A 49,933-nucleotide genomic window follows, 5' to 3' on the forward strand; every position below is an offset into this window, starting at 1 on the left:
CAGCCGGCGGAGGTGGTATAGCCCGGGTAGCCCGATTCGCGAAGGTGCGCGATCCGTTCGGCCCTGCCGGCTTCGTTGCGCTTGAGGATGGCCAGCGCTTCCTGGGGGGTGAGGGCGTCGCTGACGAAACGGAAGTCCAGACAGCGCACCAGCGCCTCGGGGGTCATGTCGGCCAGCAGCTGCCAGACCGGCTTGCCCTCGCGCTTGGCCCACAGGTCCCACACCGCGTTGATGATCGCGGCACTCGCCAGGTGGATCACGCCCTTCTCCGGCCCCAGCCAGCGCAGCTGGCTGTCGCCGCTGGTCAGCTCGCGCCAGAAGCGCCCCATCTCGGCGGTGATGGTTTCCAGACGCTGGCCGACGATCCGCGAGGCCAGCGAGCGCACGGCCGCCACGCACACCTCGTTGCCGCGGCCGATGGTGAAGGTCAGTCCGTGGCCTTCCAGGCCGTCGCCGGCATCGGTGGTGAGGATCACGTAGGTGGCCGAATAGTCCGGCGCCGCATTCATCGCGTCCGAGCCGTCCAGGTCGCGCGAGGTGGGGAATCGAATGTCGCGCACGTCGAGGTGGGTGATGGTGGTCATGCCTGCTCCTTGCCATGTTGCCGGTCGTCGCCGGGACTCAAGCCTCTTGGCAAGGTAAGCGGGAATTGCGATAACCTTCCAATCAAAATTTTGTTACTGCGATTTCTTCTGGTTATCAAAAGGCGCGCCTTGCCGTGCCGGGGAGCGACGTCCATGGACCCCCTGTCATCTACCCATCTTTTTGGCTGGCTGCGCTTCAAGCATCTGGTGCTGCTGACCACGCTGGATCGCAGCCGCAACCTGCATGCCGCGGCACGTGCCATGCACCTGAGCCAGCCGGCGGCGAGCAAGATGCTGCGCGACCTGGAAGGCTTCTTCGGCTTCGCGCTGTTCGAGCGGCTGCCGCGTGCCATGCTGCCCACCGAGCTGGGCGAGCCGGTGATCCGCCATGCCTGGCGGCTGCTCAACGAGGCGGACCGACTGGTCAGCGATATCAATGACCGGCGGGCGGGAGGCTACGGACGCCTGCTGATCGGCGCGATCGCGGCGGCGGCACCGGAGATCCTGCCGGCGGCGATCGCCCGCTTGAAGCGCGAGCGTCCGCGGCTTTCCGTCCACCTGCAGGAACAGACCAGCGACCGGCTGCTGGTCGAGCTCGAGTATCGGCGGCTCGACCTGGTCATCGGCCGTCTGACCCATGTCAGCCAGCACAACCAGTTCGACTTCGAGCCGCTGCGCGACGAGCCGCTGCGGGTCGTGGTTCGACGCGGCCACCCCCTGGCGGCGGGCGACGGCATGCCGGATCTGGCAACGCTGAGCCGCTGGCCGTGGATCCTGCACCCGATGACCAGCCCGATGCGCGGCGTGTTCGAGGCGGCGCTGGCGGCCGAGGGCGTGACCTCGCCGGACAATGTGGTCGAGACCACCTCGATCCAGACCACGCTGCAGCTGCTGCTGGATTCGGACATGCTGGCGGTGCTGCCGCGTTCGGTGCTGCGGCGCCCGCTGGAAAGCGGTCAGTACGTGCTGCTCGAGCGCATCATCGGCAAGCCGCTCGATTATTACGGGATCATCACGCGACGTGACGAAGCGCTGCCTTCGGCGGCCCAGGCTCTGATCGATCATCTGCGGGAGCTGGCGGCGCGTCCCTTCGAGGGCGTGGCGGGGGAGGAGACGCCCCCCTGAAACAGCGACGGGACGGCCGTGGCCGTCCCGTCGGGGTCCTGCGTGGGTTGCGCTAGCACCGCTTAGAGCTCATCTCCTCCAAACTCCAGCAATGGTGGGCGCCGGGGACAAGGCGAAGCGAGGGTCCTTTGCCAGGGCCGGAAAGTGATCCCTCCCATTCCGGCATTTCCGCCATCCATGGCGGTCAGATGGCAAAGGTAGCGCCCAAGGAGGGGTTTACAGCGCCCTCGCGAAGCCTTGTCGCCGGAGAAGCCCACTTCGTCTGCCGGGTGGTGAAAGACTCAGCCCTCGCGCCGGCCGTCGACCAGGCGGTTGAGCTGGTACGGATTGCTTTCCTTGAGCGCCTCCGGCAGCAGGCCGTCAGGCAGGTTCTGGTAGCACACCGGGCGCAGGAAGCGATGGATCGCCGCGCTGCCCACCGAGGTGGTGCGCGAGTCCGAGGTCGCCGGGTAGGGCCCGCCGTGGACCATCGCGTGACACACCTCGACCCCGGTCGGCCAGCCGTTGACCAGGATGCGCCCGGCCTTGCGCTCGAGGATCGGCAGCAGTGCCCGGGCGCTGTCGTGGTCGGCGTCATCCAGCTGCAGCGTGGCGGTCAGCTGACCTTCCAGGTGCTCGGCAACCTGGCGCACTTCCGCCTCGTCGGCACACTCGACCACCAGCGAGCTGGCGCCGAACACCTCGGCCTGCAGGGCTTCGTCGGCGAGGAAGTCCGCCGCCGCGGTGACGAACAGCCCCGGCTGGCACTGGTTGGGCTGCTCGCCGGCCTGGCCGCGGGCCACCTCGCGGGTCTTCTCATGGCGCGCCAGGGTGTCCATGCCCTGGGTGTAGGCGTCATGGATGCCCGGGGTGAGCATGGTCTGGCCGGCGCTGTCGCGCACCGCCCGGCCGGCGGCCTCGACGAAGGCGTCGAGCTCGGGGCCCTTGACCGCGATCACCAGCCCCGGGTTGGTGCAGAACTGCCCGGCGCCCAGGTTGAGCGAGGCGACGAAGCCCTCGGCCATGGTCTCGCCGCGGGCCTTGAGCGCCGCGGGCAGCGGGAACACCGGGTTGATCGAGCTCATCTCGGCGTAGACCGGGATCGGTTCGGGACGCGCCTGGGCGGTGGCGACCAGCGCCTGACCGCCGCTGCGCGAGCCGGTGAAGCCCACCGCCTTGATGCGGGCATCGGCGACCAGCGCCTGACCGACCTCGCGGCCGGAGCCGAACAGCAGCGAGAACACCCCCTCGGGCAGGTGGCAGCGGGCCACCGCCTTCTGGATGGCCCGGCCCACCAGCTCGCTGGTGCCGGGGTGGGCGGAGTGTGCCTTGACCACCACCGGGCAGCCGGCGGCCAGCGCCGAGGCGGTGTCGCCGCCGGCCACCGAGAACGCCAGCGGGAAGTTGGAGGCGCCGAACACCGCCACCGGGCCCAGGGCGATGTGGCGCTGGCGCAGGTCGGCGCGCGGCAGCGGCGCTCGTTCGGGCAGGGCCGGGTCGACGCGCACGTCGAGCCACTCGCCGGCGCGTACCACCGAGGCGAACAGCCGCAGCTGGCCGCAGGTGCGGCCGCGCTCGCCCTCGATGCGCGGAATCGGCAGGCCCGACTCGTCGCTGGCGCGTTCGATCAGGGTATCGCCCAGTGCCTCGATCTCCTCGGCGATGGTCTCGAGGAACACCGCGCGGTCCTCGAGCGAGGTCTCGCGGTAGCTGTCGAACGCCGCGCCGGCCAGCTCGCAGGCTCGGTCGACGTCCTCGCGGGTGCCACCGGCATAGACCGGCTCCAGGCGCTGGTTGGACGACGGATTGATGGCCTGGATCTCGCCGCTGGTGCCGCGCACGGCCTGCTGGCCGATGAGTAGCTTGCCTTCCAGGGTCATGATTTCCTCCTGAGTTAGAGCGCGTTGACGGACGTCGCGGTGTCGACATCCGTGGTCTCGAAGCACAACGGGTTGCGCAAGGGGCGTCCGAAGGCCGGGATCTCGATCTCGAAGCGATCTCCCTCCCGGGTGCGGACGTCGTCGGCAAAACTCAATGTCGCGGTGCCGAAAAAATGCACATGGACATCGCCGGGACGCCGGAAGCCGGCGTACTTGAAGTGATGATGTTCGAGGTTGGCGAGGCTGTGGGCCATGTTGGCTTCGCCGGTGAGAAACGGCTTCTCCCACAGCGTCTGGCCGTCGCGGACGATACGGCTGGTGCCCTCGAGATGGTCGGGCAGTTCACCGACGAGCAGTTCGGGGCCGAAGCTGCAGGCGCGCAGCTTGGAGTGGGCCAGCCACAGGTAATTGTGGCGCTCGATGACGTGGTCGGAAAATTCATTGCCGACAGCATAGCCGATTCGCCACGGCTGGCCAGCCTCGTCGATCACATAGAGACCGGCCAGCTCCGGCTCCTCACCGGCATCCTGGGCGAAGGCGGGCACCGGGATGTCGGCCTCGGGAGCGATCACGCAGTCGCCGTCGCCCTTGTAGAACCACTCCGGCTGCGCGCCGACCCGGTCGGCTTCGGGCTTGCCGCCCTCGACGCCCATCTTGAACATGCGCATGGAGTCGGTCAGCTGGCTCTCGTCGGCCTGAGCCTTGCTGTGCATGGCCGAACGGGTGTCGGCGCTGCCCAGGTGCGTCAGGCCGGTGCCGGTGACCAGGCAGTGAGCCGGGTCCGGGTGGGTGAGCGGGGGCAGCAGGCGCTTTTCGCGGACCAGCTCGGCGTAGTCGAGCCGCTCCTCGGTCAGCGCCGACTCGACCACCGCGGCCAGCGAGCGCCGCTCGCGAATGGCGCGTTGTGCCAGACCGTAGGTCCCCTCGTCGGTTGCGACCCGGCGCACCTGATCGGGACTTTCCACTACCGCCACCTGGGGGCGGCCCTCGTGTTCATACTGGATGAGTCGCATGGCGATCTCCGCTTGGATTGAAAGCAGGGGGCCCTACACCAGCCACATGGCCAGATCGGGGAAGAACAGCAGCGCGAACAGCACCACCAGCTGGATGGCGATGAACGGCAGCAGCGACACGAAGATGTCCTTCAAGCTGATGCTCGGCGGCGCCACGCCCTTGAGGTAGAAGGCGGCCGGGCCGAACGGCGGTGACAGGAACGACACCTGCATGTTCACCGCGAACAGGATGCCGAACCAGATCGGGCTATAGCCCAGCTGGTCGACGATCGGCACGAAGATCGGCAGCGTCAGCATCGCCACGCCGATCCAGTCGAGGAACATCCCCAGCACCAGCAGGATCGCCATCATCACCAGCAGGATCGCCACCGGCGGCACGTCGAGCCCCAGGATCACCTGCGAGATGAAGCGGTTGCCGCCCATCAGGTTGTACACCCCGACCAGCGCCGCGGCGCCGATGCCGATCCAGATGATCATCCCGCAGGTCATCAGCGTCTGGGTCAGGCTGGCGTGCAGCATCTTCAGCGTCAGCTCGCGACGCGCGATCACCGCCATGAAGACCCCGAACACGCCCATCGCCGCGGCTTCGGTGACCGAGGCCACGCCGCCGTAGATCGAGCCCAGCACCACGAAGGCGATCAGTCCGGGCACGATGATGGCCTTGAGCGCCTCCCAGCGGTTGGCGAAGCCCTCGTCGCGGTCGGCGTCGGTCAGCGGCGGCCCCAGTTTGGGGTTCTTGAGGCAGCGGATCAGCACATAGCTGATGTAGCAGCCCATCAGCAGCAGCGCCGGGGTGATGGCGGCGGTGAACAGGTCGGCGATCGACTGGCTGGCGATCAGCCCGTAGATGATCAGCACGATCGACGGCGGCATCATGGTGCCCAGCGAGCCGCCGGCACACACCACGCCGATCGACAGGTGCTTGTCGTAGCCCAGGCGCAGCATCTGCGGCAGGGCGAGGATGCCCAGCAGCACGATCTCGCCGCCGATGATCCCGGAGAGCGCGGCGAGGAAGAAGGCGACCACCACGGTCTGCACCGCCACGCCGCCGGGTAGCCGCCCGGCGAAGACGCGCATGGCGTTGAACAGGTCCTTGGCGATCCCCGATCGGTCGAGCAGCGAGGCCATCAGCACGAACATCGGCACCGCCACCAGCGAATACTCGGTGACGAAGCCATAGACCCGGGTGGTGACCAGCGGCAGGGCCATGGGCCCGAACCAGCCGAAGGTGAAGGCCAGCGCCACCAGGCCGGTGATGAAGGCCAGCGGCAGGCCGGTGACCAGCAGGGCGAAGATCGCCCCGACCATCAGCAGTGTTCCGTCGGCGATACTCATCAGGCGGTCCCCTCCTCGTCGGGCGGCGTCACCGGGGCGGGCTTGCCGCGCAGCGACTGGATCAGGTGGATGAAGGCCTGCAGGCACATGATGATCAGCGCGACCATGATCACGCCCTTGACCAGGGCCGGGAACGGCGGGTTCCAGGAGGTGCCGGAACGCTCCAGCGACCACTCGCCCATGGGGTTGTGGGAAGCGTCCCAGAACATGGTGTAGGCGGCGTAGCTCATCGCCAGGCAGAAGCCGAAGGTGACCAGGTCGTTGAAGCGATCGAGCCACAGCTTGAGATGCGGGCCGGCGGTGTCGTAGAGCACGCGCACGCGGATGTGGCGGTTGCTGGCCAGGGCCGCGGGGCCGCCGAGGGCGAAGGAGACCGCGACCAGCATGACCACCGACTCGTGGACCCAGGAGGTCGGCGAATCGAAGCCATAGCGCATGATGACCTCGTAGACGCTGATGACCATGGCGACGAAGACCAGCCAGGCGGCGCCGCGGGCGCACCACAGCACGCCGCGGTCGAAGGCGCTGCGCGCCTCGTCCGGCGCCGATTCGGGCTCGGCGGGCGGTACCGCGTCGGTGTCGACCGCCGCGGCAGTGTGTTCCTTGTGAAGCTTGCGGGACATGGTTCCTCCAGGCGGCGCCGAAGCGCCGCCGTGGTCAGAAGCAAGAGAGTGATGACACCGCGTTACAGCAGGTCGCGTGACTTCAGGAAGCCGGTGACGGAGTCGTAGTACTTCTGCGTCATGTCATTCTTGACGGACCATTCCTTCCATTCCTTCTGCGCGGCCTGACGGAACTTCTTGCGCTCCTCGGGCGACAGGTCGATGGGGTGCACGTCGGGGTCCTTCTTGAGTTTCTGCAGGGTCTCGAGATCCTGTTCCTTGAGCTGGGCGATCAGGTCATAGGCCATGTCGTCGAAGGCCGTCTCCAGCGTGGTCTGCAGGTCCTCGGGCAGGCCGTCCCAGATGTCCTTGTTGATCGACACGGCGATCATCGGCATGGAGTGGAAGCCCGGGTACATCGGGTAGTGGGCGAACTCATGGATGCCCTGGGCGTCGTTGTTGGACAGCACCGTGGAGTCGGCGGCGTCGATCACGCCCTTCTCGAGCGCGGTGTAGACCTCGGAACCCGGCAGGTTGACCGGCGAGGCGCCGACCCGCTCGAAGACGTTGTAGACCATGCCCTGCGGGGCACGAATCTTCAGGCCCTTGAAGTCCGAGACCTTCTTGATCGGCACCGTCGAGGGGATCGACTCGAGCGGGAAGGTGGCCGCCGAGATCAGGTGGGTGCCGTAGGGCTCGGCCAGTTCGTTGTAGAGCTCCTCGCCGCCGCCGTGCTTCATGTACTCGAGGAAGTCGTAGGGGTCGCTCCAGGCGCCCACCAGGTTGCCCATCATGCCGAAGGCCGGGTTCTGGCCGGAGAAGTAGCTGGGATCGGTCATGTGGCCCTGGAGGATACCGGACGAGACCGCCTGCAGGGTTTCGGTGGGCCCGACGATGGAATTGATCGGCATGACCTCGATATGCACCTTGCCGTCGGTCATGGTCTCGATCTTGTCGGCCCACTTCTGCTTGATCTTGAAGCTTGGCTCGCCCGCGGTTTCCGAGGCCTGGAACTTCCAGTCGTATTCGGCGGCCTGGGCGGTGGTCATGCCGAGCAGCAGCAGCGAGCCGGTAGCGGCGATGGCCTGTTTCATTGTGAACATCATGGTCTCCATGTGGCGCTTGTTGTTGTGACAGCGAGCATTGGATGGCCCCTTTCGGGGCGGAAGGCGGGCATCGGGCCCGCCCCGGGACTCGTGCCTCGGGGGCACGGTGACCCTCACGATCGCGGTGCCCTCGGGGCATCACGGCGCGAGACGCGTCGGCCGGGGCGATTTCGGATGATGGGAAATGGGTCACGTTTCGCCACCGGCATCTCAACAGATAGTCTAAATGTTTAACATATGGCTTTTATGTTCAACATGAACTTTCGTATGGTGTGTCTTGGCTCCGGCTTGAAAAGGGCCTGCGCGACACGCGTTGAGCGCGCGCCCATCGCGTGCCTTCGCCGCGACCGGCCGGGGCGCCGTCGATATCGGAACGGGTATCGATACGGGGGAGCGTGATATTTCACGGTGGCCGGCGAGTCGAGCCTCGCCGGCCCCATTGACAGTCTTCAGACGACGGTTGCCGCCGTCGTCCGGATGGGAGTCTTCGCATGACCGACAACAAGCGCCCGCTGCGCAGTGCCGCCTGGTTCGGCACCGCCGACAAGAATGGCTTCATGTACCGCAGCTGGATGAAGAATCAGGGCATTCCCGATCATGAGTTTCGCGGCAAGCCGATCATCGGCATCTGCAACACCTTCTCGGAGCTCACGCCCTGCAACGCCCACTTCCGCAAGCTCGCCGAGCACGTCAAGCAGGGGGTGCTCGAGGCCGGCGGCTACCCGCTGGAGTTCCCGGTGTTCTCCAACGGCGAGTCCAACCTGCGGCCCACCGCGATGTTCACCCGCAACCTGGCCAGCATGGACGTCGAGGAGGCGATCCGCGGCAACCCGCTCGATGCCGTGGTGCTGCTGGTGGGCTGCGACAAGACCACCCCGGCGCTGCTGATGGGCGCGGCGAGCTGCGACATCCCGACCATCGTGGTCACCGGCGGGCCGATGCTCAACGGCAAGCACGAGGGCCGTGACATCGGCTCGGGCACCGTGGTCTGGCAGCTCTCCGAACAGGTCAAGGCCGGGCAGATCTCGATGCACGACTTCATGGCCGCCGAGGCCGGCATGTCGCGCTCCGCGGGGACCTGCAACACCATGGGCACCGCCTCGACCATGGCCTGCATGGCCGAATCGCTGGGCGTGTCGCTGCCCCACAACGCCGCCATCCCCGCGGTCGACTCGCGCCGCTACGTGCTCGCCCATCTCTCCGGTAACCGCATCGTCGACATGGTCGACGAGGACCTGCGGCTTTCGAAGGTGCTGACCCGCGAGGCCTTCGAGAACGCCATCCGCACCAACGCGGCGATCGGCGGCTCGACCAACGCGGTGATCCACCTCAAGGCCATCGCCGGGCGCATCGGTGTCGATCTCGCACTCGACGACTGGAACCACATCGGCCGCGGCACGCCGACCATCGTCGACCTGCAGCCCTCGGGTCGCTTCCTGATGGAGGAGTTCTACTATGCCGGCGGGCTGCCCGCGGTGCTGCGACGTCTGGGCGAGGCCGATCGGCTGCCGCACAAGGACGCCCTGACCGTCAACGGCAAGACGCTGTGGGACAACGTCAGGGACGCGCCGCTCTACAACGACGAGGTGATCCGGCCATTCGACAACCCCCTGCGCGAGGACGGCGGCATGTGCATCCTGCGCGGCAACCTCGCCCCGCAGGGTGCGGTCCTCAAGCCCTCGGCGGCCACGCCGGAGCTGATGACCCACCGCGGCCGGGCGGTGGTGTTCGAGGACTTCGACGACTACAAGGCGCGCATCAACGACCCCGACCTCGACGTCACCGCCGACGACATCCTGGTGATGAAGCACTGCGGACCGCGTGGCTACCACGGCATGGCCGAGGTCGGCAACATGGGCCTGCCCGCCAAGCTGCTCGAGCAGGGCGTCACCGACATGGTGCGCATCTCGGATGCGCGGATGAGCGGCACCGCCTACGGCACCGTGGTGCTGCACGTCGCCCCCGAGGCCGCCGCCGGCGGGCCGCTGGCGGCGGTCAGAAACGGTGACTGGATCGAACTCGACGCCTACGCCGGCACGTTGCATCTCGAGGTCGACGATGCCGAGCTCGAACGCCGGCTGGCCGAGACGGACCCCACCCAGGCCTCGCGGACCATCGCCGCCAGCGGCGGCTATCGCCAGCTCTACATCGAGCACGTGCTGCAGGCCGACGAGGGCTGCGACTTCGACTTTCTGGTGGGCTGCCGGGGTGCCGAGGTGCCGCGCCACTCGCACTAGACTTTGTACGAAAACTGCCTGCGCTCGGCAATACGGCGTTAAAAATCGGCTCAAAATGCTCATTTACAACGCGTAAACTCCGCTTTTTCGCCGATTTTTGCCTTGTCTTGCCTTCGCTCGCCGACTTTTCGCACAAACCCTAAGGAGGAACAGTCATTGGCGGCGCGTCCGGGAAACGGAACCTCAACGCCGGCGTCGTGCCGGCGTTCTTTTGGGAAGGAGGTGGTCGAACCGGCGGCGTGAGCGTGGTGATGCCTCGCGACCGCGCGGTGACGGGCGTCAGGCCCGGGCGGCGGCCAGCGCCTGGTCCAGGTCGGCAATCAGGTCGTCGACATGCTCGATGCCGATCGACAGGCGCACCATGTCGGGCGTGACCCCGGCCGCGGCGAGTTCCTCGTCGTTGAGCTGGCGATGCGTCGTCGCCGCCGGAATCGCCGCACAGGTCTTGGCATCGCCGATGTTGACCAGGCGCAGCACCAGTTGCAGGGCGTCGTAGAAGCGCGCGCTCGCCTCGCGGCCGCCCTGGATGCCGAAGCTCAGGATGCCGGAGGCGCGGCCGTCCATGTAGCGCTCGGCCAGGGCGTGGTCCTTGTGGCTGGCGAGTCCGGCGTACTGCACCCAGGTGACCTGGGGGTGATCTTCCAGGTAGGTCGCGATCCGCTGGGTGTTGTCGCAGACGCGCTCGATGCGCAGCCCCAGGGTCTCCAGCCCCTGAAGCAGGTTCCAGGCGGCCTGGGCCGAGAGGGCGGCCCCCATGTTGCGCAGGGGCACCACGCGGGCCCGGGTGATGAAGGCGGCGTCGCCGACGTCACGGGTGTAGCTGATGCCATGGTAGGAGGCGTCGGGCTCGTTGAGCAGCGCAAAGCGCTGCGCCTGATCGGCCCAGGGGAACTTGCCGGAGTCGACGATGACGCCGCCGACGGTGGTGCCGTGGCCGCCGATGTACTTGGTGGCGGAATGCACGACGATATCCGCGCCATGCTCGATGGGGCGCCACAGGAAGGGAGTCGCCACGGTGTTGTCGACGATCAGCGGGACACCCTGGCGGTGTGCCACGTCGGCCAGCGCGGCGATGTCCACGATGCTGCCGGACGGGTTGCCGATGCTCTCGCAGAACACCGCCTTGGTGCGTTCGTCGATCATCGCCTCGATGTCGGCGAGGGCGTCCTTGTGGGCGAAACGCACCTCGATGCCCTGGCGGGGCAGGGTATGGGCGAAGAGGTTGTAGGTTCCGCCGTACAGCTCGCTGATCGAGACGATGTTGTCGCCCGCCTCGGCGAGGGTCTGGATCGCATAGGTGATGGCCGCCATGCCCGAGGCGACCGCCAGTCCGGCGATGCCGCCCTCGAGGGCGGCGACGCGCTGTTCCAGCACGGCGCAGGTGGGGTTCATGATCCGCGAATAGATGTTGCCTTCCACCTGCAGGTCGAACAGGTCGGCGGCATGCTGGGCGTTGTCGAAGGCGAAGGAGGTGCTCTGGTGGATGGGCACGGCGACGGCATGCTGGTTGTCGGGGGCATAGCCGTGGTGGAGGGCGAGCGTTTCGGGCTTCATGGCGTGTCCTGTGCGGGCGGTTTGGTGATTGTTGTCCCCGAGCATTATAGAGCCAGAGCCCCGGGGGGCCGAAAGGGTATCCATCCCGAGCCAAGGTGATTGCAGATAGCTGCATCATGATTCGGGCTGATCCGTCGGTAGGTCTGCGAGCGGGGCCGGCCCTCCGGGGGCGCTATAGACCCCTCCATGGGCGCTACTTTGGCCATCTGACCGCCATGGATGGCGGAAATGCCGAAATGGAAGGGATCATTTTTCGGCCATGGCCAAACACCCCCTCTACAACCTGCCCCCGGCGCCCTCGTCAGAGCCAACGGCGATTGCCCTGCATCTCGAGAGTGCGGGAAAGACAGACATGAGTCGGCATCCATGTTGAACATATCATTCGTTTGTTCAACATACGCGGCGATCCCGGTAGAGTACGCTGGCGACAGGGTGAACTCTCTTTTCGACAACCGACCATCGAGGGAAAGGCGTCAGACCATGAGCGATCACACGATAACTTCCGACCAGCTCCGCTCGCGCTGGTGGTTCGACAATCCCGATCACCCGGGCACCACGGCGCTGTGCATCGAGCGCTACATGAACTACGGCCTCACGCTCGACGAGCTGAGAAGCGGCAAGCCGATCATCGGCATCGCCCAGTCGGGGTCCGACCTGACGCCCTGCAACCGCCATCACATCGAGCTGGTCAAGCGCGTCAAGGACGGCATTCGCGCCGCCGGCGGCGTGCCCTTCGAGTTTCCCCTGCATCCGATCCACGAGAACGTGCGCCGGCCGACCGCCGCGCTGGACCGCAACCTGGCCTACCTGGGGCTGGTCGAGGTGCTGCACGGCTACCCGCTCGACGGCGTGGTGCTGACCACCGGCTGCGACAAGACCACCCCGGCGTGCCTGATGGCCGCGGCGACCGTGAACATCCCGGCGATCGTGCTCTCCGGCGGGCCGATGCTCAACGGCTGGCGGGGCGGCGAGCGGGTGGGTTCCGGCACCATCATCTGGGAACTGCGCAAGCGCCTCGCCGCCGGCGACATCGGCTACGAGGAGTTCCTGAGCCGGGCCACCGACTCGGCGCCGTCGATCGGCCACTGCAACACCATGGGCACCGCGTCGACGATGAACTCGATGGCCGAGGCGCTGGGCATGAGCCTGCCGGGCTCGGCGATGATTCCCGCGCCCTACAAGGAGCGGGCGATGGTCGCCTACCAGACCGGCGAGCGCATCGTCGACATGGTCTGGGAGGACCTGCGGCCGCTCGACATCCTGACCCGCGAGGCCTTCGAGAACGCCATCGTGGTCTGCTCGGCGCTGGGCGGCTCGAGTAACGCGCCGATCCACGTCAACGCCATCGCCCGCCATGCCGGCATCGAGCTCGACAACGACGACTGGCAGCGCCTGGGTCACGCGATTCCGCTGCTGGCCAACGTCATGCCGGCCGGCATCTATCTCTCCGAGGAGTTTCATCGGGCCGGCGGCGTGCCCGCGGTGCTCAATGAACTGCTCAGGGCGGGGCGCCTGCACGGCGACGTGATGACCGCCAACGGCCGGATGCTGGCGGCCAATGTCGGCGAGAGCGAGACGCTCGACGACGACGTCATCCGCCGCTACGACAACCCGCTGGTCGCGCACGCCGGTTTCATCAATCTCAAGGGCAACCTGTTCGACTCGGCGCTGATGAAGACCAGCGTGATCGCCGACGACTTCCGCCGCCGCTTCCTGAGCCGGCCCGAGGACCCCGAGGCCTTCGAGGGCCGGGTGGTGGTATTCGACGGCTCGGAGGACTATCACGCGCGGATCGACGACCCTGAGCTGGCGATCGACGAGAACACCATCCTGGTGATGCGCGGGGCGGGGCCGGTCGGTCATCCCGGCGGCGCCGAGGTGGTCAACATGCAGCCTCCCGAAGCCCTCATACGTGCCGGCATCGACTCCTTGCCGTGCCTCGGCGACGGTCGCCAGTCGGGCACCTCGGGCTCGCCGTCGATCCTCAACGCCGCGCCGGAGGCGGCCGTCGGCGGGGGCCTGGCGCTGCTCGAGACCGGCGATCGCATCCGCATCGACCTGGCGCGCGGCGAGGCCAACCTGCTGGTCGACGACGCGGAACTCGCCTCGCGCCGCGAGGCGCTGGCGTCACGCGGCGGCTACATCTATCCAGCGCATCAGACGCCCTGGCAGGAGATCCAGCGCGGCATGGTCGAGCAGCTCGATCGCGGCATGACGCTGGAGCCGGCGACCAGGTACCGCGACGTGGCGAGGCAGTCACCGCCGCGTGATAATCACTGAACAAGGCGACAAGAATTTCATTGCCAAGCACTCAGTGAGAGGGCGCCGGGGGCAAGGTGGAGCGAGGGTCTTTTGCCATGGATGGCAAAAGTAGCGCCCACGGAAGGGTTCACAGCGCCCTCGCGGAAGCTTGCCTCCGGATAAGCCCGCCTTGCTCTATCCGTCAGGTCGCTGTGAGTCGGTGACCGGTCGGGGAAGGCTCAATCGAGCTCGATGCCACGCCCCAGCGAGGTCTCGGGGGCGTCCAGGCCCAGCGCCTTGGCGGTGCCGGCGAGGACCCGCTGGGCGGCACGGAAGGCCTCGCGGGGCTGGCGGGCGCGGATGCACTCCATCAGCTGGCGGTGGCGCTCCAGGCTCTCGGCGGGGTCGTCGGTCTCGCTGACGTTGGACATCGACACCAGCAGGTAGATGGACGGGCGCAGGATGTGCGAGAGCTGCGACCAGACGATGTTGTGGGTGGCCTTGAAGATCGCCGCGTGGAAGGCGACGTCGTAGTCGCTGTGCAGCCGGCGTTCCTCGGGGCTGGTGGCGTTGTGCAGGTTCTGCCCCATGCCTTCGTAGGCTTCCTCGAGCGCCACCAGGTCGCGCGCCGTGGCCCGCTTGGCGGCGGTCATGGCGACATAGGGCTCGACATCCAGCCGGAAGGTCAGGATCTCCCGCTGGACCTTGGGATTGGGCGCCGCGTAGCGGGTCATCCACTCGGTGACCTGGGGGTCGAGGATGTTCCAGTCGGCATAGTCGCGCACCTTGGAGCCATGCCCCGAGATGCGTTCGATGATACCGACATCCACCAGCTGGCGAAGATCGCTGCGCACCGCCGAGCGGTTGATGGCGAATTCCTCGCACAGGGCGAGTTCCTTGGGCACGAAATCGCCCGGCTGGTAATGGCCGGAGAAGATGGCCTCGGCCAGCGCCTCGGCGACGCTGGGCCGCGACGATGACTTGCGTTGTTGTTCCTTCACGTCGGTGTGTCCACAAATGTTTCATTCAACGCTGCCATATGTTCAACATTTGGGCAACGTGACCAACGGTGTAGTCGGGGTGGCGATGGCTGCTGGCCGGCGTGGCGGGCTCACGCGCCGGCAAGGTGATCGCCGAGCCGGCGCATGAAGGCCACCCCGGCATCCAGTTGCGCGGTTTCCAGATACTCGTCCGGCTGGTGGGCCTGGGCGATGCTGCCCGGCCCGCAGATCACCGTGGGCAGGCCGGCCTGCTGGAACTGGCCGGCCTCGGTGGCATAGGCGACGGCCTCCGTGTCGCGTTCGCCGAGCAGCGCCCGGCACAGCGAGAGCGCCGCGGCGTTGTCGCGGTCGGCCAGTCCCGGCACGGTGGCGGTGAGCGGCTCGGTACGGATGCTGACCTGCGGGGCGCGTTGGCGCAGCTCGCGCTCGAGCGACTCGGCATAGTCCTGGAAGCGCGAGTAGACCGCCTCGAAGCCGTCCTGGGGCAGATGGCGGATCTCCCAGTCGAACCGGCACTCGCGCGCCATGATGTTGATCGCCGTGCCGCCGGTAATCCTGCCCACATGCAGGCTGGAGTGGGCGACGTTGAAGGCCTCGTCGACCCGGCCGGCCTCGCGCAGCTCGGCCATGATGTCCTCGATCCGGGTCACCAGCCGGGCGGCGACATGAATCGCCGAGACGCCCTGATTGACCTGGCTGGAGTGCGCCTCGAGCCCGGTCACGGTGGTGCGCAGGTTGGTGATGCCCTTCTGGGCGACCACCGGGGCCATCAGGGTGGGCTCACCGACGATCACCGCGGCGGGGCGGGGCGCGTCGGCCATGAGGCGCTCGATCAGGCGCGGGGCGCCCACGCAGCCGACCTCCTCGTCATAGGAGAACGCCAGGTAGATGGGCCGGGCGAGAGCCTGCTCCACCCAGCGCGGCACCTGGGCCAGCGCGCAGGCGATGAAGCCCTTCATGTCGCAGCTGCCGCGGCCGTAGAGCCGGCCATCGCCCCGGTCGGTCAGCGAGAACGGGTCGGTGGTCCACGGCTGGCCGTCCACCGGGACCACGTCGGTGTGGCCCGACAGCACCACGCCGCCCTCGCGTTCGGGGCCGATGCGCGCCAGCAGGTTGGCCTTCCGGCCGTCGTCGCTCTCGATGCGCTGGCAGGGCACCCCGAAATCCTCGAGATAGCCCTCGATGAAGCGAATCAGGTCGAGATTGGAGTCGCGGGACACCGTGGGGTGGCCCACCAGGGTTTCGAGTAGTTGCTGCGCGGACTGCATGAGGGAACGGCTCCGGGCGTTGTTTGCCGCACAGCCTAGCATGACGGCCGTCCCGACCGGCAGGGCGGCATGCGGCATCGCGACGGTCGTCGCATCCTTTGGCGATAGGGGGAGAAGCGAGAGGCGCGCTATAGTCATCGGCTCATGCATTTTCCGCGAGGCCGACGATGAGTGGATTCCAGTGGGACGACCCGCTGCTGTTCGACCAGCAGCTCGGCGACGACGAGCGCCAGGTTCAGGCCACGGCACGCGCCTACTGCCAGGAAAAGCTGCAGCCGCGGGTGCGCGAGGCCTTCGAGAAGGAGCACTTCGACCGCGAGATCCTGCGCGAAATGGGCGAGCTGGGCCTGCTTGGCGCCACCGTCGCCGAGACCTACGGCGGCGCCGGCGTAGGCCATGTCGCCTACGGCCTGATCGCCCGCGAGGTGGAGCGGGTCGACTCTGGCTATCGTTCGGCGATGAGCGTGCAATCCTCGCTGGTGATGCACCCCATCGAGGCCTACGGCAGCGAGGCGCAGAAGCGCCGCTACCTGCCCGGGCTGGCCAGCGGCGAACTCGTGGGCTGCTTCGGGCTGACCGAACCCGACGCCGGCTCCGACCCCGGCGGCATGCAGTCCCGGGCGCGCCGGGTCGACGGCGGCTACCGGCTGAACGGCCGCAAGATGTGGATCACCAACAGCCCGATCGCCGACATCGCCATCGTCTGGGCGCGCTCCGACGCCCACGACGACCGAATCAAGGGCTTCATCGTCGAGCGCGGCGCCGAGGGCTTCTCGACCCCGACCATCCACGGCAAGCTGTCGCTGCGGGCCTCGGTGACCGGCGAGATCGTCCTCGACGACGTCTTCGTGCCCGACGCGGCGCTGCTGCCGGATGCCGGCGGGCTGGCCGGGCCCTTCGGCTGCCTCAACAAGGCGCGCTTCGGCATCGCCTGGGGCGCCATGGGCGCCGCCGAGTTCTGCTGGCATGCCGCGCGCGGCTACACCCTCGAGCGCCGGCAGTTCGGGCGCCCGCTGGCGGCGACCCAGCTGGTGCAGGTCAAGCTGGCCGACATGCAGACCGAGATCGCCCTGGGGCTCGAGGCCTGCCTGCGCGTCGGCCGTCTGCTCGACGCCGGCCAGGCCACGCCGGAGATGATCTCGCTGATCAAGCGCAACAACAGCGGCAAGGCGCTGGCCATCGCCCGCCAGGCCCGCGACATGCACGGCGCCAACGGCATCTCGCTGGAATACGGCGTGATGCGGCACATGGTCAACCTGGAGACGGTCAACACCTACGAGGGTACCCACGACGTGCATGCGCTGATCCTGGGGCGCGCCCAGACCGGCATTCAGGCCTTCGCCTGAGAAGGCGGAGGGGCACCTTCGGCGATTGGCGCCCCGAGACGCCACGTCGTAGCATTGGCGCCAAGATTCCCCCACGGCCGCCGGCGCCATGCCCGGCGGCCGTCTGCATGACACCCTTTGACAAGGACCTGCGAACCCCATGTTCGAGCAGACCTTCAAGAACATCGACGATGTGCTCAGGAAAGAGGCCGGCTGCGCCACCGAGCTGGACTACACCGAGCAGACTTCCTGGCTACTGTTCCTCAAGTACCTGGACGACCTGGAGCAGCAGCGGGCGTTCAATGCCAATCTCGCCGGCAAGCCTTTCGACTTCATCCTCGATGCGTCCTGCCGCTGGTCCACCTGGGCAGCGCCCAAAAAGCGCGATGGCGGCGAGGAGCGCCTGGATCGCGACCGCGCCCTGACCGGCGACGACCTGCTCGATTTCGTCAATCGCGAGCTCTTCCCCTACCTGCAGGGCTTCCGCGAGCGCGCCAGCGGACCGGACACCATCGAGTACAAGATCGGCGAGATCTTCGGCGAGGTGCGCAACAAGTTCCAGAGCGGCTACAGCCTGCGCGATGCCCTGGAGCTGGTGGACGGCCTGCAGTTCCGCTCCCAGGACGAGAAACACGAGCTCTCGCACCTCTACGAGGCCAAGATCAAGAACATGGGCAACGCCGGGCGCAACGGCGGCGAGTACTACACCCCGCGCCCGCTGATCCGCGCCATGATCCGGGTGATCGACCCCAGGATCGGCGAGCGCCTCTACGACGGCGCGGTGGGGTCGGCGGGCTTCCTCTGCGAGGCCTACGACTACCTGCGCTACGGCTTCGGCAGCGACGAGCCGCGCCGGCTCACCACCGAGCAGCTCGACACCCTGCAGCACCACACCTTCTTCGGCAAGGAGAAGAAGAGCCTGCCCTATGTCATCGGCATCATGAACATGATCCTGCATGGCATCGAGGCGCCCAACCTGGTGCACACCAACACCCTCACCGAGAACCTCGCCGACCTGCAGGAGAAGGACCGCTTCGACGTGATCCTCGCCAACCCGCCCTTCGGCGGCAAGGAGCGCAAGGAGGTCCAGCAGAACTTCCCGATCAAGACCGGCGAGACGGCCTTCCTGTTCCTGCAGCACTTCATCAAGCGACTGAAGGCCGGCGGCCGCGCCGCGGTGGTGATCAAGAACACCTTCCTGTCGAATGCCGACAACGCCTCGAAGGCGCTGCGCCAGGAGCTGCTGGAGAGCTGCAACCTGCACACCATCCTCGACTGCCCCGGCGGCACCTTCCTCGGCGCCGGCGTGAAGACGGTGGTGCTGTTCTTCGAGAAGGGCGCCCCGACCCGCGAGATCTGGTACTACCAGCTCGACCCCGGCCGCAGCCTGGGCAAGACCAACCCTCTGAACGACGATGACCTGGCCGAGTTTGTCAGGCTGCAGGCCGGCTTCGCCGACTCCGACCATTCGTGGACGGTCAGCGTCGATGACCTGGATCGCGAGACCTTCGACCTCTCGGTGAAGAATCCCAACAAGGCCGAAGAAGCCCCGCTGCGCGACCCGGAAGTGATCATCAACGAGATCGAGACGCTGGACCGCGAGGCAGAGGAGATCCTGGAAGGAATTCGGGGGATGTTATGAGAATGTCGTGGCCAAGCGCTACATTATCTGATGTGTGCATTAAGATTCAGGATGGTGCACATAGGTCGCCAAAAACTCTTTATCCTGATCCAGGGAAAGGGCGATACCCATACCTAACTTCAAAGAATGTAAGAATGGGTTTTTTGAAATTAGATAATGTTCAGTATTGCGGTGAGGATTTTCATAGCGAGATTTATGCACGCTGCAATCCGGAGCTGGGTGATGTGCTGCTAACGAAAGATGGTGCTAGCACTGGCAACGTTGCTGTCAACGAATTAGATGAGCCTTTTAGTCTTCTATCAAGTGTGTGCTTACTGAAGCCGGACCCTGAGAAGCTTTGTGCGAAGTTTCTCATGTATTATCTGCAAAGTAGGGATGGTTTTCAGCAGGTAACAGGAAAGATGACGGGCGCTGCGATAAAAAGAATTATACTGAAGAATATAAAATCTTCAGTGATTCCTGTCCCCAGCATTTGTGATCAGAAAAAAATAAGCTCCCTCCTTGATGAGACCTTCGACGGAATTGATACGGTCGGTGCCAATACCGAAAAAAACCTTGCTAATGTGAGGGAGCTTTTCGATGGTTACCTATCCTCTGTCTTCGCACAACGTGGTGACGGCTGGGTTGACCAGCCATTGAAGGACGTATGCGTTGACTATGGCCGGGGTAAGTCAAAGCACAGACCTCGTAACGACCCCAAGCTGTATGGCGGAGATTACCCCTTTATTCAGACGGGTGATGTCCGGAAATCTAGCCAAGTAATTAAAGATTATTCTGCAACCTATAATGATGTCGGTCTCGCTCAAAGCAAGCTATGGCCGGAAGGGACGATATGTATCACTATTGCGGCAAATATCGCGGAAACCGGGATGCTTGGTTTCGATGCTTGCTTTCCAGACAGCATTATCGGTATGGTAGTCGACGAGAAAAAAGCATCAAAGGAATATGTGGAGTACCTGCTTCAATCTGTTAAGACGGTTTTGAAAGCAAAGGGGAAGGGGAGTGCTCAAGACAACATCAATCTCGGCACCTTCGAGAAAGAGAAGTTTCCCTTCCCACCAATCGATAAGCAGCAAGAGATTGCAGCGAGCCTTGATGAACTTTCATCGACGGTAAGCAGCCTTGAGGTCATCTATCAGCAGAAACTGACCGCCCTGGCCGAGCTCAAGCAGTCCCTGCTGCAGAAGGCCTTCTCCGGCGAGCTGACGGCCAGCGAGGCCGAGGCGGCGGTGGAGGAGGCGACGGCATGAGCACCGAGCGCCAGGCCCCGATCGTCATTTACCAGGAGGCCGACCAAGCGGTCGAGGTGCGGCTGGATGCCGAGCATGAGACGGTCTGGCTCACGCAGGCACAGATGGCCGACCTGTTCGACGTCAAGCCCCAGAACATCACCATGCACCTGAAGAACGTTTACGCGGATGGTGAGTTGGTGGAGGAGGCAACCTGTAAGGATTTCTTACAAGTTCGCCAGGAGGGGCAGCGAGAGGTCAAACGCAAGCGCAAACACTATAGCCTGGATGCGGTGATCTCGGTTGGGTACCGGGTCAGCTCCACACGAGCAACACGCTTCCGCATATGGGCGACGCGCACCCTGCGCGAGCACCTCACCCAGGGCTGGACGCTGAGCCGCCAGCGCTTCGAGGAGAACGCCCGCGAGTTGGAGGCCGCCATGGCCCTGGTGCGCAAGACGGCGGGAAGCCCGGCGCTGGATGCCGCCAGCGGCCGCGGCTTGGTGGATATCGTCACCCGCTACGCCCAGACCTTCCTGCTGCTGCAGCGCTACGACGAGGGCCTGCTGACCGAGCCTCATGCCCAGGCGGGTGGCCGACTGCCCACCCTTGATGAAGCCCGCGCGGCGCTGGCGTCGCTCAAGACCGAGCTGATCGCCAAGGGCGAGGCCGCCGAGCTGTTCGCCCGGGAGCGTGGCGATGGCCTCGATGCGCTGCTCGGCAACCTCGACCAGACGCTCTTCGGCGAGCCGGCCTACCCCTCGGTGGAGGCCAAGGCGGCGCACCTGCTCTATTTCGTCGTCAAGAACCACCCCTTCGCCGATGGCAACAAGCGCAGCGCGGCCTACCTCTTCGTCGACTTCCTCTATCGCAACGATCGCCTGCTCGATGACCACGGCGAGGTGGTGGTCAACGACGTGGGCCTCGCCGCCCTGACGCTGCTGATCGCCGAGTCCGATCCCGCCAACAAGGAAACCATGATCCGCCTGATTATGAACATGCTGGCACGCCCTGGCGATCCGGGCTGATCCCCAGTCCTGGCCGGGGGGCCGAAGCTGGCTTTGGCAACAGAAAATCCTTATGTTAGCCGAAGCGACGGCATGACAGGAAACGCGACTGGACAGGAATGATCTCGATGAACGAAGCCGATACCCGCGCCGAACTGATCGATCCCGCCCTCAAGGAGGCCGGCTGGGGCCTGGTGGCGGGCAGCCGGGTACGGCGCGAGGTCATCACCCTGGGGCGGCTACAGGGGGGTGGGCAGCGCACGCGCTGCGACGTCGCCGACTACGTGCTCTTCTACCAGGGCCAGAAGCTCGCGGTGATCGAGGCCAAGAAGCGCGACCTGCCGGTCACCGAGGGCCTGGCCCAGGCCAAGCGCTACGCCGAGCGGCTGCAGGCCCGCTTCGCCTATGCCACCAACGGCCTCGGCCGCTACCGGGTCGACATGCACACCGGCGAGGAAGGGCCGGTAGCCGACTATCCCACGCCGGATGCGCTCTGGGCCGAGACCTTTCCCGAGCCGAACGGCTGGCGCGAGCGCTTCGGCGAGGTGCCCTTCCACGACAACGGCGGCCAGTGGCAGGCGCGCTACTACCAGCACAACGCCATCAACCAGGCGCTGGAGGCCATCGCTGCCGGCCGCCGCCGCGTGCTGCTCACGCTGGCCACCGGCACCGGTAAGACGGCCATCGCCTTCCAGCTCGCCTGGAAACTGTTCCACAGCCGCTGGAACCTGGCGGCCTGGCAGGGCGACGACGATACTCGCCGCCGGCCGCGCATCCTCTTCCTGGCCGACCGCAACATCCTCGCCGACCAGGCCTACAACAGCTTTTCCGCCTTTCCCGAGGATGCCCTGGTGCGCATCGCGCCGGACGCGATCCGCAAGCATGGCAGGGTGCCCAAGAACGGCAACCTCTTCTTCACCATCTTCCAGACCTTCATGAGCGGCCGCGATGTGGAGGGCAACCCGGCGCCCAGCTTCGGCGATTACCCGCCGGACTTCTTCGACCTGATCATCATCGACGAATGCCATCGCGGCGGCGCCAACGACGAGAGCAGCTGGCGGGCCATCCTCGAGTACTTCGTCCCGGCGGTGCAGCTGGGCCTGACCGCCACGCCCAAGCGCACCACCAATACCGACACCTACGCCTACTTCGGCGAGCCGGCCTACGTCTACTCGCTGAAGGAGGGCATCAACGACGGCTTCCTGACCCCCTTCAAGGTCCGCCAGATCGCTACCACCCTGGACGACTACGTCTATACGCCCGACGACCAGGTGGTCCAGGGCGAGGTCGAGCAGGGCCGGCGCTACACCGAAGCCGACTTCAATCAGATCATCAGGATCAAGGAGCGCGAACAGTACCGGGTGCAGGTGTTCATGGAGATGATCGACCCGCGCGAGAAGACGCTGGTGTTCTGTGCCAACCAGGCCCACGCCCTGGCGGTGCGCGATCTGATCAACCAGTTCAAGACGAGCCCGGAGCCCAACTACTGCGTGAGGGTGACGGCCGACGACGGCGCCGAGGGCGAGCGCTTCCTGCGTCTCTTCCAGGATAACGAGAAGACCATCCCGACCCTGCTCACCACCTCGCAGAAGCTCTCCACCGGCGTGGACGCCCGCAACATCCGCAATATCGTGCTGATGCGCCCGGTCAACTCGATGATCGAGTTCAAGCAGATCATCGGCCGCGGCACGCGCCTGTTCGACGGCAAGGACCACTTCACCATCCTCGACTTCGTCCGCGCCTACGAACACTTCAACGACCCGGAGTGGGACGGCGAGCCCGTCGCCCCCGAGCCGTGCAGCCGCTGCGGAGAGAGCCCCTGCACCTGCGTGGTTAGCCCGCCAGAGCCCTGCGAAGCCTGCGGCAACCGCCCCTGTACCTGCGAGAAGGAGCCGCCGGCGCCGTGCCCGGAATGCGGGGAGGCGCCCTGCCAGTGCGGCGGAGGGCAGAATGTCGTCGAGGTCGAACTGGCGCCGGGCAAGTTCCGACAGCTCCAGCACATGAGCGCCACCACCTTCTGGAGCCCGGACGGCAAGCCGATGTCCGCCGCCGACTTCATCCGGCAGTTGTTCGGTGAACTACCGGCACTCTTCCACGACGAGGACGAGTTACGTCGGCTCTGGAGCCGACCGGACACCCGCCAGGCACTGCTCGATACCCTGGCCGAGAAGGGCTATGGCCCCGAGCAGCTCAAGGATATCGGCCGCCTGGTGGATGCCGAGAACAGCGACCTCTTCGATGTGCTGGCCTACATCGCCTTCGCGCTGCCGCCGCTCAGCCGCGAGGAGCGGGTCGCCACCCACCGCAGCCAGTTGTTCGCGGGGTATGACTACCGACAGCACGAGTTCCTGAGCTTTATCCTGGACCACTACGTGGAAAGCGGCGTCGGCGTGCTCGCCCAGGACAAGCTGCCCCGGCTGATCGAACTCAAGTACCAGACCCCCACCGATGCCATCGCCGAGCTTGGCAGCGTCGAGAATATTCGCGATGTCTTTATCGGTTTCCAGGCACGGCTGTATGAGTCCCTTGAGAACAGGGAGGGGTGAGACCGATTCGCCCCTTCGGGTTGTGACTTACCAGGCCATGCTGCCCGGCTCGCGGAACATCAGCCTCCTCGTGTTTCCCTCAATCTTTCGATAAATCTCTGTACCGCTATCCGCTCACCAGCCGGGCCCGGCTGGTGCCGTTGCCTTCCGGCTCCACGCGGATCTGCACCGGGATGCGCTCGTGCATCTCCTGGACGTGGGAGATCACGCCGACGCGGCGGCCCTGGGCCTGCAGGCCGTCGAGGGCTTCCATGGCCAGCGCCAGCGACTGCGGGTCGAGGCTGCCGAATCCCTCGTCGATGAACAGCGACTCGATGACGAGCTCCCCGGAGGCCATGGAGGCCAGTCCCAGCGCCAGCGCCAGCGAGACGAGGAAGGTCTCGCCGCCGGACAGCGAGTGCACCGAGCGGCGCTCGTCGGCCATGTCGAGGTCGGCCACCAGCAGGCCCAGCTCGCTGCCGCCGCGCAGCAGCCGGTAGCGGCGCGTCAGCCCGACCAGATGCACGTTGGCGTGCTCGAGGAGCTGTTCGAGGTTGTAGGCCTGGGCGATGCGCCGGAAGGCCTTGCCGTCGGCGGAACCGATCAGCTCGCTGATGCTGCCCCAGCGGCGATACTCGGCGCGCGCCGCCTCGAGCTCGGCCCGGCCGGCCTGCTGGCGCTCGCGCCTGCGATCGTCGTCGCGCAGGGCATGGACGGCCGCGTCGCGGGCCTGCTGCGCGGCCTCGAGCCGGGGCGCGAGGGCGGCGCGTTCCTCGGCGAGTGAACGGCGACGACGCTCGATGGCGGCCTCGACGGCATCGCCGAGCAGGATTTCCGCCGTTTCCTCGCCTTCGCTCAGCCCCTGGCCACGACGGTGGTCGAGCAATGCCCGGCGGCGCTCGGCCAGGCGGGTGGCGGCCTGCTGACGGGCCGTCTCGGCATCCGCCACCTGTCGCGCCTGCTGCTCGGCTTCCGCGTCCGACTGGGCCAGCAGGCGGGCGAGCCGGTCATCGGTCAGATCGGGATGGGCGGCGCGCCAGTCGGCCAGTTCGCGCGCGAGCGTGTCGTGCTCGCGGCGCAGCGCCTCGAGGTGTTCGGCCTCGTGGTCTGTCTGCTGGGCGAGACGCTGATGTTCGCGCTGCGCCTGGTGATGGCGTGCCTGGGCGGCGTCCCGGGCCTGGCGGGCGTGTTCCTGGCGGGTGTCGAGGTGCTGCTGCCAGGCGTCCGGCGAGGCGTGCTCGCCGAGCCGTGTTCCGAGGTCGCTGGCCAGGGCATCGCGTGCCTGACGCAGCGGCGGCAGCCGTTCGGCCAGCTCGGTGAGTTCCTGCGCGAGCTCCGCCTGCCGCGAGTCGAGCCGGGCGAGCTCGACCTCGTCCTGGTGCAGCGCCTGGTTCAGCGGCGCGAGCTCGGTCTCGGCCCGGGCCAGCTCGTCGAGGACGCGTCGATGCTCGGTGCGCCGGGCCTCGCTGGTCTGCTGCTGGTGGTCCAGCCAGGCCTGGCGTTCCTCGGCGGCGATGGCGGCCAGCTCGGGCTGCAGCGGATGCGCGTCGAGGGTCCGGTGCGCTTCGGCGCGCTGCCGGTCGGCGTTGCCGAGGTCCTCGCGCTGCTGGGCCACCGAGGCCTTCAGGGCGCGGTATTCACCTTCGATGTCGTAGCGCTGCTGGTAGGCCCGATCGCGCTGATCCTGCGCGTCTGCCAGCTGGCGCTCCTCTTCCGCCTGCTGGGCGGCGAGCTGGGCGGCCTCCGGCGAGACGGGCGGCCGGTGACGCCAGGGATGCTCGAGCCCGCCGCATACCGGGCAGGGCTCGCCGTCCGCGAGGCCCTCGCGCAGGCGCATGACGCTCTCGCTGCGCACGGCGCGGCTGCGCTCGACAAAGGTCCGAGTGCTCGTGAGATGGCGCTCGGCGTCGTCGAGTCGCTGCCGGGCGGCCCGGCCCCGGGCGAGCAGTGCCTCGAGTCGCTGCGCGTTGTCCGCCAGACGCGTCGTCAGCGTCTGATGGACTTGGTCGGCGCGACAGGCCGCCTGCCAGTGGCCGTGCAGCTCACTCAGCGCGAGCCGGCGCTGGGCGGCCGCCTCATGGGCCCGCTGGGCGGCCTGTCGGGCAGTGTCCAGATCGTCATGGCCGCCGATCAGGCGCTGCAGGTCGGCGTGCCAGCGGTCGCGCTGCTCGCGCCGCCGGGCATGGGCGTCGTCGGCCTGGCGCCGCTGCTCGGCGAGGGCGGCGGCGCGTCGACGGCGCTCCTCGTAGGTGCGCTCGAGTTCCGCCAGTTGCTGCTCCCGGGTCGCGAGCCGCTGGGCCAGTTCACGGGCGTCGCGCAGCCGGGGCTCGGCCTGCCGGCGTGCCTCGGTGGCTTCCGTCAGCGTGCGTTCGGCGGCCTCGCTGGCGCGCCTGGTCTGTTCCCGTGCACCTTCGGCGTCGGTGAGCGCTCGCCGCGTCTGCTGGTGGTTCGCCGCCAGGGCGCCGATCTCGCCGGGCAGCTCGGCCTGGCGGGTCAGCCGATGGCGCTGAGGGAGCATCACCTGTCGCCAGACCTGATCCTCCCGGGTGGATGCCAGGGCCTGCCAGCGGGCCTCGGCGTCCTCCTGCTGACGCCGGCCCTCGGCACAGGCCTCGCGCAGCCGCGCATCGGCGGTGTGCCACTGCTCGCGGCTCTCCAGGCGGGCGGCCTCGTGCTGACAAGTGTCCAGCTCGCGCTGGGCGGCCTCGGTGCGCTGCTCGAGTTCGGCGCGGGCCTCGGCGTCGGCGGGCAGGTCGTCGGCGAGCCGGGTCTCGATACGCTCGACGGCCTGTCTGGCCTCGCTGGCGCGACGGAAGGCGGCCTTCGAGATGGCGGAGTATTCATGGGTACCGGTCAGGCGCTCCAGCAGGTCGCTGCGGGCGTTGTCGTCGGCCTTGAGGAAGGCGGCGAACTCGCTCTGGGCCAGCAGCACGGCGCGGGTGAACTGCTCGAAGGAAAGCCCCAGGCGCTCGGGGAGCATGTCCTTGAATTCATTTTTCTGGGTAGTCAGCAGGCGGTCGTCGTCGAGATCACGCAGTGACTGCTCGGCGGCCTGCAGGCGGCCGTCGACCTTCTCTCGGGCGCGGCGCACCCCCCAGCGGGCGCGGTAGCGGCGGCCGTCGCGGCCGACGAAGTCGACCTCGGCATGGCCGGCGGCGGTGCCGCGACGCAGCAGGGTGCGCGGGTCGGCGGTGGTCAGCGCGACACCGGCGGCGTCGGTGACCTGACTGTCGCGCTGGGGCGCCTGGCGCAGGCGCGGCGTGTTGCCGTACAGCGCCAGGCACAGGGCGTCGAGCAGGGTGCTCTTGCCGGCGCCGGTGGGGCCGGTGATGGCGAACAGGCTGGACTCGGCGAGCGGCCCATGGGTGAAGTCGAGCTCGAGCGGGCCGGGCAGCGAGGCCAGGTTGGCCAGGCGCAGGGCGAGGATCTTCATGCGCCGTCCTCCGCGTCGGCATCCAGCACGTCCTGGCGCAGCCGGTCGAAGTCGGCGAGCACGTCATCGCCTGGCGGCTCGCCCCAGCGGTCCTGCCAGCGGCGCGCGAAGAGCCGGCGCGGGCCGAGCGCCTGCAGGTCGACCCGGGCGGGGGCGTCGGGGGTCGCCGCCTCGGGCAGCCGGCGGGCCAGACGCAGCAGGCGCAGACCGCGACCCGCCAGCGCCGCCTCGACCCGCGCGCGCAGGTCGGGCAGGGGGGCGTCGAGGTCGACGCGGATCTCCAGCCAGGGCCAGGTCTCGCGGGGGCTGTCGGGGTCGTCGTCGAGGGCGTCGAGCTCGGCCAGCACCGTGTCCAGGGAGGCCGGGCCGAGGCGATGCATGGCCACCGGGCGCGGCACGGGCAGGGCGTCCACGGTGCGCAGCCGCTCGCCGTCGAGGGTGATCTCGACGACCTGGTGGGCGTAGTCGACCTCGCTGAAGGCCATCGGCAGCGGGCTGCCGCTGTAGCGGATGCGTGTCTCGCCGACCTGCTGGGCGCGATGCAGGTGGCCGAGCGCCACATAGGCGATGTCGTCGGGAAACAGCGCGGCGGAGACGGCTTCCTCGCCGCCGATGACGATCGGCCGTTCGCTGGCCTCGGACACCGCCGCGCCCTGCAGATGGGCATGGCTCATGGCGACGAGCGCCTGACCGGGAGCGCGTCGCCGGCGGGCGGCGGCGATCAGCTCGTGGTGAACCCGGGTGATGCCGGACACGTAGTCGTCGGCCTGCGTCTCGCCCTCGCGGCGGCCGGTCACCTCGGCGGGGCGCAGGAAGGGCAGGGCCAGGCACCAGGCGCGGGTTTCGCCCTCGGCATCGGTGAGCGGCACCAGCAGGCGCTCGGCGTCGAGGCGGCCGTCGTCGCGCCAGTGCACCCGGCCCCGGGCGTGGGTGCGCAGCCGGGCGAGCAGCGGCGCGGGCAGTTCGATGCGGTTGCCGCTGTCGTGATTGCCGGCGATCAGCACGATGTCGAGCGTCGGCAGGCGCTCGTGGGCGGCGACGATGAAGTCATAGAGCAGCCCCTGGGCGCGCAACGAGGGATTGACCACGTCGAAGAGATCGCCGGCGACGAGCAGGGCGTCGGGGCGGCGCGTGGCGAGCGTGTCGAGCAGCCAGTCGAGGAAGGCTCGATGCTCGGCGTGGCGCTCCTGGCCGTGAAAGCTCTGGCCGAGGTGCCAGTCGGCGGTGTGGAGAAGTGTCAGCATGGACGCCCGGGATTCCCTTGCGCGACAAAACCCCTAGTCTACCTTAGTGACCACCCTGAACCAGGAGCCTCCATGCCGAGAACCGCCTTGCACGACTGGGACCTGTCGCCGGAGGAAGCCATTGCGCTGCAGACGCGCCTGGCCACCCGGCTCGAACGCCGCGACCGCTGTGATCCGGTGACGCATGTCGCCGGGGTGGATATCGGTTTCGAGGACGGCGGCGCGACCACCCGCGCGGCGGTCGTGGTGCTGCGCTGGCCGGATCTCGAGACGGTGGAGCAGGTGGTGCACCGCGAGCCCACGCGCATGCCCTACATTCCCGGCCTGCTGTCGTTTCGCGAGATTCCCGCCGCGCTGGGCGCCTTCGACAAGCTGTCGCGGCGGCCCGAGCTGGTGATGGTCGACGGGCAGGGCATCGCCCATCCTCGCCGGCTGGGCATCGCCGCGCACCTGGGGCTGTGGCTCGATCTGCCGACCCTGGGGGTGGCCAAGAAGCGCCTGTGCGGCCGTCACGGCGAGGTGCCGGCGGCGAAGGGCGAGTGGACGCCGCTGACCGATCGCCGGCGTGCCGAGGACCCGGCTGACGTGCCGCTGGACGACGACGGCCGGGTGGTGATCGGCGCCGTGCTGCGTTCCCGGGAGCGGGTCAAGCCGGTGATCGTCTCGCCCGGTCATCGCCTGAGCCTGGCCACGGCGCTGGAGTGGACGCTGGCCTGCCTGGGGCGCACCAAGCTGCCGGAGCCGACGCGGCTGGCGGATCGGCTGGCCTCACGACGTGGCCGGGCGTTCCGTGACCCCGGCGCGCCTTCCTTGCTGTAGCGGCGCGTTTACACGATATCCAGCGGGGGCTTGCGCTCGGGCGCCGGGAAGGCGGCGTCCAGCCGGGCCAGGGCCGTGGCGTCGAGGCGCAGCGTCAGGGCCTCGGCGTTGGCGCGGACGTGCTCGGGCTGCACCGCCTTGGGAATGGCGATCACGTCGCGTCGTCCGTCGGGGGCGGGGCGAATCGCCCAGGCCAGCAGCACCTGCTCCGGGGTGGCACCGTGTGCCTCGGCCACGGCTCGCACCTCGGCGTGGCCGAGCAGGTCGCGGCGCAGGCGGCCGCCCTGGGCCAGCGGGCAGTAGGCCATGGTCGGCAGGTCGCGTTCGCGCTGGCGGGGCAGCAGGCTGTGCTCGATGCCGCGCGAGCCCAGATGATAGAGCACCTGGTTGACCGCACAGCGCTCGCCGCCGGGCAGCGACCAGAGGGCCTGCAGGTCGTCGAGGTCGAAGTTGGAGACGCCGAAGCGGCGGATCTTGCCCTGCTCGAGCAGGCGCTCGAAGGCCTCCAGGGTCTCGTCGAGAGGGATGTTGCCCGGCCAGTGCAGCAGGTAGAGGTCGAGATGGTCGGTGCCCAGCCGCGCGAGGCTGCGCTCGCAGGCGGCGATGGCACTGTCGCGCCCGGCGTTCCAGGGATAGACCTTGGACACCAGGAAGGCCTCGTCGCGCCGCCCGCGCAGGGCGTCGCCGACGACCTCCTCGGCGCCGCCGTCGGCGTACATCTCGGCGGTGTCGATCAGGGTCAGTCCCAGGTCGAGCCCCTGCTGCAGGGCACGAACCTCGTCGTGACGCGGGGCGCGTCCCTCGCCCATGTACCAGGTGCCCTGGCCGAGCGCGGGCAGGGTGACGGCCGAGGCCGTGGCGGTGGCCGGCAGGGTGACGGTGGTGCGGGTGTCGGACACGATGGCCTCCACTATGTGGTAATGATTTCCACTCATGGTGGGCCAGGCGCCGCAGTGCTGCAAGGGCTATACTGCACGGCCTTCTGCCATGAGAGCGTGCCATGTCTTCCTCGACCGTCGAGACGGCCGCGATCGCCGCCACCCGTGCCTGGGTGACGCGTTTCGTGATCGCCCACAACCTGTGCCCCTTCGCCGCGCCCGAAGTGCGTCGCGAGCGGGTGCGCTACATCACCGTGGCGTCGAGAAACACCGAGGCCGTGCTGCAGGCCCTGATCGAGGAATGCCGCCGCCTCGATGCCGACGAGACGGTGGAGACAACGCTGCTGATCCTGACCGGGGCGGTGGCGGCCTTCGACGACTACCTGGATCTGCTGGACCTGGCGGAACGCCTGCTCGACCTCGAGGGCTACACCGGGCGCTACCAGCTGGCGAGCTTTCATCCGGACTACTGCTTCGCGGATGCCGAGCCCGACGACCCGGCCAACGCCACCAATCGCTCGCCCTGGCCGATGCTGCACCTGCTGCGCGAGGCGAGCCTGAGTCGGGTGCTCGAGGACTACCCGGACCCCGAGAGCATCCCCGAACGCAACATGGCGCGACTGCGCGGCCTGGGGCAGGCCGAGGTGGCCGCTGCACTGGCCGCCTGCCGGGAGGATGCGAAGGCGTCGGACAGCTGAGCCCTTGAAGTGCGCCGGACTCGTCGGCATGCACTACAGTGAGCGAAGCGGCGCCGACGCGCCGCCACGTCATCACGGAAAGGAGGCAGTACATGACGATCAAGAAGCAGGGGTCGGCCCAGTGGCAGGGCAGCCTGAAAAGGGGCAAGGGTCAGGTGTCCACCGAGAGCGGGGCGCTCGAGGCCAACCCCTACGGTTTCAACACGCGCTTCGAGGGGCAGGCCGGGACCAACCCCGAGGAGCTCATCGGCGCCGCCCATGCCAGCTGCTTCTCGATGGCGCTGTCGATGATCCTCGGCGAGGAAGGTCTGGAGCCTGAAGCCATCGATACCCGGGCGACCGTGTCGCTGGTGCAGGATGACGAGGGCTTCAGCATCCCGGCCATCCATCTGGAAACCCGGGCCCGGATCCCCGGTGCCGATGCGGACGTCTTTCAGCGTTGCGCCGACAAGGCCAAGGCGGGGTGTCCGGTGTCCAAGCTGTTAAACGCCGAGATCACCCTGGAGGCGCGTCTCGACTGACGGCACGCCGTTTCTCGCTGTGCGGCCCGCGCCCTGCGGGCCGTTTTTCCTTCCGCCCCTCGTCTCGTGCCGTGCGTCTTTCTCAGGAAACGCTTGCCTCGGCGGCTGAGGGTACCTCGCTGCCAATGGCCTGCCACTGACGCTCCTCGAGCATCATCGCCGCGGCCTTCTCGGCGATCATCAGGGTCGGCGAGCAGGTATTGCCGGAGACGATGGTGGGCATGATCGAGGCGTCGACCACCCGCAGGCCATCCAGGCCGTGCACGCGCAGCCGGTCGTCCACCACCGCCTGCGGGTCCTGACCCATCTTGCAGGTGCCCACCGGGTGGAAGATGGTGGTGCCGATGTCGCCCGCCGCCTCGGCCAGCGCCGCGTCGCTCTGGTAGTCCGGGCCGGGCTTGATCTCCTCGGGGCGGTAGGGGGCCAGTGCCGGGGCGCCGGCGATGCGCCGCGTGAGGCGAATCGCGTCCACCGCGACGCGCCGGTCCTCGGCCTCGCTCAGGTAGTTGGGGGCGATGCGCGGCGGCTGGCGCATGTCCCGGGAGCGAATCGTCACGTGGCCGCGGCTGGCCGGCCGCAGGTTGCACACCGAGGCGGTGAAGGCGGGGAAGTCGTGCAGCGGCTCGCCGAAGGCGGGCAGCGACAGCGGCTGAACGTGATATTCCAGGTTGGCGCTGGGCTGGTCGGGGTCGGAGCGGGCGAAGGCGCCGAGCTGGCTGGGCGCCATGGTCAGGGGCCCGCTGCGCTTCAGCAGGTACTGCCAGGTCATGCCCAGCTTGCCCCGCCAGGAGCCGGCGATCTCGTTGAGGGTGCGGGCGCCCTGGATGCGATAGATCATGCGCAGCTGCAGGTGATCCTGCAGGTTGGCGCCGACGCCCGGCAGCTCGTGCACCCGCGGGATGGCCAGGGCATCGAGCAGCGCCCGGGGGCCGACCCCGGAACGCTGGAGGATCGACGGCGAGCCGATGGCGCCGGCACAGAGAATCACCTGGCCGGCGGCCAGTGTCTGGAAGGCGCCGTCGAGGCACACGCGGATGCCGCAGGCCCGGGGCTTCTCGCCGCCGGTGTCGAACAGCACGCGGTCGACCTCGGCGTCGGTGATCAGGGTGAAGTTCTCGCGCGCCTCGAGTCCCTTCAGAAACGCCTTGGAGGCGTTCCAGCGCACGCCGCGACGCTGGTTGACCTGGAAGTAGCTGCTGCCCTCGTTGTCGCCGAGGTTGAAATCGTCGATCGGCGGGATGTCCTGCTCGGCGCAGGCGGCCCGGAAGGCCTCGAGGATCTCCCAGCGATGCCGCTGACGTTCGACGCGCCACTCGCCGCCGGCGCCGTGGGCGTCGCTGGCGCCGGCATAGTGGTCCTCGCTGCGTCGGAAGTAGGGCAGCACGCTCTGCCAGTCCCAGCCGGCGTTGCCGAGCGCGGCCCAGTGGTCGTAGTCGCGGGCCTGGCCGCGCATGTAGATCATGCCGTTGATCGACGAGCTGCCGCCCAGTACCCGGCCGCGGGGATAGCCCAGCGAGCGCCCGTTGAGGCCGCCCTCCTCCTCGGTGCGATAGCACCAGTCGGTGCGCGGGTTGCCGATGCAGTACAGATAGCCGACCGGGATGTGAATCCACGGGTAGTTGTCGCGTCCCCCGGCCTCGACCAGGGTGACCCGGTGGTGCGGGTCCTCCGAGAGGCGCTTGGCGAGCAGGCAGCCGGCGGGGCCGGCGCCGACGATCAGGGTGTCGGCGGCCGCGTAGGCGCGGGCGTGAGTCATGGCGGCGTGGCTCTCTTGTCGTTGTTGGCTGCTCCCCAGCCTAGGCCAGCCGGGGTGGCGACGCAGAGCCCGACCATGGTCGAAGCGGGGCGGCGAGACCACGGTCGGTGTCAGAGCACCGGGTCAGAGCACCTCGTCGGAGCGGGACAGCGGGCGGGGTGCCTCGCGGGCGGCGGCGCGCTCGACCAGGGCACGGATCAGGCGCTGCTGGGGACGATTGAAGACCAGGAACTCCGGATGCCATTGCACGCCGATGACGAAGTCATGATCGGTGCTCTCGATGCCCTGTACCAGGTCGTCGCGGTCGCGGGCGACGACGCGGACATTGTGGCCGGTACGATCGATGGCCTGGTGGTGGAGGCTGTTGACGTGGCAGCTGTCGACGCCCAGCAGCTGGTGCAGGCGGCTGCCCGGCGTGACTCGAACGGTCTTGCGCGGCAGCACGGTGCGGCGTGGGCGAATATGCTCGAAGGTGGCGTGGATATCGGTGATCAGCGAGCCGCCGAGGAACACGTTGATGATCTGGGCGCCGCGGCAGATGCCCAGCACCGGACGGTCGGTCGGCAGCACGCGCTCGAGCAGCGCCAGTTCCAGGGTGTCGCGCTGCGGGTCGACACGCACGTCGAGCTGCATCTCGCCGCCGTAGAGCTGGGCGCCGATGTCGTCGCCGCCGCCGACGATCAGGCCGTCGAGAGGTACGTCGCTGCCGCGCGACGGGGACAGGCGGACCGGCAGCCCGCCGGCGCGCCACACGGCCAGCCAGTCGCACCACCAGGCGAGACGGCTCTTGTGATCCGAGGTCGTGATGCCGATGCGCGGACGTCTCATGCCTCCTTCATCCACTCCCTGAGTCGATCCAGCCAGCGCGATACCGAGGGGCGCCGGTGATGAGCCAGATAATCCGCGCTGCGTTGGGCCAGCAGGTCGGCATCGGCGGCCAGCCGCTCCACCTCGACCCAGCGATTCCACTCCGCGGTGGCCGAGCCCGGCTGCGACAGCTGGGCGTTGGGCAGGCGGTAATGGAAGGTCGGCCGGGGCTTGACGAGTTCCTCGTGCAGCAGGGCGTGCGGGCTGTCGGGGCGCAGGTGGGCGAACAGCGGGCACAGGTCCAGCTCGCGGTTGCGGGTCGGGTTGGCGGCCAGGTAGTCATCGATCAGGGTATCGAGATCCGGCCGGTAGTCCGGATCCAGCACCTGCATGGCATAGTCCCGTGGAAAGGGATTGGCATGGGGCAGCATCGCACGGGTGATGTCGATGTCGATCTGCTCGCGCAGCCAGTCGGCGAGAATCAGATAGGCGCGCAGGTGGGCGAGCAGCGTGGCGGCGTCGGTAGCGGGCACTTCGGGATTGAGGTGCAGGCCGAAGCCGTAGAGCAGGCTGTCGCGGGTGTCGCGTGCACCCTGCACGCGCAGGGCGGCGAACAGCGCGTCGAGCTCGCCGAGAGCCGGCCAGGGCAGCGGCGGGCAGATGATCTCGGTGGGCACCACGCCGGCCACGGCGTCACCGATCAGCTCGCGGGTGCGGTTGTGCAGGACCAGTCGCCAGTGCAGCCACTCGTCGTCGCCGCGCTCGCGGGCCTTCTGTACCAGGGCATCATCCGGGTGCGCGTACTTGGCGTCGAGCTCGATGGTGAACTCGCCGCGGGGCGTGCCGACGACCTTGAGCCGGTGCGGGCCCAGGCGTTCGATCTGCCCGCCGAAATGCGACTGCACGAGTTCTGCGGCGGCCTGCGGAGCGATGGCGGCGAACTCGATCTCCACGCCCACCCGGCGGAAGTCGCCGTCCGGAGTGCATGGCGAGGGGGGCGCTGCGGGTGTCATGCGGCCCTCCGGGGAAAAGTGGTCTGGCACCCATTGCAACGGTTGAGGCCGGCCCTTGCAAGCCTTGTTTGCCGCCGTCTACCGTGTCGCGGCGACATGCAGTCCCTGACGGACGTGTTCGGCCAGCCCCAGGCCGGCCTCGTGCATGGTCAGGTAGGTCTGGTTGGCGCCGGCCTGGCGAATCGCCTCGGCCTCGTCCTCGTAGAGGCTGTGGGCGACGATGGCCCCGGTGAAGCCGTGCGCGCGCAGCTGACGCGTGGCGAAGATCTTGGTCTCGGCGTCCGGCAGCGACAGCACCACGACCTCGACGTGGCGCAGCTCGACGCTGTTCCAGAAGCCCACGTCCTCGACGTCGGCGTAGACCACGTGTCGGCCGTCACGGACATGGCTCTCGACCCGGCTGGGGTCGGCATCCAGGCCGATCAGGTACGTGTGGTCGGCATGCAGCCGGTCGTAGGCGGCGGTGCCGGTGCGCCCCATGCCGACGATCATCACCCGGGCCTCGCCCAGCGAGGCGGGCTGTTCGTCGGGGTGCCAGTGATCCTGCTCGAAGCGCCGCAGGAAGGGCTCGAAGCGGGCGAACAGGGCGTGCGCGTTGCGTTGCAGGGGGGCGGCGACGAGAAACGACAGCGCCACCGCCAGCGCCAGGCTGACCAGGGCGTCGGGCACCAGCGCGGCGGCGACGATCAGCCCGAACTCGCTGTAGCTGGTGAGACTGATGGCGGCCTGGAAGGCGTTGCGCGCACGCAGCCGGAAAAGGATCAGCAGGAAGAAGAACAGCGCGGCCTTGAGTGGCAGCAGGGCGGTGAAGGCCAGGGCGAAGCCCAGCGACTGCCAGTCGGGCAGCCCGGACATGCCGATCTTGAGGAAGAAGCCGACGAGGAACAGCTCCTTGAGCGCCCACAGCGACTTGCCCAGTTCCTGGGCGCGGGGATGGCCGGCCACCAGGGCGCCGAGCAGCAGTGCGCCGACCTCGCCGGACAGGCCCAGTGCCGTGAAGCCGGCTCCGCCGATCACCACCGCCAGCACCAGCCCCATCAGCAGCAGCAGTTCGTCGTGGCCGCTCCAGTCGATCAGCCGGTAGAACAGCGGACGCAGCAGCGGCAGGCCGAGCAGGCACAGCGCCCATGGCGAGGGGACCTGGCCGGTGGAGAAGGCCAGCACCACCAGGGCAATCAGGTCCTGGATGATCAGGATGCCGATCGCCACCCGGCCGTGGAAGGCGCGCAATTCGCGGCGGGCCTCCAGGCTCTTCGCCGAGAGCACGGTGCTCGAGAAGGCCAGGGCCACGGCCAGCAGCTCCGCCGTGGGCCAGGGAATGCCGCCCAGCCAGTGCAGGCCGGGGGCGAAGACCGCCAGGGTGGCGATGAAGTGGATCAGGCCGCCGCCGAGCACCTCGGGCTGGCCGAGGCTGCGCAGCTTGAGCTTCAGGCCGACCGTGAACAGCAGCAGCAGCACCCCCAGGTGCGAGACATGGTCGAGGATGGCCGGCGTGCTCGCGGGCAGCGCAAGATGCTCGGCGAAGGGGTTGATGAGAAAGCCGGCAGCGAGGAAGCCGATGAGTGCCGGAAGGCCGCACCGCCAGGCCAGCAGCCCGAGCATGAAGGCGACGGTGAGACAGATGACTTCCAGCATGGCAGGCTCCCTGGCAGACGAAGGGGGTGATGGGGCGATCGAAGCGGCTGCATCCTAGCGTATCCTGACGTAATGTCGATGACGATGGTGCCGTATTCGCGACGATCGAGGGTTGACCCATGACACGACAGCCGGGACGGGACTGGCAGGCATTGACCAGCATCGAGCTGCGCGAGCGTGTGACTTCGGACACGGTGGCGCTGCTGCCGATGGGGGCGATCGAGCAGCACGGCGGCCACCTGCCGTTGTCCACCGACCACGACATCGCCGCGGGGCTGGCGGCGGCGGCGCGCCGGCGACTGGCGGACGACTTTCCGCTGCTGGTGCTGCCGGCCATGGCGGTGGGGGCCAGCGACGAGCATCTGAGCTTTCCCGGCACCCTGAGCCTGCCGGCGGAGGTGGCCATCGCGGTGATCGAGGCCCACGGCGATGCGCTCGCCCGAGCCGGCGTGCGACGCCTGGTGCTGTTCAACGCCCACGGCGGCAACAAGGGCGTGATGGAGATTGCCGCGCTGCGGCTGCGACGGCGCTGGGGCATGCTGGTGGTCAAGGCCCACTACATGCGCTTCGCACCGCCCGAGGGGCTGCTGCCCGCCGAGGAGTGGCGACATGGCCTGCACGGCGGCGCCCTGGAGACCTCACTGATGCTGGCACTGGCTCCGGCATCGGTGCGCCGGGAGTGCCTCGCGCATCCCGAGTCACGGGGCGAGACGATGGCTGCCGACGGCGGCCGGCTGGGGCCCGAGGGCGAGGCGGCGTTCGCCTGGCTGGCCGAGGACCTGCATCCCGGCGGCGTGGTCGGCAACGCCCGGCTGGCCAGCCCCGAGCTCGGCGAGCGGCTGGTGGCCCACTACGCGACGCGGCTGGCCGACATGCTCGGCGAAACCCGCGCCATGGCCACCGACGCCTTTCAGGCCCGGCCGGACTCGCGATGATCGCCGAGCACCTCGTCGAGCAGATGCCCGGCGCGATGGGCCTTGGCATGCAGGTAACGGGCGTTCTCCTCGGTAAGCCGGCCGTAGACGGCCTGGCGTTCGGCGACCTCGATGCCGCCGTCGCTCAGGGCGGCGATCTTGACCGGGTTGTTGGTGAGCAGCTGTACCCGCCGGATGCCCAGCGCGGCCAGCATGTCCACGGCTACCCCGTAATGCCGCTCGTCCTCGCCGAAGCCCAGGGCCTGGTCGGCATCCACGGTATCCAGCCCCGTGTCCTGCAGGGTGTAGGCGCGCAGCTTGTTGGCCAGCCCGATGCCGCGCCCTTCCTGGGCCAGGTAGAGCAGCACGCCGCCGCCCAGAGCGGCGATCTCGGCCACGGCGTTGCGCAGCTGTTCGCCGCAGTCGCAGCGCAGGCTGGCGAACAGATCGCCGGTCAGGCAGGCCGAATGCAGGCGCAATGGCACCGCGCTCGGCCAGTGCTCGGCCTCGCCGATCACGATCGCCACATGCTCGCGCAGCCCGTCGGGCTCGCGGAACAGGATGAAGCGGCTCTCGGCGGCCTCGGCCAGCGGAATCCGTGCCTCGCTGACCCGACGCAGCATGCCGCGGGCGGTGTCGAACAGGCGTGACGCCTCGCCGGCCTCGACGGCCAGCAGCTCGCCGCTGGCCAGGCGCGCCTCGATGCCGGGGCGTTCAGCGTCGGACACGCGGGTCGTCAGCGCCGCGGGAATCAGCAGGGCGCGGCGCATCAGCGCCAGGGCCGCCCGATCGGCCTGTCCGGCCGGATGCAGCTCGGGCAGGGCACCGACGGGGTCCAGGCCGAACGCCAGGGCGTTGAGCTGCCGGATGTCCCGACACAGGACGGGTGTCAGCGGCAGACGGGCGCCATCGGCATCGATGCGATGGCCCAGGCGTGCCAGACGGTGGCGGCTGAGTACCAGGCTCGGGGCGTCCGGCCGCTCGGCCAGGGCGGCGAGCCCGGCGGCGTCGAGACCTTCCAGCGGGTGCACGAGGCGGGTGTCGTCGCCGTCACGCAGCAGCACCGGCAAGCCGCGACGGATATCGAAGAGGGCGCGTTCGACCTGATGCATGAGCGTCTCCTTGCGTTGGGGTTGCCCCGGCGCAGCCGGGCTGCGCATGATGAGCCGTCACGCCTTCCCGGAGGGGACATGCACGACTCGCTTCTTTCAGCGGCCTGGCGGCTGGTCCGTCAGGCCCGTGAACATGACTGGTCACGTATCTCCGTCGCCCGTTTCGCGGCCGAGGGGATGGCCCTCGAGGTGTGCCGTGGTGGCGCCTGGCGCAGCAATAGCGACCTCGACGAGGCGGTATGTGACCTCCTCGACTGCCTGCTGCCGCTGGTGGCGCGCCCCGGGGCGCTGGCCATCGCCCAGCTGGGACAGAGCCTCGACGGGCGCATCGCCACCGAAACCGGCGCCTCGCACTACATCAACGGCCTGGCCAGCCGGGTCCACCTGCATCGCCTGCGGGCCCTGGTCGATGCCGTGCTGGTCGGGGCCGGCACCGTGGCCGCCGACGACCCGCAGCTGACCGTGCGTCACGTCGAGGGCCGCCACCCCTGTCGGGTGATCCTCGACCCGCGCGGCCGCCTGCCCGCCTCGCGGGTCGTCTTCCAGGACGGACTGGCCGCGACCTGGCACCTGGTAGGCCGCGGCGTGCCGCCCCTGGCCGGGGTCGGCGCGCATGTCCGGCATCTCGAGCTGGATGTCCCGCCCGGCGACATCGCCCCCGCCACGATTCTCGCGGCGCTGGCTGCCGAGGGGCTGCCTCGGGTGCTGATCGAGGGCGGCGGCATCACTGTCTCGCGCTTTCTCGATGCCGACGTGCTGCACCGTCTGCACGTCCTGATGGCGCCGTTGCTCATCGGCTCCGGGCGCCCCGGCCTGACCCTGCCCGCCATCGATACCCTCGACCGGGCGCGCCGCCCGCCGATGCGCCACTTCGTCTGCGGCGAGGACCTGCTGCTCGACCTGGCGCTCGCCGACGCCGCGCCACCGGCGCAGCAGACAGAGGGCACCGGGCAGGCTGGCCAGCAGCACCAGCAGGCCGTAGGTCATGGAGATCGCCACGCCCTGGGCGGCGGGCAGGCCGACCAGGCTCCAGACCAGTGCGGCGGCGCCTTCGCGCAGCCCCCAGCCGGCGACTGACAGCGGCAGGGCCATGGCCATCAGCACCGGCGGGACCAAGGCCATCAGGGCCAGCGTCGGCAGCTCGGCCCCCGCGGCCCTGGCCGCGCACAGGTAGACCGCGATGTAGCTGGTGACCACGGCCAGCGAGCCGAGCAGCTGGCGTGGCCAGGCGGCCGTGGCGAGCAGGGTGCGGGCCAGGTCGCCGCCCAGCCCGGCCAGCGCCCGGGGTGGCCGGCGATACAGCGTGATCAGCCCCGCGGCCAAGCCCGACAGGCCCAGCACCGCCGCGGCCTGCGCGGTACCGGGCAGCGCGGCGAGGGTGTCGCCGGCGAGCGCGAGCGGGGCCTGCCAGACCGGGGTGAGCAGGGCCAGGGCGGTGACCCCCCACAGCACCAGCTGGCCCGAGGTGCGCTCGATGACCACGGCCCGGACCGCCGCACGCCGCGCACCGCTGGCGCCGGCATGCCGCCAGGCGCGGGCGACATCGCCCATCACGCCGCCGGGCAGCAGCTGATTGAGAAAGGTCGCCAGGTAGTATTCACGGAAGGCCGCCGCGCGAGACAGCGGCACGTCCAGCAGGCGGGCGGTGAGCCGCCATCGCCAGGCCGAGACGACCACCTGGGGCAGGCTGGTCAGCAGGCCGAGCACGACCCAGCCGAGTGCCAGCTCGTCGAGCTCGGCGGCGATCGTCGCCGGCTCGAGCCAGGCCAGCAGCCCGGCCAGCAGCGCCAGGCTGAAGGCCAGGCGCGCCAGGGTGCCCGGCGGTGGGCGTGTCATGGCGCGTGACGCGGGTGGACGAAGAGGTCATCGTGCTCGACGCGAACTCCCCAGTCCCCCGCCTCCAGTCGAGCCCGGCGGTGGGCGTGCCAGGCATGCAGGCGCGCGGCCGAATCGGGGCGCTGTTCGAGGGCGGCCTCCGCCCAGCCGTCGAGCAGGGCCAGTGCCAGCGGACGCGCATCGGCGTCGGAAGGCGGCAGTCTCCAGGGGCTGGCGGCACGCCTCAGGTCATAGCCGTGGGCGGCGAAGCGTTCGGCGAGGGTGTCGGTGGCCGCGCCGCCCAGGGCGGTGCCGAAACCTTTGTCACGATGCTGGTGCTCGTCGAGGGTGCGGCGTACCCAGCGATCGTCAGCGTCCTCCCGGTCGTGGCCGTCGGCGTCGATGAAGCACCAGCCGCCGGTGATGCTGAGCGTGAACAGGCCGGGCAGGCGCCGTTCCACCATGGCCTGCACGACCCCGGCGAGCCAGTCGCGCGAGACCAGATCGAACAGGGCCGAGGCGAAGACCAGGTCGGCGCCGTCGAGCAGGGTCGGATCGAAGGGCGTCAGTGAGCGTGCCTCGGTACGCCACGTCAGGGGGCGACCGGCGTCATCGCGCAGCGCCCGCAGGCGCGCTTCGGTCCGGCCGAGCAGCTCGGCGTCCTGGTCGATCAGTCGCCAGTGCTGGGGGCCGGGCAGGCGCGTGGCCAGGTGGGCCACGTTGCTGGCGCTGCCGCAGGCCAGGTCGATCAGCTGCAGCGGGCGATCATCATGGCGACATCCCTGCAGCCAGCGACGGGCCGCAGCCGTCAGCGAGCCGTCGCGTGCCCGATGATCGGCGGGTTCGCGCAGGGCCAGCCAGCGGCCCTCGAAGCGGCCGCCCGGCGGCGGTGTGCGGCTTGCCGGTGCCAGGGTCATGTCAGTGCGCCTCCGGGGTGTCCATGAGGGCGGCGGCAAAGGCGCGACCGGCCGTGTCCCAGTCGGCCAGCGCCCGGCCAGCCTGGCGGGCGCCCTCGAGCAGGCGCTCGCGCAGGGCGGCGTCATCCAGCCAGCGCGCCAGGGCCTCGGCCAGGGCCGGGGAATCGCCGGGCGGCACCTGCAGGCCGGCGCCGTCGGGCAGCGTATGGGCCAGGGCGCCACCGGTGGTGGTGAGCACGGGCAGCCCGTGGGCCAGGGCCTCGCTGATCACCATGCCGTAGCCCTCGTAGTGCGAGGGCAGCACGAACAGGTCCGCCGCCGCGTAGGCCTCGGCCAGGGCATGGGGCGGGCGCTCGCCGAGCAGGTGGACGCGCTCGCTCAACCCGTGGACGGCGAGGCGTTCGCGGACGTGCTCGACATGGGCGACATCGCGATCGAGGCCGCCGATGCAGTCGCACTGCCAGTCCCGGTCGGCCAGCCCGGCCAGGGCCTCGGCCAGGATGTCGTGGCCCTTGCGCGGGGTGAGCGTGGCCACGCACAGCAGCCGGGCGGGGCCGTCGTGGCGGGCGCTGCGCCGGGGGAGCCGCGGCGGGCGTTCGACACCGGGCTCGATGACGTGGAGGCGGTCGGCGCCCACCTGGAAGTCGGCGAGCCGGCGGGCGGTGAAGGGGCTGGTCACGATCACCCGGTTCACCGCGGCCAGCGCGCGTGTCTCGCTGATCCGGAAACGGGTGCTCTGGGCGTCGTCGAGGCCGGTCTCGTCGGCCAGCGGGTGGTGGACCAGCGCCGTGATGGCCAGGCGCGGGGCGTGCTGGGCGACGATCTCGGGCAGTCCGCCCATGGCCAGGCCGTCGATCACCACCCGCGCGCCGTTGGGGCAGTCGGCCAGGGCCGTGTCCAGCGCCTGGCCGGCGGCGGCGTCGGGCTCGGGGAAGCGCCCCTGAAGCCCCACGACCGCGACCTGCCAGCCCTGATCGCGCAGGGCGTCGACGATGCGGGCGTCGTAGACGTAGCCGCCGGTGAGCTGGCCGGGGTCACCGGCGACGATGAAGGTCAGGTCGGTCACAGTGCCCCCTCGTAGCCGGCCCAGGCGATGTGTGATTCGTGCAGCGTCACCTTGAGGTGGGTCAGCGCCTTGGCGCCTTCACCCAGTTCGCCGTCGCGGATCCGCCGGGCCAGGCGCTCGAAGACCGCCTGCGCCATGAACTCGGTGGTGGTGTTGCGGCCCCGGAAAGCGTCCTGCTCGTCGAGGTCGGTGAGGTGGAATTCCGCCAGCACGGTCTTGAGGGCATCGCCGGCCAGGCCGATGTCGACGACCAGGTCATGCTCGTCGAGCTCGGGGCGCTCAAAGGTCACGTCGACCACGTAGGTCGCGCCGTGGCGGCGTTGCGCCGGACCGAAGACCTCGCCCCGAAAGCTGTGGGCGATCATCATCTGGTCGCGGACGGTAAGGCTGAACATCGTGTCGGGCTCCTTGGCTCGCGATGGCGAGCCGTCATGCGTAGCGTAGGCGGTGACAGAGGGCGCCGCGGGCCCGGGCCAGCCGCGGCATCAGCTCGGGCAGGTCGGCGAACGGGCTCTCGGCCTCGATCAGGGCGTCCAGGCGCGGGTCGGCGAGCAGCTCCAGGGCCAGACCCAGGCGGCGCCGGTGCGACCAGCGCGCCCGGCGTGCCGGGGCCACCGAACCGACCTGGCTGGACAGCAGGGTCAGGCGACGGGCGTGGAAGGCCTCGCCCAGCGGCAGGCTGACGCGCTGCCGCCCGTACCAGCTCATCTCGACCAGCGTCGCCTCGAATCCCGCCAGGGTCAGGGCGTGTGCCAGGCCCCGGGGGGCGCCGCTGACGTGAAACACCAGGTCGGCGTCGCCGCTGGCCGCGTCGGGGGATCGGAAGGCCATGCCCAGCGCGCGGGCGAGGGCGGCACGCCCGGGGTCGATGTCGATCAGTTCCACTCGCGTGCCGGGCAGGCTCGCGCAGAGGTAGGCGACGAGCGCGCCGACTACCCCGGCGCCGACCACCGCGATGCGATCGCCGGGGCGCGGTGCCGCGTCCCACACGCCGTTGAGGGCGGTTTCCATGTTGGCGGCCAGCACCGCGCGTTCGGCGGGCAGGGCCTCGGGCAGTGGCACGACGGCCTCGGCCGGCACCACGTAGCGATCCTGGTGCGGGTGCAGACAGAACACCTCGCGACCCCGCAGGGCCGACGGGCCGTCCTCCACCACCCCGACGCTGGCATAGCCGTACTTCACCGGCCCCGGGAAGTCGCCCGCCTGAAAGGGCGCGCGCATGCGCTGATGTTCGGAAGGAGGGACCTCGCCATTGAACACCAGCGCCTCGGTGCCCCGGCTGATGCCGCTGTAGCGGGCGCGAACCCGCACCTCATCCTCGCCCGGGGCAGGGAGCGACTCCTCGCGCAGGGCACCGTGGCCGGGCGTGAGCGTCCAGAAGGCCGTGGCAGTGGAGGTGGGCATGGCAGCGTCCTTGTCATCAGCGAGGCGTTCCCGTTGGCATCCAAGACGGGGAGCGCCTACCTTGTAAAACTGTTGTATAATTGTTGTACAGAATGGCGTCCTTGTCACGGGGTCCTGCAGAAGGTGACGGCGGTGGCGTGCATCGCCTGCCATAGTGAAACAAGTTGTCCCGGTGTGGCCTCCGGCGTCAAGCCGCGATGCCTGCCGCCGGTCAAGGAGGTGTCGGATGACGGAATCGTCGGGAAGGCAGGGCGGGCGACGTTCGGTGTGGCCGGGTCTCGTCGAGGGGCTGCTGGGCCTGGTGACGTTCGTTCTGCTCACGGAGCTGCTGTTGCTGTGGCTGTCCGGACCGGCCGCCTGGCGATTGAGTGCCGGGGCCATCTTCACCGGGATGCTGGCGGTGGTGCTGTGGCGGCTGGCGGCATCGCGGCAGTCGCTGGGCTGGGCCAACCGGGTGACGCTGGTGCGGGGCATGCTGGTGGCGGCGATCGCCGGAGCGGTGGTGTTCCCCGAGTTCATGGCCAGCCGGGGCGGTGCCATGGCCGGGCTGGCGCTGGCGGCGCTGGCGCTCGATGGCGTGGATGGCTGGGTGGCGCGGCTGACCCATTCGGTGTCGCGCTTCGGGGCCCGCTTCGACATGGAGCTCGACGCCTTCTTCATCCTGGTGCTGTGCGCCGCGCTGGTGGCGCTGGGCAAGGCCGGCGTCTGGGTGCTGGCCATCGGCGCCCTGCGCTACGGGTTCGTGGCGGCCGGCTGGTACGCGGCCTGGCTGCGACGGCCGTTGCCGGAGCGTCGGCGGCGCAAGGCGATCTGCGTCTGGCAGGTGGTGACGCTGCTGGCGGGTCTGCTGCCGTTCATGCCGGCATGGCTTGTCGCGGCGCTGGCCGGCGTGGCGCTGGCCCTGCTGGTGCTGTCGTTCGCGCTGGATATTCGCTGGCTGTGGCAGCGACGCCATCAGCCGCCGTTCGGGGCGCATCCGCCCCATGGAGGGGTGTCATGATCGCGCGTTGCGTGTCGCTGCCGGCCACCCGGGCCATCGCCCTGACGCTGCTGCTGGGTCTGTCGTCGATCGCGGGCATGGTACGGGCGGCGCCGGCCACCTACCGGATCGATCCCGAGCATTTCTCGATCGGTTTTCTCGTGTCGCACATCGGCTACGAGCGGTTGCTGGGGCAGTTTCTCGAGGGCGAGGGCGAGTTCGTCTATGACGAGGCCACCCGTGTCCTGGGAAAGGGGCGTATCGAGATCGCCGCGGACAGTGTCTTCACCAATCACGACGCGCGCGACAGCCACGTGCGGGGTGGGGACTTCCTTGCCGCCGGCAGGTACCCGGCGATCGTCTTCGAGCCGACGCGGCTGATCACCGAGGACGGCCGCCACGGCACGCTGACCGGGGATTTGACCCTGCGCGGGCAGACACATCCCGTGACCCTGGAGGTGACTCTCAACAAGGCGGCCGTGTACCCGTTCGGCCACAAGGCCTACACCCTGGGAGTGTCGGCGCGGACCGCCCTGTCGCGCAGCCGCTGGGGGATGACCTACGGGGTGGCCGATGGCCTGGTCGGGGATGAGGTCGAGGTGCTGCTCGAGTTCGAGGCGATCCGCCAGTAAGGGCGGCTCGTCATGGGCAGCCTGGGTCGATGTGGGGCGGCAGGGGGTCGTCAACGCGGGCTTCGGTGAGTATAAGGGAGTCATGATCCACCAGAGGACTGTGCAGCATCATGGCTCGAGCTCCCTTTGAACTGGCCGGCGTGCGCGTCGCGCCAGGCTCCCGCGCCCAGATCGATGTGCCGGTCGCCAAGCTGTATACCCACGCGCCGTTGCACATCCCCGTGGAGGTGGTGCACGGCCGCCAGCCCGGGCCGGTACTGCTGGTATGCGGGGCGATACATGGCGACGAGATCAACGGCGTCGAGATCGTGCGCCGCCTGCTGCGCTCGGCGGCGATCCGGCGCCTGCGGGGCACGCTGATCGCCGTGCCGATCGTCAATGTCTTCGGTTTCGTGCAGCACAGCCGCTATCTGCCGGATCGGCGGGATCTCAATCGCTGCTTTCCCGGCAGCGAGTCGGGCTCGCTGGGCTCACGGGTGGCGGCGCTGTTCCGCGAGCAGATCGTCGATCAGGCCAGCCACATCATCGACCTGCACACCGGCGCCATCCATCGCACCAACCTGCCGCAGGTGCGTTCGCAGCTCAGCATCGGCACCGAGACGGCGGCCATGGCCGAGGCCTTCGGTGCACCGGTGATCCTCAATGCCGAGCTGCGCGAGGGTAGCCTGCGCCATTATGCCCAGAGCCGGGGCGCGCCCGTACTGACCTACGAGGCCGGGGAGGCGCTGCGCTTCGACGAGTGGGCGATCGCCCCGGGGGTACGCGGCGTACTGCGAGTGATGCGTCATCTGGGGATGCTGGCGGCCGATCATCGCCGGCGTCGCGAACCGCCCGCGGCGGAGGTCGCCAATGGCTCGAGCTGGGCACGGGCGCCGATCGACGGCATCCTGCGCCCGCAGGTGCGCCTGGGTGCCCGGGTTGCCAGGGGGCAGGTGCTGGGACGGGTCGCCGACCCCTTCGGCAATGCCGAGGGCGAGGTGCGCGCCAATGCCGACGGCATCGTCATCGGCATCAGCAACCTGCCGCTGGCCAACGAGGGCGAGGCACTGTTCCACGTGGCGCGCTTCGAGGCCATCGAGGAGGCCGAGAGCGCCGTCGAGTCGTTCCAGTCGGATTACTACGAAGGCCTGCCGGACCCCGAGCGGCCGTGACGGCCCGGGCACTGGGCGCCAGTGCCCGGGTTGCGTACAATGCGCGCTTTCCGGCAACCGCCCGAACGAACATCCCGGAGGCCATCGATGATGCAACCGACAGGTCATGACCCCCTGGCGCGTGCGCGCCGCTTTTCCGTGGCGCCGATGATGGACTGGACCACGCGCGATTACCGGGTGTTTGCACGGACCCTGAGTCGCCGCGCGCTGCTCTATACCGAGATGGTCACCAGCGGCGCCATCCTGCACGGCTCGCCGCGCGAGCGGTTCCTGGGCCATGATGATGTCGAGCATCCGCTGGCCCTGCAGCTGGGCGGCAGCGATGCCGGCGAGCTGGCCGAATGCGCGGCCATCGCCGAGGCGTGGGGCTACGACGAGGTCAACCTGAATGTCGGCTGTCCCAGCGACCGGGTGCAGAACAACCTGATCGGCGCCTGCCTGATGGGCCATCCGGACAAGGTGGCCGCGGCCGTGACGGCGATGCAGGCGGCGGTGTCGATTCCGGTGACCGTCAAGTGCCGCATCGGCATCGACGATCAGGACGAGGACGCCGACCTGGCGCGCTTCGTCGCGCGGGTGGCCGATGCGGGCTGCGAGATCTTCACCATCCATGCGCGCAAGGCCTGGCTGCAGGGGCTCTCGCCCAAGGAGAATCGCGACGTGCCGCCGCTCAACTATCCGCGGGTGCATCGCCTCAAGCGCGACAACCCGTCGCTGCATATCGGCATCAATGGCGGCATCAGGACGCTCGACGAGTGTCGTTCTCACCTCGAGCAGGTCGACAGCGTGATGATCGGCCGCGAGGCCTATCAGAACCCCTGGTTGCTGGCCGGGGTGGACGCGGCCCTCTACGGCGAGCCCGGCCCGGTGGCCACCCGGCACGAGGCGGCGCGGGCACTGCGCCCCTATCTCGTCCGGCGCCTGGCGGAGGGGGCGAAGCTCAATCACGTCACCCGCCACCTGCTGGGGCTGTTCCAGGGTTGTCCGGGCGGGCGGCGCTTCCGCCGGCATCTTTCCGAGCATGCCCACCGCGAGGGGGCGGGCATCGCGGTATTCGACGATGCGCTGGGCCTGGTTCCCGAGACATCCCGTGAGCCGGCGCTTGCCTGACCTGACTTACAGCCCGTTTCCAAACTATCGGAATGATGGGCGCAGGGGACAAGGCGAAGCGAGGGTCCTTTGCCATGGCCGGAAAGTGATCCCTCCCATTCCGGCATTTCCGCCATCCATGGCGGTCAGATGACAAAGGTAGCGCCCATGGAAGGGTTTACAGCGCCCTCGTAAAGCCTTGCCCCCGGCAATGCCCATCCCGGCTAGCGGTTCCGAGAGGAGCTTTTAGCCGCGTAATCCCATAGCGCCACCGTCAGCCACTTAAGCACACGAAAAAAGCCCCACCGTGAGGTGGGGCTTTTCGATGCTGCCCGTCCACGCAGGACGGGGCAGTCAGGCCGGGGCCGGTCGGCTTACATCATGCCGTTTCATCACACCCTAACCTACTGAAACCGTTGACGTTCAAGGGGTTGCGGCTACAATACTTCCTACATTCCTTCCTACATTTTGTGCCGCCTATAGACATGAACGACCGGAAGCATCTCAAGCTACGCCACAACACCTGGTACTTTCAGAAGCGCGTCCCGAAGGCGCTGAAGCCCCTCTACCCCGACCGAGACATCATTGAGCAGTCCCTGGAGACGGGGGACATCAGGGAGGCGCGGGAGAAGCGAGACATCCTCCTTGGACAGCTACGCCAAAGAGAGCGGCTGTTGAAGGTTCAGGAGCAGCCCCGCCAGCGATTCCTGCAGTATGTCGACCAGCTGAGTCAGGTGGCCGGGGATCGGTTCGTTGGCCCAGGTGTGACTTGGGATGAAGTCTTGGACCCCGAATCAGTTGGCCGAGCGACCGATCCTGAGTATGTGGAAGCCTTCAAGGCCGTTACGCAAGGCAAGTCCGAGAGTGAGAAATATGGCGTGACCTTGAAGGAGGTGCTCGACTACTTCATCAGGAACAGTGAGCGTGAGCAGCTCCACACCGAAGGCACCAGAAGCCGCTTCAAAAAGACCGTTACTGCTTTCCTGCGTTACCTCAACAGCAGTGATATCCAGATGAGCATGATCGAACGCTCTAAGGTGTTTGATTTCATTGAGCACTGCAGGGAGAAGCTATCAGGGGCCACCGTGCAGGGCCATATCTCCCGCCTGAAGACGCTATGGGACTATGCCTATGCACGGGCCTGGGTATCGGCTAACAACCCCTTCGAGAAGCACAAGATCAACACCACTAAGGGGCGTCAGAAGAAACAGCCTTTCACACCCTCCGAGCTGAAAGATCTCATGGCAGCCATGGAGCGCCAGCCTTTCTCGATGCAGCTTCTAACCCGGATGGGGCTCTACACCGGGGCTCGAATCAGCGAGTTGGTCAGCCTGAGGCTCCATGACTTCAAGAAAGAGGATGGCGTTCTTCTCATGGGTATAGCCTCGCAGGAGGACGGCAAGACAGAAGCAGCGACCCGATGGATTCCGGTGCCAAAGCCTTGCCTCCCCCAAGTTGAGAAACTCAGAACGGACGCAGCCCATGCGGGCTCGGAATATCTCTTCCATGATCTGGTGAGTATTCGACCGGATGGACGGCTTGCCTATCTGGCTACCAAGCGATTCGGCGAGATCAAGCGAAAGCACGTAACCGAGCGCCAGGACAAAGGCTTCCATTCATTCCGGGTAATGATGGCTACAGCATTGCAACAGGGCGATGTCTCGGAGTTGGTAGCTGCCTACCTCCTCGGCCACAGTCGTAAGGGGCTCACCATGAGCTACGGCTATTACAGCAAAGGCTATGATGCCAAGAGGCTTCAGGAAGCGCAGGATCGTGCAATCGCAGTGATTGACGAGACCCTTGGCAAGGAATCCTACCCGGCCATCCCCCAACCGCAACACGCGGAGGCTGTGTAATCCCGTACCCAGGTTCACCGCGTTTGACGGAGGGGAAACCCCTGAACAGCAACATGCAAGATCGCTGCAAGATCGGCGACGTTCAATTAGGTGACAGTATTGGAGAAGAAGCGACAATTTCAGATCACGAATGATCAGCTGTTGTCGCCGTATAGAAAGACCTCACCGGGAGACGCACATGCAGCGTCCCCAGAGGCCTACTTCCTTTGAGCTTCCGGCATGAGCTGTATGAACGCACCAGTTGGCACAAGCAGACTGGTGGCAGTTGGGGCAGACGTGAACCGGACAAGACCGGCGCAGATGATTTGAGGGGGCACTGCGTTGAAGTCGGCTACATCTGACATGGTTCAGGTGGTGGTAGTAGAGGGGGCGAAGCCCCACTTTCAGTGGGTCTTATAGTTCTTCTATAAGATATCCATTACTTCATTACCATCATAAGTAATCACCTATACAGGTCTCTATCTCCTGAATCCGTGATGCCGGCGTCGACACTTTCCCTATCGCCGTCAGCGAGCATTTTTTGACCTCCGATTCCGTCTCA

39 protein-coding genes and 1 pseudogene (1 of these 40 only partly in view) are annotated in these 49,933 nt (G+C 68.2%); 18 read left to right on the plus strand and 22 right to left on the minus strand.

Going from position 1 to position 49,933, the window contains the following annotated elements; translation table 11 throughout:
* Positions 1-584: the beginning of an L-fuconate dehydratase gene (locus G7A98_RS05740; RefSeq protein WP_163648525.1), read on the minus strand. It extends 721 nt beyond the left edge of the window; only the first 584 of its 1,305 coding nucleotides appear in the window; its start codon is at positions 582-584; its stop codon lies off the left edge, out of view.
* Positions 585-737: 153 nt separating this feature from the next.
* Between G7A98_RS05740 and G7A98_RS05745 the strand changes: the two genes are divergently transcribed.
* Positions 738-1,709, plus strand: a complete 972-nt coding sequence (locus G7A98_RS05745) for a LysR family transcriptional regulator (RefSeq protein WP_163648526.1) — start codon at positions 738-740, stop codon at positions 1,707-1,709.
* Positions 1,710-1,990: 281 nt separating this feature from the next.
* On the opposite strand, the gene G7A98_RS05750 is transcribed toward G7A98_RS05745, so the two are convergent.
* The 5 genes from G7A98_RS05750 to G7A98_RS05770 all read right to left on the minus strand — a co-directional run bounded on the left by G7A98_RS05750 (position 1,991) and on the right by G7A98_RS05770 (position 7,612).
* The gene (locus G7A98_RS05750) at positions 1,991-3,568 is read right to left on the minus strand and encodes an aldehyde dehydrogenase (NADP(+)) (protein WP_163648527.1); all 1,578 of its coding nucleotides are present in this window, start codon (positions 3,566-3,568) and stop codon (positions 1,991-1,993) included.
* A 14-nt stretch (positions 3,569-3,582) separates the two neighbouring features.
* Positions 3,583-4,581: an AraD1 family protein gene (araD1, locus tag G7A98_RS05755; RefSeq protein WP_163648528.1), complete on the minus strand. Its 999-nt coding sequence runs from the start codon at positions 4,579-4,581 to the stop codon at positions 3,583-3,585.
* A gap of 33 nt (positions 4,582-4,614) precedes the next feature.
* Complete coding sequence (locus tag G7A98_RS05760) at positions 4,615-5,916, minus strand: TRAP transporter large permease subunit (RefSeq protein ID WP_163648529.1); 1,302 nt, start codon at positions 5,914-5,916, stop codon at positions 4,615-4,617.
* On the minus strand, positions 5,916-6,539 hold the full coding sequence (locus G7A98_RS05765; RefSeq protein ID WP_163648530.1) for a TRAP transporter small permease subunit: 624 nt from the start codon (positions 6,537-6,539) through the stop codon (positions 5,916-5,918). The genes G7A98_RS05760 and G7A98_RS05765 overlap by 1 nt, the downstream gene beginning before the upstream one ends.
* Before the next feature lie 62 nt (positions 6,540-6,601).
* A complete protein-coding gene (locus G7A98_RS05770) occupies positions 6,602-7,612 on the minus strand; it encodes a TRAP transporter substrate-binding protein (RefSeq protein ID WP_240464680.1) in 1,011 nt (336 codons plus the stop codon).
* 503 nt (positions 7,613-8,115) lie between these two features.
* On the opposite strand from G7A98_RS05770, the gene G7A98_RS05775 reads away from it, so the two are divergent.
* Entirely contained in the window at positions 8,116-9,861 is a 1,746-nt protein-coding gene (locus G7A98_RS05775) for an IlvD/Edd family dehydratase (RefSeq protein WP_163648532.1), read from the plus strand.
* Between the two features lie 279 nt (positions 9,862-10,140).
* Here the strand turns inward: G7A98_RS05775 and G7A98_RS05780 are convergent, their stop codons facing one another.
* Positions 10,141-11,415 (minus strand): aminotransferase class I/II-fold pyridoxal phosphate-dependent enzyme, encoded by a 1,275-nt coding sequence (locus tag G7A98_RS05780; RefSeq protein ID WP_163648533.1) that lies wholly within the window; start codon positions 11,413-11,415, stop codon positions 10,141-10,143.
* Between the two features lie 480 nt (positions 11,416-11,895).
* On the opposite strand from G7A98_RS05780, the gene G7A98_RS05785 reads away from it, so the two are divergent.
* Complete coding sequence (locus tag G7A98_RS05785; protein WP_163648534.1) at positions 11,896-13,695, plus strand: IlvD/Edd family dehydratase; 1,800 nt, start codon at positions 11,896-11,898, stop codon at positions 13,693-13,695.
* Positions 13,696-13,895: 200 nt separating this feature from the next.
* On the opposite strand, the gene G7A98_RS05790 is transcribed toward G7A98_RS05785, so the two are convergent.
* A complete protein-coding gene (locus G7A98_RS05790; RefSeq protein WP_163648535.1) occupies positions 13,896-14,657 on the minus strand; it encodes an FCD domain-containing protein in 762 nt (253 codons plus the stop codon).
* A 110-nt stretch (positions 14,658-14,767) separates the two neighbouring features.
* Complete coding sequence (gene argE / locus G7A98_RS05795; protein ID WP_163648536.1) at positions 14,768-15,925, minus strand: acetylornithine deacetylase; 1,158 nt, start codon at positions 15,923-15,925, stop codon at positions 14,768-14,770.
* 167 nt (positions 15,926-16,092) lie between these two features.
* Here argE and G7A98_RS05800 point away from each other — a divergent pair, with 167 nt between their 5' ends.
* From G7A98_RS05800 to G7A98_RS05820, 5 genes are all read left to right on the plus strand, one after another.
* Positions 16,093-17,271 (plus strand): acyl-CoA dehydrogenase, encoded by a 1,179-nt coding sequence (locus tag G7A98_RS05800; protein ID WP_163648537.1) that lies wholly within the window; start codon positions 16,093-16,095, stop codon positions 17,269-17,271.
* Between the two features lie 139 nt (positions 17,272-17,410).
* Positions 17,411-18,892, plus strand: a complete 1,482-nt coding sequence (locus G7A98_RS05805) for an N-6 DNA methylase (RefSeq protein WP_163648538.1) — start codon at positions 17,411-17,413, stop codon at positions 18,890-18,892.
* 2 nt (positions 18,893-18,894) lie between these two features.
* Positions 18,895-20,142: a restriction endonuclease subunit S gene (locus G7A98_RS05810; RefSeq protein WP_240464681.1), complete on the plus strand. Its 1,248-nt coding sequence runs from the start codon at positions 18,895-18,897 to the stop codon at positions 20,140-20,142.
* Complete coding sequence (rhuM, locus tag G7A98_RS05815; RefSeq protein ID WP_163648540.1) at positions 20,139-21,149, plus strand: RhuM family protein; 1,011 nt, start codon at positions 20,139-20,141, stop codon at positions 21,147-21,149. Before G7A98_RS05810 ends, rhuM begins: the two co-directional genes overlap by 4 nt.
* 107 nt (positions 21,150-21,256) lie before the next feature.
* Positions 21,257-23,674 (plus strand): type I restriction endonuclease subunit R, encoded by a 2,418-nt coding sequence (locus G7A98_RS05820; RefSeq protein ID WP_163648541.1) that lies wholly within the window; start codon positions 21,257-21,259, stop codon positions 23,672-23,674.
* A 106-nt stretch (positions 23,675-23,780) separates the two neighbouring features.
* On the opposite strand, the gene G7A98_RS05825 is transcribed toward G7A98_RS05820, so the two are convergent.
* Together G7A98_RS05825 and G7A98_RS05830 are read right to left on the minus strand one after the other, a co-directional pair.
* The gene (locus G7A98_RS05825; RefSeq protein WP_163648542.1) at positions 23,781-27,086 is read right to left on the minus strand and encodes an AAA family ATPase; all 3,306 of its coding nucleotides are present in this window, start codon (positions 27,084-27,086) and stop codon (positions 23,781-23,783) included.
* The gene (locus tag G7A98_RS05830; protein ID WP_205596225.1) at positions 27,083-28,330 is read right to left on the minus strand and encodes an exonuclease SbcCD subunit D C-terminal domain-containing protein; all 1,248 of its coding nucleotides are present in this window, start codon (positions 28,328-28,330) and stop codon (positions 27,083-27,085) included. Before G7A98_RS05830 ends, G7A98_RS05825 begins: the two co-directional genes overlap by 4 nt.
* 72 nt (positions 28,331-28,402) lie before the next feature.
* Here G7A98_RS05830 and nfi point away from each other — a divergent pair, with 72 nt between their 5' ends.
* Positions 28,403-29,149: a deoxyribonuclease V gene (gene nfi, locus G7A98_RS05835; protein ID WP_163648543.1), complete on the plus strand. Its 747-nt coding sequence runs from the start codon at positions 28,403-28,405 to the stop codon at positions 29,147-29,149.
* Between the two features lie 8 nt (positions 29,150-29,157).
* On the opposite strand, the gene G7A98_RS05840 is transcribed toward nfi, so the two are convergent.
* A complete protein-coding gene (locus tag G7A98_RS05840) occupies positions 29,158-30,048 on the minus strand; it encodes an aldo/keto reductase (RefSeq protein ID WP_276207477.1) in 891 nt (296 codons plus the stop codon).
* A gap of 101 nt (positions 30,049-30,149) precedes the next feature.
* On the opposite strand from G7A98_RS05840, the gene G7A98_RS05845 reads away from it, so the two are divergent.
* Both G7A98_RS05845 and G7A98_RS05850 read left to right on the plus strand, forming a co-directional pair.
* Positions 30,150-30,725, plus strand: coding sequence for a DUF1415 domain-containing protein (locus G7A98_RS05845; RefSeq protein WP_163648545.1), 576 nt, complete (start codon positions 30,150-30,152; stop codon positions 30,723-30,725).
* A gap of 92 nt (positions 30,726-30,817) precedes the next feature.
* Entirely contained in the window at positions 30,818-31,246 is a 429-nt protein-coding gene (locus G7A98_RS05850; RefSeq protein WP_163648546.1) for an OsmC family protein, read from the plus strand.
* A gap of 82 nt (positions 31,247-31,328) precedes the next feature.
* Here G7A98_RS05850 and G7A98_RS05855 read toward each other — a convergent pair whose 3' ends face one another.
* The 4 genes from G7A98_RS05855 to G7A98_RS05870 all read right to left on the minus strand — a co-directional run bounded on the left by G7A98_RS05855 (position 31,329) and on the right by G7A98_RS05870 (position 36,457).
* Positions 31,329-33,002: a GMC family oxidoreductase N-terminal domain-containing protein gene (locus G7A98_RS05855; RefSeq protein ID WP_163648547.1), complete on the minus strand. Its 1,674-nt coding sequence runs from the start codon at positions 33,000-33,002 to the stop codon at positions 31,329-31,331.
* A gap of 123 nt (positions 33,003-33,125) precedes the next feature.
* Complete coding sequence (locus G7A98_RS05860; RefSeq protein WP_163648548.1) at positions 33,126-33,830, minus strand: gamma-glutamyl-gamma-aminobutyrate hydrolase family protein; 705 nt, start codon at positions 33,828-33,830, stop codon at positions 33,126-33,128.
* Positions 33,827-34,822 (minus strand): amidoligase family protein, encoded by a 996-nt coding sequence (locus G7A98_RS05865; protein ID WP_163648549.1) that lies wholly within the window; start codon positions 34,820-34,822, stop codon positions 33,827-33,829. Before G7A98_RS05865 ends, G7A98_RS05860 begins: the two co-directional genes overlap by 4 nt.
* 78 nt (positions 34,823-34,900) lie before the next feature.
* Positions 34,901-36,457 carry a cation:proton antiporter family protein gene (locus G7A98_RS05870; RefSeq protein WP_163648550.1) on the minus strand — a complete coding sequence of 519 codons (1,557 nt, stop codon included), beginning with the start codon at positions 36,455-36,457 and terminating at the stop codon, positions 34,901-34,903.
* A gap of 119 nt (positions 36,458-36,576) precedes the next feature.
* Here G7A98_RS05870 and G7A98_RS05875 point away from each other — a divergent pair, with 119 nt between their 5' ends.
* Positions 36,577-37,392, plus strand: coding sequence for a creatininase family protein (locus G7A98_RS05875; protein WP_163648551.1), 816 nt, complete (start codon positions 36,577-36,579; stop codon positions 37,390-37,392).
* Here G7A98_RS05875 and G7A98_RS05880 read toward each other — a convergent pair.
* Complete coding sequence (locus G7A98_RS05880) at positions 37,368-38,483, minus strand: GTP cyclohydrolase II (protein ID WP_163648552.1); 1,116 nt, start codon at positions 38,481-38,483, stop codon at positions 37,368-37,370. The two genes, G7A98_RS05875 and G7A98_RS05880, sit on opposite strands and share 25 nt — an antisense overlap.
* Before the next feature lie 177 nt (positions 38,484-38,660).
* Here G7A98_RS05880 and G7A98_RS05885 point away from each other — a divergent pair, with 177 nt between their 5' ends.
* Positions 38,661-39,560: a RibD family protein gene (locus tag G7A98_RS05885; RefSeq protein WP_240464683.1), complete on the plus strand. Its 900-nt coding sequence runs from the start codon at positions 38,661-38,663 to the stop codon at positions 39,558-39,560.
* Here the strand turns inward: G7A98_RS05885 and G7A98_RS16680 are convergent.
* The 5 genes and pseudogenes from G7A98_RS16680 to G7A98_RS05905 all read right to left on the minus strand — a co-directional run.
* Positions 39,447-40,319, minus strand: a pseudogene (locus G7A98_RS16680) (lysylphosphatidylglycerol synthase transmembrane domain-containing protein); the annotation flags it as partial. The gene G7A98_RS05885 and the pseudogene G7A98_RS16680 sit on opposite strands and share 114 nt — an antisense overlap.
* A complete protein-coding gene (locus G7A98_RS05890; protein WP_163648553.1) occupies positions 40,316-41,215 on the minus strand; it encodes a class I SAM-dependent methyltransferase in 900 nt (299 codons plus the stop codon). The pseudogene G7A98_RS16680 and the gene G7A98_RS05890, both read right to left, overlap by 4 nt.
* Before the next feature lies 1 nt (position 41,216).
* The gene (locus G7A98_RS05895) at positions 41,217-42,281 is read right to left on the minus strand and encodes a glycosyltransferase family 4 protein (RefSeq protein ID WP_163648554.1); all 1,065 of its coding nucleotides are present in this window, start codon (positions 42,279-42,281) and stop codon (positions 41,217-41,219) included.
* Entirely contained in the window at positions 42,278-42,676 is a 399-nt protein-coding gene (locus G7A98_RS05900) for a 6-carboxytetrahydropterin synthase (RefSeq protein ID WP_163648555.1), read from the minus strand. Before G7A98_RS05900 ends, G7A98_RS05895 begins: the two co-directional genes overlap by 4 nt.
* A gap of 34 nt (positions 42,677-42,710) precedes the next feature.
* Positions 42,711-43,685 carry a zinc-binding alcohol dehydrogenase gene (locus G7A98_RS05905; protein WP_163648556.1) on the minus strand — a complete coding sequence of 325 codons (975 nt, stop codon included), beginning with the start codon at positions 43,683-43,685 and terminating at the stop codon, positions 42,711-42,713.
* A gap of 226 nt (positions 43,686-43,911) precedes the next feature.
* On the opposite strand from G7A98_RS05905, the gene G7A98_RS05910 reads away from it, so the two are divergent.
* The 5 genes from G7A98_RS05910 to G7A98_RS05930 all read left to right on the plus strand — a co-directional run bounded on the left by G7A98_RS05910 (position 43,912) and on the right by G7A98_RS05930 (position 49,392).
* Positions 43,912-44,685, plus strand: a complete 774-nt coding sequence (locus tag G7A98_RS05910) for a CDP-alcohol phosphatidyltransferase family protein (RefSeq protein WP_163648557.1) — start codon at positions 43,912-43,914, stop codon at positions 44,683-44,685.
* The gene (locus tag G7A98_RS05915; RefSeq protein ID WP_163648558.1) at positions 44,682-45,296 is read left to right on the plus strand and encodes a YceI family protein; all 615 of its coding nucleotides are present in this window, start codon (positions 44,682-44,684) and stop codon (positions 45,294-45,296) included. The genes G7A98_RS05910 and G7A98_RS05915 overlap by 4 nt, the downstream gene beginning before the upstream one ends.
* A 110-nt stretch (positions 45,297-45,406) precedes the next feature.
* On the plus strand, positions 45,407-46,447 hold the full coding sequence (locus G7A98_RS05920; protein ID WP_163648559.1) for a succinylglutamate desuccinylase/aspartoacylase family protein: 1,041 nt from the start codon (positions 45,407-45,409) through the stop codon (positions 46,445-46,447).
* Between the two features lie 87 nt (positions 46,448-46,534).
* Positions 46,535-47,557, plus strand: coding sequence for a tRNA dihydrouridine(20/20a) synthase DusA (gene dusA, locus G7A98_RS05925; RefSeq protein ID WP_163648560.1), 1,023 nt, complete (start codon positions 46,535-46,537; stop codon positions 47,555-47,557).
* Between the two features lie 464 nt (positions 47,558-48,021).
* Positions 48,022-49,392 (plus strand): site-specific integrase, encoded by a 1,371-nt coding sequence (locus G7A98_RS05930; protein ID WP_163648561.1) that lies wholly within the window; start codon positions 48,022-48,024, stop codon positions 49,390-49,392.
* The last annotated feature ends 541 nt before the right edge of the window (positions 49,393-49,933 follow it).

This window comes from Modicisalibacter sp. 'Wilcox' (genome assembly GCF_010993675.1).
In the GTDB taxonomy this organism is placed as follows: Bacteria; Pseudomonadota; Gammaproteobacteria; order Pseudomonadales; family Halomonadaceae; genus Modicisalibacter; species Modicisalibacter tunisiensis.

What these genes read in the sequence shown, in the direction of transcription:
- G7A98_RS05915 (WP_163648558.1), top strand. Translation starts at nt 44,682, where the DNA reads ATGATCGCGCGTTGCGTGTCGCTGCCGGCCACCCGGGCCATCGCCCTG.
- G7A98_RS05865 (WP_163648549.1), bottom strand. Translation starts at nt 34,822, where the DNA reads ATGACACCCGCAGCGCCCCCCTCGCCATGCACTCCGGACGGCGACTTC.
- G7A98_RS05830 (WP_205596225.1), bottom strand. Translation starts at nt 28,330, where the DNA reads ATGCTGACACTTCTCCACACCGCCGACTGGCACCTCGGCCAGAGCTTT.
- G7A98_RS05775 (WP_163648532.1), top strand. Translation starts at nt 8,116, where the DNA reads ATGACCGACAACAAGCGCCCGCTGCGCAGTGCCGCCTGGTTCGGCACC.
- G7A98_RS05780 (WP_163648533.1), bottom strand. Translation starts at nt 11,415, where the DNA reads ATGAAGCCCGAAACGCTCGCCCTCCACCACGGCTATGCCCCCGACAAC.
- G7A98_RS05890 (WP_163648553.1), bottom strand. Translation starts at nt 41,215, where the DNA reads ATGACCCTGGCACCGGCAAGCCGCACACCGCCGCCGGGCGGCCGCTTC.
- G7A98_RS05845 (WP_163648545.1), top strand. Translation starts at nt 30,150, where the DNA reads ATGTCTTCCTCGACCGTCGAGACGGCCGCGATCGCCGCCACCCGTGCC.
- G7A98_RS05880 (WP_163648552.1), bottom strand. Translation starts at nt 38,483, where the DNA reads ATGCATCAGGTCGAACGCGCCCTCTTCGATATCCGTCGCGGCTTGCCG.
- G7A98_RS05855 (WP_163648547.1), bottom strand. Translation starts at nt 33,002, where the DNA reads ATGACTCACGCCCGCGCCTACGCGGCCGCCGACACCCTGATCGTCGGC.
- G7A98_RS05785 (WP_163648534.1), top strand. Translation starts at nt 11,896, where the DNA reads ATGAGCGATCACACGATAACTTCCGACCAGCTCCGCTCGCGCTGGTGG.
- G7A98_RS05750 (WP_163648527.1), bottom strand. Translation starts at nt 3,568, where the DNA reads ATGACCCTGGAAGGCAAGCTACTCATCGGCCAGCAGGCCGTGCGCGGC.
- nfi (WP_163648543.1), top strand. Translation starts at nt 28,403, where the DNA reads ATGCCGAGAACCGCCTTGCACGACTGGGACCTGTCGCCGGAGGAAGCC.
- G7A98_RS05930 (WP_163648561.1), top strand. Translation starts at nt 48,022, where the DNA reads ATGAACGACCGGAAGCATCTCAAGCTACGCCACAACACCTGGTACTTT.
- G7A98_RS05900 (WP_163648555.1), bottom strand. Translation starts at nt 42,676, where the DNA reads ATGTTCAGCCTTACCGTCCGCGACCAGATGATGATCGCCCACAGCTTT.
- G7A98_RS05805 (WP_163648538.1), top strand. Translation starts at nt 17,411, where the DNA reads ATGTTCGAGCAGACCTTCAAGAACATCGACGATGTGCTCAGGAAAGAG.
- G7A98_RS05825 (WP_163648542.1), bottom strand. Translation starts at nt 27,086, where the DNA reads ATGAAGATCCTCGCCCTGCGCCTGGCCAACCTGGCCTCGCTGCCCGGC.
- araD1 (WP_163648528.1), bottom strand. Translation starts at nt 4,581, where the DNA reads ATGCGACTCATCCAGTATGAACACGAGGGCCGCCCCCAGGTGGCGGTA.
- G7A98_RS05770 (WP_240464680.1), bottom strand. Translation starts at nt 7,612, where the DNA reads ATGAAACAGGCCATCGCCGCTACCGGCTCGCTGCTGCTGCTCGGCATG.
- argE (WP_163648536.1), bottom strand. Translation starts at nt 15,925, where the DNA reads ATGCAGTCCGCGCAGCAACTACTCGAAACCCTGGTGGGCCACCCCACG.
- G7A98_RS05850 (WP_163648546.1), top strand. Translation starts at nt 30,818, where the DNA reads ATGACGATCAAGAAGCAGGGGTCGGCCCAGTGGCAGGGCAGCCTGAAA.
- G7A98_RS05800 (WP_163648537.1), top strand. Translation starts at nt 16,093, where the DNA reads ATGAGTGGATTCCAGTGGGACGACCCGCTGCTGTTCGACCAGCAGCTC.
- G7A98_RS05810 (WP_240464681.1), top strand. Translation starts at nt 18,895, where the DNA reads ATGTCGTGGCCAAGCGCTACATTATCTGATGTGTGCATTAAGATTCAG.
- G7A98_RS05920 (WP_163648559.1), top strand. Translation starts at nt 45,407, where the DNA reads ATGGCTCGAGCTCCCTTTGAACTGGCCGGCGTGCGCGTCGCGCCAGGC.
- G7A98_RS05870 (WP_163648550.1), bottom strand. Translation starts at nt 36,457, where the DNA reads ATGCTGGAAGTCATCTGTCTCACCGTCGCCTTCATGCTCGGGCTGCTG.
- G7A98_RS05885 (WP_240464683.1), top strand. Translation starts at nt 38,661, where the DNA reads ATGGCCCTCGAGGTGTGCCGTGGTGGCGCCTGGCGCAGCAATAGCGAC.
- G7A98_RS05860 (WP_163648548.1), bottom strand. Translation starts at nt 33,830, where the DNA reads ATGAGACGTCCGCGCATCGGCATCACGACCTCGGATCACAAGAGCCGT.
- G7A98_RS05765 (WP_163648530.1), bottom strand. Translation starts at nt 6,539, where the DNA reads ATGTCCCGCAAGCTTCACAAGGAACACACTGCCGCGGCGGTCGACACC.
- G7A98_RS05745 (WP_163648526.1), top strand. Translation starts at nt 738, where the DNA reads ATGGACCCCCTGTCATCTACCCATCTTTTTGGCTGGCTGCGCTTCAAG.
- G7A98_RS05820 (WP_163648541.1), top strand. Translation starts at nt 21,257, where the DNA reads ATGAACGAAGCCGATACCCGCGCCGAACTGATCGATCCCGCCCTCAAG.
- rhuM (WP_163648540.1), top strand. Translation starts at nt 20,139, where the DNA reads ATGAGCACCGAGCGCCAGGCCCCGATCGTCATTTACCAGGAGGCCGAC.
- G7A98_RS05875 (WP_163648551.1), top strand. Translation starts at nt 36,577, where the DNA reads ATGACACGACAGCCGGGACGGGACTGGCAGGCATTGACCAGCATCGAG.
- dusA (WP_163648560.1), top strand. Translation starts at nt 46,535, where the DNA reads ATGATGCAACCGACAGGTCATGACCCCCTGGCGCGTGCGCGCCGCTTT.
- G7A98_RS05905 (WP_163648556.1), bottom strand. Translation starts at nt 43,685, where the DNA reads ATGCCCACCTCCACTGCCACGGCCTTCTGGACGCTCACGCCCGGCCAC.
- G7A98_RS05760 (WP_163648529.1), bottom strand. Translation starts at nt 5,916, where the DNA reads ATGAGTATCGCCGACGGAACACTGCTGATGGTCGGGGCGATCTTCGCC.
- G7A98_RS05910 (WP_163648557.1), top strand. Translation starts at nt 43,912, where the DNA reads ATGACGGAATCGTCGGGAAGGCAGGGCGGGCGACGTTCGGTGTGGCCG.